Annotated in this window: 67 protein-coding genes and 1 tRNA gene (1 of these 68 running past the window's edge); 27 read left to right on the top strand and 41 right to left on the bottom strand. The window is 71.1% G+C overall.

Going from position 1 to position 55,658, the window contains the following annotated elements; translation table 11 throughout:
* The 17 genes from IT371_30585 to IT371_30505 all read right to left on the bottom strand — a co-directional run.
* Positions 1-426, bottom strand: partial view of a hypothetical protein gene (locus IT371_30585; protein ID MCC6752039.1) — the start only. Its footprint begins 1,140 nt before the window's first position; the window shows 426 of its 1,566 coding nt (coding positions 1-426); it begins with the start codon at positions 424-426; the stop codon falls past the left edge of the window.
* Positions 427-456: 30 nt separating this feature from the next.
* Positions 457-1,602, bottom strand: a complete 1,146-nt coding sequence (locus IT371_30580; GenBank protein MCC6752038.1) for a hypothetical protein — start codon at positions 1,600-1,602, stop codon at positions 457-459.
* 12 nt (positions 1,603-1,614) lie between these two features.
* Positions 1,615-2,127: a hypothetical protein gene (locus IT371_30575; protein ID MCC6752037.1), complete on the bottom strand. Its 513-nt coding sequence runs from the start codon at positions 2,125-2,127 to the stop codon at positions 1,615-1,617.
* A gap of 4 nt (positions 2,128-2,131) precedes the next feature.
* On the bottom strand, positions 2,132-3,016 hold the full coding sequence (locus IT371_30570) for a hypothetical protein (protein ID MCC6752036.1): 885 nt from the start codon (positions 3,014-3,016) through the stop codon (positions 2,132-2,134).
* Positions 3,017-3,044: 28 nt separating this feature from the next.
* Positions 3,045-4,112, bottom strand: a complete 1,068-nt coding sequence (locus IT371_30565; GenBank protein ID MCC6752035.1) for a hypothetical protein — start codon at positions 4,110-4,112, stop codon at positions 3,045-3,047.
* Positions 4,109-4,516, bottom strand: coding sequence for a hypothetical protein (locus IT371_30560; GenBank protein ID MCC6752034.1), 408 nt, complete (start codon positions 4,514-4,516; stop codon positions 4,109-4,111). Before IT371_30560 ends, IT371_30565 begins: the two co-directional genes overlap by 4 nt.
* Before the next feature lie 3 nt (positions 4,517-4,519).
* Complete coding sequence (locus IT371_30555) at positions 4,520-4,798, bottom strand: hypothetical protein (GenBank protein MCC6752033.1); 279 nt, start codon at positions 4,796-4,798, stop codon at positions 4,520-4,522.
* 3 nt (positions 4,799-4,801) lie between these two features.
* Entirely contained in the window at positions 4,802-5,428 is a 627-nt protein-coding gene (locus tag IT371_30550) for a hypothetical protein (GenBank protein ID MCC6752032.1), read from the bottom strand.
* 24 nt (positions 5,429-5,452) lie between these two features.
* Positions 5,453-6,826 (bottom strand): hypothetical protein, encoded by a 1,374-nt coding sequence (locus IT371_30545; GenBank protein ID MCC6752031.1) that lies wholly within the window; start codon positions 6,824-6,826, stop codon positions 5,453-5,455.
* Between the two features lie 68 nt (positions 6,827-6,894).
* Complete coding sequence (locus IT371_30540) at positions 6,895-8,130, bottom strand: hypothetical protein (protein ID MCC6752030.1); 1,236 nt, start codon at positions 8,128-8,130, stop codon at positions 6,895-6,897.
* A 342-nt stretch (positions 8,131-8,472) separates the two neighbouring features.
* Positions 8,473-8,970, bottom strand: coding sequence for a hypothetical protein (locus IT371_30535; protein ID MCC6752029.1), 498 nt, complete (start codon positions 8,968-8,970; stop codon positions 8,473-8,475).
* Positions 8,967-9,578 (bottom strand): transglutaminase domain-containing protein, encoded by a 612-nt coding sequence (locus IT371_30530; GenBank protein MCC6752028.1) that lies wholly within the window; start codon positions 9,576-9,578, stop codon positions 8,967-8,969. Before IT371_30530 ends, IT371_30535 begins: the two co-directional genes overlap by 4 nt.
* 539 nt (positions 9,579-10,117) lie before the next feature.
* Complete coding sequence (locus tag IT371_30525; GenBank protein MCC6752027.1) at positions 10,118-10,432, bottom strand: hypothetical protein; 315 nt, start codon at positions 10,430-10,432, stop codon at positions 10,118-10,120.
* Complete coding sequence (locus IT371_30520; protein MCC6752026.1) at positions 10,429-10,743, bottom strand: HU family DNA-binding protein; 315 nt, start codon at positions 10,741-10,743, stop codon at positions 10,429-10,431. The genes IT371_30525 and IT371_30520 overlap by 4 nt, the downstream gene beginning before the upstream one ends.
* Positions 10,743-10,949, bottom strand: a complete 207-nt coding sequence (locus IT371_30515; protein ID MCC6752025.1) for a hypothetical protein — start codon at positions 10,947-10,949, stop codon at positions 10,743-10,745. Before IT371_30515 ends, IT371_30520 begins: the two co-directional genes overlap by 1 nt.
* Positions 10,950-11,158: 209 nt before the next feature.
* The gene (locus IT371_30510; protein MCC6752024.1) at positions 11,159-13,057 is read right to left on the bottom strand and encodes a hypothetical protein; all 1,899 of its coding nucleotides are present in this window, start codon (positions 13,055-13,057) and stop codon (positions 11,159-11,161) included.
* A gap of 11 nt (positions 13,058-13,068) precedes the next feature.
* Positions 13,069-13,365, bottom strand: coding sequence for a hypothetical protein (locus IT371_30505; GenBank protein MCC6752023.1), 297 nt, complete (start codon positions 13,363-13,365; stop codon positions 13,069-13,071).
* Positions 13,366-13,611: 246 nt separating this feature from the next.
* On the opposite strand from IT371_30505, the gene IT371_30500 reads away from it, so the two are divergent.
* Positions 13,612-13,995, top strand: a complete 384-nt coding sequence (locus IT371_30500; GenBank protein ID MCC6752022.1) for a hypothetical protein — start codon at positions 13,612-13,614, stop codon at positions 13,993-13,995.
* Between the two features lie 183 nt (positions 13,996-14,178).
* Here the strand turns inward: IT371_30500 and IT371_30495 are convergent, their stop codons facing one another.
* The 23 genes from IT371_30495 to IT371_30385 form a co-directional block, all read right to left on the bottom strand.
* Positions 14,179-14,556: a hypothetical protein gene (locus IT371_30495; GenBank protein ID MCC6752021.1), complete on the bottom strand. Its 378-nt coding sequence runs from the start codon at positions 14,554-14,556 to the stop codon at positions 14,179-14,181.
* Positions 14,557-14,573: 17 nt separating this feature from the next.
* The gene (locus tag IT371_30490) at positions 14,574-15,026 is read right to left on the bottom strand and encodes a hypothetical protein (protein ID MCC6752020.1); all 453 of its coding nucleotides are present in this window, start codon (positions 15,024-15,026) and stop codon (positions 14,574-14,576) included.
* Positions 15,023-15,523, bottom strand: a complete 501-nt coding sequence (locus tag IT371_30485) for a hypothetical protein (GenBank protein ID MCC6752019.1) — start codon at positions 15,521-15,523, stop codon at positions 15,023-15,025. The genes IT371_30490 and IT371_30485 overlap by 4 nt, the downstream gene beginning before the upstream one ends.
* 2 nt (positions 15,524-15,525) lie before the next feature.
* On the bottom strand, positions 15,526-16,155 hold the full coding sequence (locus IT371_30480; protein MCC6752018.1) for a hypothetical protein: 630 nt from the start codon (positions 16,153-16,155) through the stop codon (positions 15,526-15,528).
* On the bottom strand, positions 16,155-16,535 hold the full coding sequence (locus tag IT371_30475; GenBank protein MCC6752017.1) for a hypothetical protein: 381 nt from the start codon (positions 16,533-16,535) through the stop codon (positions 16,155-16,157). Before IT371_30475 ends, IT371_30480 begins: the two co-directional genes overlap by 1 nt.
* A 2-nt stretch (positions 16,536-16,537) precedes the next feature.
* Positions 16,538-16,747, bottom strand: coding sequence for a hypothetical protein (locus tag IT371_30470; protein MCC6752016.1), 210 nt, complete (start codon positions 16,745-16,747; stop codon positions 16,538-16,540).
* Positions 16,747-17,091, bottom strand: a complete 345-nt coding sequence (locus IT371_30465; GenBank protein ID MCC6752015.1) for a hypothetical protein — start codon at positions 17,089-17,091, stop codon at positions 16,747-16,749. Before IT371_30465 ends, IT371_30470 begins: the two co-directional genes overlap by 1 nt.
* Before the next feature lie 55 nt (positions 17,092-17,146).
* Positions 17,147-19,396: a hypothetical protein gene (locus IT371_30460; GenBank protein ID MCC6752014.1), complete on the bottom strand. Its 2,250-nt coding sequence runs from the start codon at positions 19,394-19,396 to the stop codon at positions 17,147-17,149.
* A gap of 50 nt (positions 19,397-19,446) precedes the next feature.
* On the bottom strand, positions 19,447-21,243 hold the full coding sequence (locus IT371_30455; protein MCC6752013.1) for an AAA family ATPase: 1,797 nt from the start codon (positions 21,241-21,243) through the stop codon (positions 19,447-19,449).
* Positions 21,240-22,295: a hypothetical protein gene (locus tag IT371_30450; GenBank protein ID MCC6752012.1), complete on the bottom strand. Its 1,056-nt coding sequence runs from the start codon at positions 22,293-22,295 to the stop codon at positions 21,240-21,242. Before IT371_30450 ends, IT371_30455 begins: the two co-directional genes overlap by 4 nt.
* Positions 22,296-22,313: 18 nt before the next feature.
* Positions 22,314-22,416: transfer RNA gene (locus tag IT371_30445), tRNA-OTHER, on the bottom strand.
* A gap of 47 nt (positions 22,417-22,463) precedes the next feature.
* Positions 22,464-23,033, bottom strand: coding sequence for a hypothetical protein (locus IT371_30440; GenBank protein ID MCC6752011.1), 570 nt, complete (start codon positions 23,031-23,033; stop codon positions 22,464-22,466).
* 92 nt (positions 23,034-23,125) lie between these two features.
* The gene (locus IT371_30435) at positions 23,126-23,515 is read right to left on the bottom strand and encodes a hypothetical protein (protein MCC6752010.1); all 390 of its coding nucleotides are present in this window, start codon (positions 23,513-23,515) and stop codon (positions 23,126-23,128) included.
* A gap of 38 nt (positions 23,516-23,553) precedes the next feature.
* The gene (locus IT371_30430; GenBank protein ID MCC6752009.1) at positions 23,554-24,174 is read right to left on the bottom strand and encodes a hypothetical protein; all 621 of its coding nucleotides are present in this window, start codon (positions 24,172-24,174) and stop codon (positions 23,554-23,556) included.
* On the bottom strand, positions 24,164-24,394 hold the full coding sequence (locus IT371_30425; GenBank protein MCC6752008.1) for a hypothetical protein: 231 nt from the start codon (positions 24,392-24,394) through the stop codon (positions 24,164-24,166). The genes IT371_30430 and IT371_30425 overlap by 11 nt, the downstream gene beginning before the upstream one ends.
* Positions 24,395-24,396: 2 nt before the next feature.
* Positions 24,397-24,648 (bottom strand): hypothetical protein, encoded by a 252-nt coding sequence (locus IT371_30420; GenBank protein ID MCC6752007.1) that lies wholly within the window; start codon positions 24,646-24,648, stop codon positions 24,397-24,399.
* The gene (locus tag IT371_30415; GenBank protein MCC6752006.1) at positions 24,645-24,824 is read right to left on the bottom strand and encodes a hypothetical protein; all 180 of its coding nucleotides are present in this window, start codon (positions 24,822-24,824) and stop codon (positions 24,645-24,647) included. Before IT371_30415 ends, IT371_30420 begins: the two co-directional genes overlap by 4 nt.
* On the bottom strand, positions 24,821-25,087 hold the full coding sequence (locus IT371_30410; GenBank protein ID MCC6752005.1) for a hypothetical protein: 267 nt from the start codon (positions 25,085-25,087) through the stop codon (positions 24,821-24,823). Before IT371_30410 ends, IT371_30415 begins: the two co-directional genes overlap by 4 nt.
* Before the next feature lie 168 nt (positions 25,088-25,255).
* Positions 25,256-27,535: a DEAD/DEAH box helicase family protein gene (locus IT371_30405; protein MCC6752004.1), complete on the bottom strand. Its 2,280-nt coding sequence runs from the start codon at positions 27,533-27,535 to the stop codon at positions 25,256-25,258.
* The gene (locus IT371_30400; GenBank protein MCC6752003.1) at positions 27,532-27,723 is read right to left on the bottom strand and encodes a hypothetical protein; all 192 of its coding nucleotides are present in this window, start codon (positions 27,721-27,723) and stop codon (positions 27,532-27,534) included. The genes IT371_30405 and IT371_30400 overlap by 4 nt, the downstream gene beginning before the upstream one ends.
* Before the next feature lie 56 nt (positions 27,724-27,779).
* The gene (locus tag IT371_30395) at positions 27,780-29,681 is read right to left on the bottom strand and encodes a PD-(D/E)XK nuclease family protein (protein MCC6752002.1); all 1,902 of its coding nucleotides are present in this window, start codon (positions 29,679-29,681) and stop codon (positions 27,780-27,782) included.
* A gap of 139 nt (positions 29,682-29,820) precedes the next feature.
* A complete protein-coding gene (locus IT371_30390) occupies positions 29,821-32,658 on the bottom strand; it encodes a hypothetical protein (GenBank protein MCC6752001.1) in 2,838 nt (945 codons plus the stop codon).
* A gap of 65 nt (positions 32,659-32,723) precedes the next feature.
* Positions 32,724-33,389: a hypothetical protein gene (locus IT371_30385; protein MCC6752000.1), complete on the bottom strand. Its 666-nt coding sequence runs from the start codon at positions 33,387-33,389 to the stop codon at positions 32,724-32,726.
* 1,972 nt (positions 33,390-35,361) lie between these two features.
* On the opposite strand from IT371_30385, the gene IT371_30380 reads away from it, so the two are divergent.
* From IT371_30380 to IT371_30325, 12 genes are all read left to right on the top strand, one after another.
* Positions 35,362-36,435 (top strand): hypothetical protein, encoded by a 1,074-nt coding sequence (locus tag IT371_30380; GenBank protein MCC6751999.1) that lies wholly within the window; start codon positions 35,362-35,364, stop codon positions 36,433-36,435.
* Between the two features lie 136 nt (positions 36,436-36,571).
* Entirely contained in the window at positions 36,572-36,847 is a 276-nt protein-coding gene (locus tag IT371_30375; GenBank protein MCC6751998.1) for a hypothetical protein, read from the top strand.
* Between the two features lie 185 nt (positions 36,848-37,032).
* Positions 37,033-39,342 (top strand): ATP-dependent helicase, encoded by a 2,310-nt coding sequence (locus IT371_30370; protein MCC6751997.1) that lies wholly within the window; start codon positions 37,033-37,035, stop codon positions 39,340-39,342.
* Between the two features lie 177 nt (positions 39,343-39,519).
* Positions 39,520-40,380, top strand: a complete 861-nt coding sequence (locus IT371_30365) for a hypothetical protein (protein ID MCC6751996.1) — start codon at positions 39,520-39,522, stop codon at positions 40,378-40,380.
* Between the two features lie 148 nt (positions 40,381-40,528).
* Positions 40,529-40,783, top strand: a complete 255-nt coding sequence (locus IT371_30360; GenBank protein ID MCC6751995.1) for a hypothetical protein — start codon at positions 40,529-40,531, stop codon at positions 40,781-40,783.
* Positions 40,780-41,019: a hypothetical protein gene (locus IT371_30355; protein ID MCC6751994.1), complete on the top strand. Its 240-nt coding sequence runs from the start codon at positions 40,780-40,782 to the stop codon at positions 41,017-41,019. Before IT371_30360 ends, IT371_30355 begins: the two co-directional genes overlap by 4 nt.
* A 67-nt stretch (positions 41,020-41,086) precedes the next feature.
* Positions 41,087-41,521, top strand: a complete 435-nt coding sequence (locus IT371_30350) for a DUF3846 domain-containing protein (GenBank protein ID MCC6751993.1) — start codon at positions 41,087-41,089, stop codon at positions 41,519-41,521.
* The gene (locus tag IT371_30345) at positions 41,518-42,516 is read left to right on the top strand and encodes a hypothetical protein (GenBank protein ID MCC6751992.1); all 999 of its coding nucleotides are present in this window, start codon (positions 41,518-41,520) and stop codon (positions 42,514-42,516) included. Before IT371_30350 ends, IT371_30345 begins: the two co-directional genes overlap by 4 nt.
* Positions 42,517-42,520: 4 nt before the next feature.
* Positions 42,521-43,042 (top strand): hypothetical protein, encoded by a 522-nt coding sequence (locus IT371_30340; GenBank protein ID MCC6751991.1) that lies wholly within the window; start codon positions 42,521-42,523, stop codon positions 43,040-43,042.
* The gene (locus IT371_30335) at positions 43,039-43,965 is read left to right on the top strand and encodes a hypothetical protein (GenBank protein ID MCC6751990.1); all 927 of its coding nucleotides are present in this window, start codon (positions 43,039-43,041) and stop codon (positions 43,963-43,965) included. The genes IT371_30340 and IT371_30335 overlap by 4 nt, the downstream gene beginning before the upstream one ends.
* A gap of 178 nt (positions 43,966-44,143) precedes the next feature.
* Entirely contained in the window at positions 44,144-44,614 is a 471-nt protein-coding gene (locus IT371_30330) for a hypothetical protein (protein MCC6751989.1), read from the top strand.
* Between the two features lie 515 nt (positions 44,615-45,129).
* Entirely contained in the window at positions 45,130-45,711 is a 582-nt protein-coding gene (locus IT371_30325) for a hypothetical protein (protein ID MCC6751988.1), read from the top strand.
* A gap of 595 nt (positions 45,712-46,306) precedes the next feature.
* Here the strand turns inward: IT371_30325 and IT371_30320 are convergent.
* Entirely contained in the window at positions 46,307-46,486 is a 180-nt protein-coding gene (locus IT371_30320) for a hypothetical protein (protein MCC6751987.1), read from the bottom strand.
* 348 nt (positions 46,487-46,834) lie between these two features.
* Here IT371_30320 and IT371_30315 point away from each other — a divergent pair, with 348 nt between their 5' ends.
* The 14 genes from IT371_30315 to IT371_30250 all read left to right on the top strand — a co-directional run bounded on the left by IT371_30315 (position 46,835) and on the right by IT371_30250 (position 54,753).
* The gene (locus tag IT371_30315; GenBank protein ID MCC6751986.1) at positions 46,835-47,353 is read left to right on the top strand and encodes a hypothetical protein; all 519 of its coding nucleotides are present in this window, start codon (positions 46,835-46,837) and stop codon (positions 47,351-47,353) included.
* Entirely contained in the window at positions 47,350-47,694 is a 345-nt protein-coding gene (locus IT371_30310) for a hypothetical protein (protein MCC6751985.1), read from the top strand. The genes IT371_30315 and IT371_30310 overlap by 4 nt, the downstream gene beginning before the upstream one ends.
* Positions 47,694-47,846 (top strand): hypothetical protein, encoded by a 153-nt coding sequence (locus IT371_30305; protein MCC6751984.1) that lies wholly within the window; start codon positions 47,694-47,696, stop codon positions 47,844-47,846. Before IT371_30310 ends, IT371_30305 begins: the two co-directional genes overlap by 1 nt.
* On the top strand, positions 47,843-48,103 hold the full coding sequence (locus tag IT371_30300; protein ID MCC6751983.1) for a hypothetical protein: 261 nt from the start codon (positions 47,843-47,845) through the stop codon (positions 48,101-48,103). The genes IT371_30305 and IT371_30300 overlap by 4 nt, the downstream gene beginning before the upstream one ends.
* A gap of 522 nt (positions 48,104-48,625) precedes the next feature.
* Complete coding sequence (locus IT371_30295) at positions 48,626-48,970, top strand: hypothetical protein (protein MCC6751982.1); 345 nt, start codon at positions 48,626-48,628, stop codon at positions 48,968-48,970.
* 26 nt (positions 48,971-48,996) lie between these two features.
* Complete coding sequence (locus IT371_30290) at positions 48,997-49,392, top strand: hypothetical protein (GenBank protein MCC6751981.1); 396 nt, start codon at positions 48,997-48,999, stop codon at positions 49,390-49,392.
* A 9-nt stretch (positions 49,393-49,401) separates the two neighbouring features.
* Positions 49,402-49,626, top strand: coding sequence for a hypothetical protein (locus tag IT371_30285; protein MCC6751980.1), 225 nt, complete (start codon positions 49,402-49,404; stop codon positions 49,624-49,626).
* 605 nt (positions 49,627-50,231) lie between these two features.
* Positions 50,232-50,546 carry a hypothetical protein gene (locus IT371_30280; protein MCC6751979.1) on the top strand — a complete coding sequence of 105 codons (315 nt, stop codon included), beginning with the start codon at positions 50,232-50,234 and terminating at the stop codon, positions 50,544-50,546.
* 235 nt (positions 50,547-50,781) lie between these two features.
* Positions 50,782-51,165 carry a hypothetical protein gene (locus tag IT371_30275; GenBank protein MCC6751978.1) on the top strand — a complete coding sequence of 128 codons (384 nt, stop codon included), beginning with the start codon at positions 50,782-50,784 and terminating at the stop codon, positions 51,163-51,165.
* A 124-nt stretch (positions 51,166-51,289) separates the two neighbouring features.
* Positions 51,290-51,697, top strand: coding sequence for a hypothetical protein (locus IT371_30270; GenBank protein MCC6751977.1), 408 nt, complete (start codon positions 51,290-51,292; stop codon positions 51,695-51,697).
* Between the two features lie 156 nt (positions 51,698-51,853).
* Complete coding sequence (locus IT371_30265) at positions 51,854-53,017, top strand: tyrosine-type recombinase/integrase (GenBank protein MCC6751976.1); 1,164 nt, start codon at positions 51,854-51,856, stop codon at positions 53,015-53,017.
* Between the two features lie 65 nt (positions 53,018-53,082).
* Positions 53,083-53,400, top strand: coding sequence for a hypothetical protein (locus IT371_30260; protein ID MCC6751975.1), 318 nt, complete (start codon positions 53,083-53,085; stop codon positions 53,398-53,400).
* Positions 53,357-54,166 (top strand): hypothetical protein, encoded by an 810-nt coding sequence (locus IT371_30255; protein ID MCC6751974.1) that lies wholly within the window; start codon positions 53,357-53,359, stop codon positions 54,164-54,166. The genes IT371_30260 and IT371_30255 overlap by 44 nt, the downstream gene beginning before the upstream one ends.
* A 2-nt stretch (positions 54,167-54,168) precedes the next feature.
* A complete protein-coding gene (locus IT371_30250) occupies positions 54,169-54,753 on the top strand; it encodes a hypothetical protein (GenBank protein MCC6751973.1) in 585 nt (194 codons plus the stop codon).
* The last annotated feature ends 905 nt before the right edge of the window (positions 54,754-55,658 follow it).

Raw genomic sequence — 55,658 nt, 5'->3', positions numbered from 1 at the left:
GTCGTCGCGCTTCATGAGCTTGGCGTTGGCGGTGAGGAACCCCGAGCCGGGCGAGAGCCACTGCGTGAGGCTCATGCCGAGGCCCGTGATCTCCTCGACCTTCTTGCCGCGGGACTTCGCCGCCACGCGCTTGGCGGCGCGGTTCGACTGGTCGAAGATCCCGGCCAGGGTCGCGTGCGCCCTCGCGAGGCCCTGCTTGTCGAAGGCGATCGAGGCGACCTCGTCCCACGAGATCGGGGAGAGCTTCGCCTTCTTGAGGGCCTGCTCGGGACCGAGCGGCGGGTTGCTCGCGCGCGGCGCGTCCAACTCCGTCGGGGCGAGCCACTGCGACGGCCCCATGGACTGGGCCGTGGCGAGCGCCTCGTGGGGGTCCGACGTCGCCTGGACGACGCTGCCCCCCGGCGTCACGACGAGGAACTGCTTCATGTTCGCTTCCTTTTGGCCGGGACCGGGCTTCTAGAACATGCCGTGCGTGTGGCACGACGGGTCGCAGTGAACCAGCGACGACGCCGCGAAGGTCATGGTCCCGCCACGCGCGAGCCTGACCTTCACCTTCCCGCCCGGGGCGGCGCCGGCGACCACGCCGCGGTGGCCCGACGGCACGAAGACCTCGTCGCCCTTGTGGAAGGGGCTGTTCTTCGCGCGCGGGTTGCGCCCACGGCGGCCCGCACGGCCAGGAACGATCTCACCCGGCCGCGGGAGGCCGGGGTTGATCTGGAGGTAGTCGCCGACGGGGTTCCCGGCGATCTGGAGGTAGTCCCCCATGGGCGGGTTGCGGTGGCCCCGCGTCCGCGTCTTCTTGAGCCACTCCATGGGGACGTGCTGCATCGAGCGGTCGGAGGTCCGCTCGACGATCACGACGGGCTGGTCGCCGAAGCCGTAGCCGCCGTAGGGGACGAACTGGTAGATGATCCCCGACCACCCCTTCCGGCCGCTGCGCGCACCGACCGTCACGCGGTCGCCGCGCCGGAACCCGCCGAAGTGCTCGATCGACGGGTTGCTCGCCGTCGGCGCGGGCGCGGGCGGGGCGATCAGGAGGTAGTCGTCCATGGCGCCGACGGGGTTCCCGCGCAGGCCCGGCTGCCACTCGCGGCTGCCGAACGGCCCGTAGGGCCCCGTGTAGGACACGCCCCCGGGGGTCATGACCAGCACGTCCTTGCGGTAGGGGTCGGGGCCGGGGTTGCCCCTCTTCTTCTTCTTCTTGCCGACCCACGGACCGTAGAGGGCCTGCTGCGCGGCCAACTTGGTCGGATACGGCCCCTGCCTGTTGCCCAACTCGTCGTGGATCCACCACTCCCCCGAGGAGTAGGGGCCGAGGATCCGCACCTGAGCGCCGCGAAGGCCGGGCGTGCGGGGGTCCGGCGGCATGAAGAGGTCGTGGGGCTCCACGGTGCCGCGCTTGGCCCCGGGGATCAAGGACGGCCCGCCACGCTCGCTGGTCGAGCGCCGCCGGCGCTTGCCCGGGTTGCTGCCCATCTTCTTCGCGCCCATGCCGAGGCGGTTCGCCTCGGACGCCAGCGCGGCGTCGGACATGGACGACGAGGCACGCCCGCCCTTGCGACGAATCAGGGTGATCAACTCGTTGCGGTCGACGACCTTCATGGCTTCTCCTGATCAGCGCCGCGAGGCGCGGTAGGCCGAGTAGACCTGCACGGCCACGAACAGAACGACTCCGCCGATGATCACCTTGTCGAGGTTCTCCAGCAGGAGCTTGGCGCCCTGCCCGGTGCGCTCGATCGCACCGCCGGCCTTGCCGGCGAACTTGGTGACGTCCTTGCGAGCCTCTTCGGCAAAGGTCGCGGCCCCGGCCGCCACCGGCGACGGGGACGTCCGCGCCGTGGGGTTGATCCTCGGCTTGCCGTCGACCCTCGGGGGCTTGCGCGCCATGTTGTCGCGCTGGATCGTGTTGAGCTTCGTGAGCAGCACGGGCTGGCTGAAGTAAGTGCTGTCCGTGACCACGATCCCGGTCAGCAGCCCGGCCGAGGCGTCCTCCCAGCGATCCTTGCTCAAGCTCTCGCGCAACGTCGCGACCTGATTGGTCACCACGTCAGGCGGCAGCCCGCGCCAGGACTGCTCAAGCCAGAGCACGACCTTGGTGTAGTTGATCTTCTGCTGCTCGGTCGCCACAGGGCTACTCCCCGCTGCCGCCGAAGGCCCCCGCCACCCACGCGATCCCCACGAGGGCGGCCACGAGGCCGAGGCCGGGCAGCGACGAGGCCCCCTGGTCGGGGCCGGCGTCGTCGTCGCCGATCCCGGCGAGGACCGCGCCCGCCGAGGCGATCTTGGCCGCCGCCGTGCCCTGGGCGACCGAGTTGGCGCCCTGGCCCGAGCCCGGCTGGAAGGAGACCTCCTTGAAGGCCGCCGTGTCCTGCGCCATGAACTCGATCTCGTCCTTGATCACCCCCGAGGGGATCAGGCTGAAGACCGAGTTGAGGTTCGCCGGGATCTTGAAGGCCTTCCGGGGCTGGGGCGTGAGCCACGACGACGAGTCGCTCTGCGGCGAGACGACGGCGGGCGAGAGCGGCGTCTGGGCGAACTGGCTCTTCGCGATCTCCTGGCCCACGATCGCCGGCAGCACGGCCGCGCTCGGCTGCGTCTGCGGCACGAAGGGCGTGAGGGTGTCCGCGAGCAGGTTGACCGTCGTGATCGCGTTGCCGGCGACCGACGGGTTGTTCGCGGCGGTCTGCGCGACGAGCGACTCGACCGAAGGGCAGCAGCCCGGCATGGCCCCGTCGACCTGGGGCGTGCAGCGCGTCCCGTCGGGCAGGAAGCCCCACGGCGGCGGCCCCATGTAGACGCCTGGCGTCGCGGACGACGCGAGCGACGCGGCCATGTTCGGCGGCATGGGCTGCCCGCTGCCCGAGGGCAGCACCTGCGGCCCGACGGCCTGGACGGGCGTGCCGCCCGGGATCATGACGAAGTCGGCCAGGAAGCCCATGCCGGCGGCCTTGCGGCGGGCCTGACGCAGCGGGAGCGACGCGCCCCAGCCGAAGTCGCCGAGGGACAGGTTGGCCATGACGTTCGACCTCCGAAGACGGGGCCGGTCACTCCGCCGCGAGCGCGGCGCCGACGGCGGCCACCACCAGCAGCATACCGAGCGAACTGGGGGCGGAGTTTCCGTCGCCCAGGAACGATCCCGAGGGCACGCGCCCCGGCGGCAGGCCGGCGCGGACGCGGTTGCTCTGGCGGACCTGGCCGAGCCACGCCCCGAGGTCGGCGCTCATGCCGCCCAGGCCGCTCATGCGACCGCGACCGACGACCGCGTAGCGGGCCAGCGCGACACCGATCTCGTCGAGGCGCGCGAGGCGTTCGGTGAGGATCGCGTCGGCGTTGTAGTCGCCCAGGTAGACGTCCTCGTCGCCGATCGCGGTCGCCTCGGCCGCGAGGTCGGGCACGCCCAGGGTCGTCGCGCGCTGCGCGAGGAGCCGCGCCTTGGTCCGCACCGTGTTCTTCTTGCTTCCGAGGGCCGACGCCGTCGCGTTGGCCAGCGCCGCCTGCTCGGCGGTGGCCTGTGCGTGCGCCCGGAGGGCCTGATCGATCTCGGTCAGGCGCGAGGAGCGATCCGCGAGGACGGCGTCGGCGTCCTCGGCCCCGAGGAACACGTCCTCCTCCGCGATCTCGCGCGCCTCGTCGGCGAGGTCGGGCAGGCCCTGGGCCTCCGCGCGCTTCGCGAGCGCCGCGCCGCGCTGGCCGATCTGCTGCTTCGCCGTGCGCCGCCGGATCGCGGCGGCCTCGGCCGCGACGAGGGCCTGGCGCTCCTGCTCGCGCAGCCGCGCCTTCTCGGCCTCCTCGGCCTGGAGGGCCGCGAACGCCTGGCGCCTCTGCTTCTTCTTCGCCTTGCGGGCCTTCTCCTTGCCGGCGTAGCCCATGGCCCCGCCGGCAATGGCGCCCGCCGCCGCGCCGATCGCCGCCCCCCAGGGGCCCGCCGCCGCGCCCACGGTCGCGCCCGCGACCGCACCGGCCGCGACGCCGCCGCCGATCGTGGACTCCTTCTCCCCGGCAAGACCTCCGCCGCACGGCGAGGGGCGCGCCCCCTCGCACGGACCGTGCGCGGCGCACGAGGCGCAGCACGCCCCGAGGCCGGCCTTCTGGAAGTCGCGGACGGTGATCACTTCCGCTTCCCGCCCATGAGGAGCTTGCCCAGGAACACGAGGCCACCCACGCCGGCGACGATCGCGACCGCGCCGATCGCCACGTTCTTGAGCGTGTCCGTCTGCTTCGTCGTGGCCTCGAAACGAGCCACCTGCGCCGCCTCGGCGGCGGCGGCGGCCCGGCGGGCCTCCTCGTTCAGGCGCGCGGCCTCGGCGGCCTCGGCCTGACGCTCGCGCTTGCGCTCCTTCTTCTCGTCCTTGCGGGCCCGCTCGCCGGCCCAGATCGTGTATCCGATCTGGGCGACGGAGGCGAGGGCCCCCGTGAAGCCGGCCGCGTCGAAGCTCGTGCCCGACGAAGGGGCGACCTCACCGTCGGCGAGGCCGCGCCGGCGCGGACTGCGGAGTCGATCGACCTTGACGTACATGACCTACTCCTCGTCGTCCCGCCGCCGACCCCGCCCCCTCTTCGCCCCCCTGCGCTTGCTCCACCGGTAGAGCGCGTAGGCCGCGACGCCGCTCACGGCCAGGGCCGCGACCGCTGGCACGACCCACTCCCGGCGCGAGGGCAGCGGCGGCTGGCGCCCCTCGGGGAGGGCCTTCGCCTCCGCCTCCTTCCGGCGCTGGATGTGGGTGTCCACGATCCCGTAGACGGCCGGACCGATCGAGGAGACGGCGCCGATGATCGTGGGGAGGATCCCGAGGGCCATGCCCTACGCCGCCTTGCCGCCGCCCAGGAGCTTGCTCACGCCCCAGATCGCGACGCCGACGACGGCGACGCCGGCCGCGAGCTTGACGACCCCGCCCATGTCCGTGGGCGCCATGGACGCCGGGGTCATGGACGACGCCGACGCACGGCGCTCGGCCCGGATGCGGTCGCGCTCGGCGCGCCGCTGGGCCTCGCTCTCGACGACGCCCTTGGCGACGCCGGCCCCGATCCCGAGCACCTCGGTGAGGGACTCCCAGAAGGAGCCGCCCTCGGAAGCCTCCTCGCGCCCCTTGGCGGCCCCCTCAGAGGCCGCCTTCTTGATCGCGGCCCCCCAAGCGGCGGACCCGGCGGTCGTGCCGGTGAAGGTCGACGTCGCACCCGTCGTCGGCGTCGGCGTCGTGGCGCCGCGGACCGTCTGAGACAGCGCCTGCGCCTGGCGACGAAGCCCGACCGCCTCCGAACGAAGCGCGGCGGCCTGCACAAGCATGGGCTGACCCGAGGGGCCGAGCGCCCGGCCCTGGCGCTCCAACTCCGCGGCCTGCGCGTCCTTGGCCGCCGCAAGCTGGCTCAGGGAACTCGTGCGCGTGTCCACGGCCCCCAGCCCGGGGCGGCCGATCTTGATGTACGCCATGGTGCCTCCCCTCGACCTCGGACCCTACTTCGCGACCTTCTTCCAGAGCTTCTTCAGGTAGGGGAAGGCCAGGTAGCCGGCCACGCCCCACGTCAGCACCTTGGTCGCGTCGAGGGCGGGCGCCTCGGGCTCCGGCGTGGGCGCGGGGGCCTGGCCGGGGATCAGCGGCGACGCCGCCGACACGATGTCACGGGCCATGCGCCCCGCGCGCGTGCGCGGCGCGGGCGCCTCGGCCCCGAGGCCCCCGACGCGGCCAGCCAGCCCGAACAACTCGTAGCCAGGCGAGAAGCCCGGCGACATGGTGAACCCGACGTCGAGGGGCATGCCCTGCGCGGCGATCTGCTGCGCCTGGGCCTCGCCCTGGTACCAGCCCGGCGCGAGGTAGGCCGGCTGGGCCCCCGGCGAGAAGGCCGCCGGCTGCGCCTGCGGCGCGTACTGCTGGCCCGTCTGCGTGTCGACGTAGGCGTAGCCCGGGGGCGCCTGCGGCATGGTCGACGGCTGGGGCATGGCGGCCTGCGCCTGGAGGCGCGCCAACTCCGCCTGCTGGGCGTACTGCGCCTGGAGGGACTGCTGCTCCAGCGCCATGCGGCTCGCCTCGGCCTGCTGCTCCATGGCCATGCGGTTCGCCTCGCGCTGGGCGTCGGCCTGCGCGCGGCGGTTCTCGGCGTCGATCTGCGCCTGGATCTTGCGCTCCTCGGCGTCGATCAGGGCCTGCTGACGGCGCTCCTCCATCTGCTGCTGCATCTGGAGCCGGCGCTCCTCGGCGAGCGCGGCGGCCTCCTGGCGGCGGATCCGGTCGGCCTCCTGCTGGGCCGCGCGCTGCGCGTCCTGGCGGGCCTTGGCGACGACCGAGGAGGCCTGACGCGCGGCGTTCTGGGCCGCGGTGCCGATCCCCTTGGCCTGCGCGAACACCGCGTTGAGCTTCCCGTCGATCTCGGTCGCCCGCGTGGTGAAGTCCATCCACTCCTGGCTCTGCGGCTGCGCGCCGTCGGGCGTCCACGTCGCGATCTCCGAGGCGACGCCCAGGGAGTCGACCTGCGACTGGAGGTCGCTGATCTTGGCCTCGGCCTCGTCGACCTGCGCCGAGAGGGCGTCCATGCGCGAGGCGTCGCCGCCGGCGGACTCGATCTCCCAGCGGGCCGAGTCGATCGCCGAGCGCGCCGACGAGACGGCGCTCGCGGCCTGGCCCAGGATCGAGTTGACCTGCGGCCAGTTCTTCTTGATCGACTGGAGCGACGCGATCAACGCGCCGAAGGCGCGCCGGCTCTTCTTGCCGCCGAGGGCGCCGAGGCCCCCGAGGCCGCTCAGGTCACGCCGGTCGGTGCGGTGGAAGTTCTCCGCCTGCGCGACGCGGTCGAACGAGTAGATGCCGATCTGCCGCGGGTCGAAGTAGGCCATGGTGCTCCTCGGTGGGTGGGCGTGTGACGCCTCCCCCAGCCTACCGAACGAACTCGGGTCGGAGTTGTTCAGGCCCGGAGGAGGTAGACCAGCAGGCCGGCGGCCACGAGCGGCGCCGCGAACGATCCACGGCCGGCGGTCGACGGGGTCGACGCCGGCGCCGAAGCGGCGCCGACGCGAGGGCGCGGCGCGGTCGGGCGAGCGGGCGAGGCCGGCGATCGAGGGCGGACCGACGACAGCGGTCGAGGGGCGTTCGCCGGGGAGGGCGGCAAGGGCGGCATCGACGCGGCAACGGGGGTGGCGGTCGGCCGGCAGCGCCGGAAGGTGATCGGCTTGCCGGCCCGGTCGAGCGACGTCGGGTCGGTGATGATCGGGCCGCTGCGGTAGCCGGGCGGACACGAGGAAGTCGGGGGGACGTCGACCGCGTCGGAGGGCGCCTGGCTGCCCAGCCCCCTCAAGGTCACCGCCATGCCGCGCGGGATAGGCTGGAACGCCCTGGCCTGGAGGCCCTGCGTCGCCTGCCGGGCCTGCGTCGCGGGTGACGGAACCCAGCCTGGACCGGAGGGGGCCCGCTGCTGCCGCACGGCCTCCTGCGCCAGCCGATACTGGCGCTGGTCCTCCGCGGCCTGCGCCGCCGTCCGCTGCGCCAGGGCGCGCTCGCGCGCCCTGGCGGCCTGCTCCTCGGCCTTGCGCGCCTGGGCCTCCTGCTCCAGCCGCTCCGCGGCGGCGCGCTGACGCGCCTCAAACTCGGCCCGCCGCTTCCGGTCGATCTCCTTTCGACGCGCCTCGCTCGCGGCCCACGCCTCGCGCTCCCGCCGCGCCTTCTCCTGCGCCGCCTGCTCGCGCGCCTCGCGCGCGCGGCGCGCCGAGGCGCTCTCGGCCCGAGGATCCCACCCGGCCCCGCGCGTCGTCGTCACCCCGCGGCGCTGCATCTCGCGCTGCTGGAACTCGGCGTAGCCGCCCGAGGTGGCCTCCTCCCACTGGACGGTCCTGCGGACCGGCACGCCGGGCCTGGTCGGGTTGCGCCGGAGGGCGTCCGCCAGCCGCTGCGCCTCCGCGAGCGCGCGAGGATCGCCACGCATGGCGTTCTGCTGGGCCTGGACGTAGGCTTCCTGCGTCCGCTGGCGCTCCGCGAGGCGCCGCGCTTCGGCGTCGTAGGCGCGCGCGGTCTCCAGGGCCCGGTCCTTCGCCTGCGGATCGAACCGGTCGTTGCGCCAGGCCTCGTCCCGCGCGCGCCGCGCGGCCTCGGCCGCCGCGCGCGCCGACGACACACCCGGCAGGGTGTCGGTGTAGTCCTTCTTCACGGCCCGTCCCGCGCTCCCAGGACTCCCACTGCTGGGCGCGGGAGTCGAGCCCCGGGGACGGGCCGCCCGCGGCGGCGCGCCACAGGTCGACGGGGTCGCGGCGATCGTCTCCGTAGGACGACCCGAACTTGATCGGCACGCCGGGCGGCGGGGAATACCCGCCGGCCTGCTTGTAGTCCGAGTACGAGACGCGGGGGATCGGCGTCGTCAGCGCCCCGCCGCTGCCGGGCAGCGGGAACGTCGTCGGCGGCTTGCCCGGGGTCTGGAGCCCCGGGTAGGTGCCGTAGTAGGGCGTCGGCGCGCCGAGGCCGGCCAGGTTCTCGATCGTGAGATCGCTCACGCTCAGTCCTCCGGCATCTGCCGCGACGAGTTCACGGCCGCCATGATCGTGTGTGCGGCGTCACGCATCTCCTCGCCCGACATGCGCCTCTCAGAGTAGAGACGCCTGGCGACCGCCTCCAGCCGCGAAAGGTGTGCGGCTTCGATCGAAAAGTAGCTCGGGGGGTTCTCGATCCGCGCGTCCGCAGAGCGCCCAACCCGGCCGTCGAGTGTGAAGATGTGCTCGATCTTGCTGTGGCGCAGAAACACGCAGGGCACCTCGCGGTAGACGCCACGGTAGTAGCCGACATGCCAGTCCTTGGCGATCGGGAAGTGCCGGTCGTAGCCCAATGCAGCCTGAAGGGCGCCCCACTGAAGCCGACCGATCTTCTTCGCGAAGACCCTCTGGCTGATTCCGCGCTCCGTCGACTGAAGGGCCTGCATGTCCTCGTAGGTCGAGTCGATGCAGGTCGTGACGAACTTGTAGTGCCCGTCGTCACGGGCGGGGTTCTCGGCCGTCACCCGACGACCCAGTCCTTCTTCTTCCACACGCGGCCCAGGGGCGGCTCCCAGCCCAGCGTCGCGCGGCGCTGCGTCGTGTCGGCGGGGTACCAGGCGATCCCGTCGGGCTGGCTCGGATCCTGCACGCCGATCAGGGCGTAGACGTGGCTCCACTGGTCGGGGCGGTCATAGTCCGCCGCGACGGTGCGGAAGGCCGCGCGGTGCCCGAGGGCCAGCGCCATGGCAGCGACCGTCGAGGCGTGCTCGTCGCAGTCCCCGCTGCCGTCGCGGAAGAGCACCGCGCGCGGATCCTGCACGACCTCCAGGCCCAACGGATCCTGCACGTAGCGGACGTGATTATGCACGATCTCGAAGATCCGCTTCGCCTCGCCGACGTAGTCCTTGCTCTTGAGGTCGGCGACCTGGCCGCGGACCCAGGACACGAACTTCGGGTCGTGGGCGGCGGCGACCGAGAGGCGGCCCATCTCGGTGATCGTGGCGGCGGTGCCCTTGTCACCGTCGGGGATCGTGCGGTGCTCGATCGAGAGCCCCTGGCCGATCTGGCCAAGGCCGCCCACCCCGAGGCGCGGGCGGGCCGGGACGACGCGGGTCAGGCGGAGGTAGCCCATGCCTACGTCTTACCAAACGAACAGGCCCGGGGCCGGCTCACCGCCTTCACAGCCGTCTCACAGCCGACACAGCCGTCTCACAGCCGACACAGCACGGTCGGACACGGTCGGACACGGTCGGACACGGTCGGACATGGTCGTTGCCGAAAACGAACAGGCCCGGGATTGCTCCCGGGCCTGCCGTGCCTCGACCACTAGGGGCCTGTTCGGCCCCTGGAGAAAAGTAGCACGCCGCTCGGACGTGTCAAGCGGCTCCTGATCTGGGAGACCCGCGACTTCGTCACGCCGAGGTGCCGCGCGACGGCGACCATGGGGATTCCGTAGGCCAGGGCCACGACGACGACGCGCTCGCGCGGCCCTTGACGCCGCCCTCGCCGCGCAGCCACCGCTCGGAGGTCAGGTCGCCTGGGTCGAGGAAGGCCGAACGGTCCACACGTCACCCCGCTGCCGAAGCGCGATCCACCAGCCCGACCACCACAGGACGTGCGTGTGGCGAGCGATCCACGCGCGCCGACGCTCGGCCTGACGACCGCGGGGGGTCACCGACGCCTCCGCGGGCGAGGCGGGGGCGGGTCGTCCTCCGGCGGGTCGAACGACACCCCGAGGCCGCTCAGTGCCCCGAGGATCCCCTGCACGCCGTTGACGATCCCACCCGCCGCCGTGGCGGACCGGTCGACCGCCTGGCCCGACGAGAGCAGGCTCGTGAGATCGTTCACGGCCTCGGTCAGCGCCGGCACCGCCTGGTTCAGCCGCTGAAGCTCGGTCATGACGCCGAAGAGGAGGCGCCGGACCTCCTCGGGTGTGAGGGGCGAGGGTCCGCTGTGGTGCTGGTCGCTGCGGTGGTGATCGCTCACGACGCCCCCTTCAGGGCCGTCCGCACCTTCGCCCCGGGCTTGAACTTCGCCGCGCGGCGCGCGGGGACGACCACGGGCTCACCCGTGTTCAGGTTGCGGGCCGTGCGCTCCTTGCGCGAGACGACCTCAAAGACGCCCAGGGGGCGAAGCTCGACGCGCCGCCCGGCGGCCATGGCGCCGGCCACGGCGTTGATCAGGGCCTCGCAGACGTCGTCGACCTCCTTGGGCTGACGCCCGAGGCGCTCGGCGACGATCTTGACGAGGTCCGCGCGGACGATCGGCTTCGCGTTCGACGCACTACTCGACGCCATCAGTCACAGGCCTCCGGGCCGTCCTCGACCGAGGGGTTGCCCCAGTCGCGCATCTCGTCGAGGCGGCCCGCGGCGACCTCGACCTCCTTGGCGATCAGGTCCACGACGCGCTCCAGGGCGACGACGAGGTCGACGGGGTCGGGGTTCTGCTCGCGCAGCCACGCGAGCAGGCCCTCGACGCGCTCCTCGACCCCGTCGTCAGTCATGCTCACCCTCCGGGGCGCCCGTCGTCGTCGTCGTCGCGCTCGTAGGCGTCGCCGCGCCGATCGATCGCCCGCTCGGTCCTCGGCACAGGGAGCGCCTGACGCTTGTGGGCCTCCGTATGCGCTTCACAGTGGGGGGAACGCGGCCCGAGTGCGGGCGCCTCGCACTCGGGCTCCACGCACGAGTATCTGGGCCGCCGGCGGGCCACGACCTACTCGGCCAGCGCCGCCAGGACGCCCTTGAGCCAGTCGAGACCGCCGGGCTTGTCGTAGACGCCGAGGAATGCGTCGATCTGCGCGACGCTCTCGGCCGGCAGGCCCATGTCGCGCACGACCAGCAACTGGTTCTTGATCTGCACCGGATCGCTCGCGGCGATCTCGTCGATCCGGTCGGCGGCGCCGATCCCGGCCGCGTAGCCCACGAGGGCCGCCGCGACCTTGTCGGGCTCCTGCTGGTTGTTGAAGCCGTTGGCCACGAGGCCCACGAGCTTGCTCACCTGCACCACGAGGGCGCCGGTGTCCTGCGGCTGCGGCTTGGCCTCGGGCTTGTGCGGGATCTGCGGGGGCTGGGGGGCGCCCTGCGGCTTCGCCGCGGGGGCCGCGTCCGACTTCTTCATGTAGTACTCGGCGAGCGTCTTCAGGGTGGGCACCGCCGCGCGGAGCGCGCCCCCCACGCCGCCGCCCTCGTCGTCCTCGTCCTCGTCGTCGCCCTCGTCGCCGCCCGAGATCGTCTTCGCCCGCTCGACCACGGCGAACGCGGTCTCCAGCGACGCCAGCGGATCGCCGGCCGGGCGCAGCTTGTCGAGGATCCCGATCAGCTTCTCGGGATCCTGCTTCTGGCCGAGGACCATGGTCATGAACTTCTCGTTCTGGGCCTGCTGGGCCTGGAACAGGATCTCCTGGCGCTTGCGCTCGTCCTCGCGGTCGCGGCGGTCGCGCTCGTCGCGCTCCCGGCGCTCCTTCACCTCCCGCTCGTCGCGCTCGCGGCGCTCGCGCGCCTCGCGCTCCCACCGCTCCGCCTGCTGCTTGCTCTGCTCCATCATGAGCGACATGAAGAGCTTCATGGGGTCGTCGCCGCGCGGCGCCTGCGCCTGCTGCGCGATCATGGCCTTCAGCGCGGTCATCTCGGACGCCAGGCGGTCCTGCTCGCGCTGACGCTCCAGGCGCTCACGCTCGCGCTCCCGCTCGTGGCGCTCCTTCTCGATCAGCATCTCGGCCTTGCGGCGCTCCTCGCGCTCGGCCTCGATCTGCTCGCGCAGGGCCTCGACCTCGTCCTTGGCCCGCTCGCCCGCGTAGGGCTGCTCCCACACGGCCCCGCTGCCGCCGCCGGGGGCGACGTAGCCGCCCGGATACTGGGGCTGCTGGGGCTGCTGCTGGAACGGGCCCTGGGGCTGCTGCTGCTGGAGCGGGCCCTGGTGCTGCTGCGGGGCCTGCTGGAACGGCTCGACGTAGCGCGACTGGCGCGGCTCGTCATGGATCACGAACCCGCCCATGTCGTCGCTCTCCTCGTCCTCGTCGTCGGGCGACGTCCCCTCGATCGGCTGCGGATCCTGCGGGAGGGCCAGGTTGCCGTCGCGGATCTTCTTGTCGTTCTGGTCGATGTGCGCGATCAGGAAGTTCCCGCCGCCCGCGCGCGAGCGGATCTGCTCGCCAAGCTCGTCGGGCGAGCAGACGTCGATGATCCCGACCTCGCCCACGCCCACGTAGCGGCCCTTCCACTTCCCGCGCGTGGCGATCCCCTCGGCGTTCACGCCGTTGCCGGGGCGGCGCACGATCCGGATCCGCCCCTCGTTGGCGTTGGACAGCCAGCCCAGCGGGTCACGGGGCGGAGGCTCCGAGGCCGCCTGGGGCGCTCGCGCGCGGGGGGTCTTGACCGTGACCGTCACGCCGTCAGCGAGCGACGGCGCCTCGCGCTCGGCCGGGCGCTCTGCGCGCGGCTCGCGCTGGGCGCGGGCCTTGGGCGCCGGCGCGGGCGGCGGGTCGAACTCGGAGAAGGGGTCGCCCTCCGCGAAGTCCGCGGCGAACTGGTCGAAGCTCGTCCCGCCCGTCCCGTCGACCGCGGTCGGCGGCGTGCCGGGGTTGATCAGGTTCTCGTCGCCGTTCTCGGCCATGCAGCCCTCCCCTAGATCCCGCAGACGATCACGCCTGACTTCTTGGCCAGGTCGCGCGCCTGATCGAACGTGTAGCCCTGGCTGTCGGTCCAGAGCCTGCTCATGAAGCCGTTGGTCCCGCACGCGCAGCGGAAGAAGACCGCCTTCTGCCCACGCAGCAGCGGGAGCAAGCGCGGCTCGTGCGCGTGATTGCTCGCGGGGCAGTAGACGTAGCGACCGGTCGGCACCGCCGGGGGGCGGGGCACCTTGCTCCGGGGCTCGATCACCGCGTGCTCCTTGGGAGCCCCGGGGCGCTTCTCCTTGGCCATGGGGGAGGGTCATACCACGGATCGCCCACGACGCCAGAGGGGTCCGCAAGAGCGCGCGGACCCCTCTTATAGGGATCCGCCGCTGGTTCCTTGGTCAGTCGACCAATGAATGGAGGGCGACGCCTCGCGTTTCTTGGTTCGCCGCCCAACGAACGGGCGGCCGGTCAGGTCGCCTGCTGGGCGTTACGCCCCGACGATCTTCTACGAGTTGCCCAGAGCCCCCCGATCGCTTGCTACCCTCGTGGCATGAGCTACTACGGCCTGGGCGCCCTCGGCGCCGCTCCGAAGACGTCCCCCGTGAACGCCGGCGTGGCCGCCATGCAGAGGGTGGCCGGCAACGTGGCCTCGCGCGCGATCTCGCGCGTGACGATCCGCAGCCAGATCACGCCGGACTACTCGGTCGACCCGTCGGCCGCTGGGCCCTCCGCGGCCCCGAAGCAGGGCTTCGGGAACGTGCTCATGGGCCTGATCCGACCGGCGATCTACGTCGAGACCCCCGCGGGGACGATCCGCGTCGAGCCCTGGGGGCAGCCCCGGAGCAACTACCTGCCGGTGATCCTGGCCCTGGGCGGCGTCGCGGCCCTGGCCGTCTTCGGCGGGGTCTACCTGCTCGGTCGCCGCTCGCGGTGACCCGCCGTCGCGCGAGGAACCCCTCCGCCGACGAGCGCCGCCGCGCCGCGGAGCGCGCCGGCGACCCCGTGGCCGTGCTGCGCGAGCGGCCTGATCGCCTACGTCCTGCGCGAGGAGACGCCCCTCTAACGAACGAGGGCGGCCCGAAGGCCGCCCTCTTGGTTCGCGCTCTTGCCCGCCTGGCTACGACCTGGGCAGCGAGTAGTTCTTGTGGAGGTGCTTGAACTCCCGGGCCCAGGCCCAGTCGTCGAGCACGTAGGAGTTGAAGTCCCTGACCGAGAGCGTCACGACCTCGTCCTCCTCCCACTCCAGCATCGAGATCGCGCGCGAGTAGGAGTCCGCGTAGTTGCGCGGCCGGTCGAGGTCGATCGTGTGGCTGACCTCCTCGCGCCGCGCGACCTGCTCCAGCTTCTGCTTGAGCGCCGTCGTGAAGGCGTCGTAGTAGCCCTCGATCGCCTCGTTGAACAGCCGGACGTGCTCCTCGCGGTTCTCGCGGAGCTTCGCCAGCAGCCGCGCCTTGTTGATCTTCACCATCTTCAGGTTCGACGTCATCGACTCCATGGTCTCCTCCTTCGCGGCTAGAACCGCGGGTTGGTCTCGTAGGGCATGGTCAGCGGCACCTGCGCGGCCGGCCCGCCGGGCGCCAGGGGCAGCGGCGCGAACGCCTCGCGGCGACGCGCCTTGACGCCCTTGATCACGATCTCGTCGAACTCGACCTCCATGTCGCCGAAGCCGACGAACGACACCTTGACCTCGCGCACGACCTCGGGCGGCGGGACGGTGCCGAACTTGAGCCCGCCGCAGCCGAAGGGCGTCGAGCCGTTCTCGTCCAGGGGGAACATGCCGAAGAGCTTGCCGGCCGCCGTGCCGCCGGCGCCGCCCGACCCCATGCCGCCCGAGGCGCTGCCGAACATCTGCTTGACGCTCTCCCCGTCGGCCTGGACCGTGTCGCCAGCCGTCGCCGCCCCGGCGCTCGCCGCCGCCGCGCGCAGCATGCGCTCGGCCTCCACCGCGTCCGCGAAGTCGCTCACGGGGCCAGCCCCTTCAGGCCCTTCTTGGGCCCGCCGGGGTTCCCGTGGCCGCCGGCGGCCTGGGCGCGCTTCTCGGCCTTGGCGGCGCGCTTCGCGGCCTCGCGCTCCTCGGCCATGCGCTGGACGCGCTGCCAGGGCTTCTCGGGCTCGACCTCGTCCTCGTCCTCCGGGCCCTCGCCCATGTAGGCCGCCACGTCGTCGGGCGACAGGGCGACCGCGATCGAGACCACCTGATCGGTGCGGACCGTCGCCGCGCCCAGGCCGTTGTCGCCCGTGAAGGTGAAGAACGGCTCGTTCGCGTCGCGGTGGAAGTCCGCGATCATGTCCGGGGCGTCGCGCACGTCGAGCACGAGGATCTGCTGGCCCTCCTTGAGGGTCACGGAGTAGAGCAGCGCCCCGCCCTCCGCGTCGTTGTCCGCGTCGCCCGCGTCCTCGTCCACGCCCGCCTCGACCTCGTCGACCGCGGTCTCCGTCCCGACGTCCTCGTCCTCGCCCATGATCACGCCTCACCCCCCTGCACGTTCACCGGCCCCGTGCCGGTCACCGACCCCTGCCGCCACTGCGCCTGGAGCCACTCCGGCGCCTGGCTCTTCTCGCTCGGGGCGAGGGCGTCCTCCCACCCCCGAGGCATGTACTCGAACTTCGTCCCGCGCACGCGACGACGGGCCTCCTCCAGGCCGCGCGTCGTCAGCTTGAAGCGCGCCGTCAGGCCGTCCTCACCGAGGGCCTGCGGCTCGCCCTGATCGTCCTGCGGACGGAGGTCGAGGAAGCCCTTCTCGCCGAGACGGTGCGCCGCGAGCTTGATCCGGTGCGTGAGCGCCTCGTGCGTCGCCCGCTCCTCGTCCGTCCACTGGTGGCGGGGCTTGATCGAAAGCTCGCGCCACTCGCGCTGCGCGGTCTCGTACTTGATCATGCTCGCCGCCAGGTCGCCGGGGACGGGCGTGACCTCCAGGGCCAGGCGGTCGCCACCGACGGCGCGGTAGGTCGGCAGGAGATCGTTCGCGGACTCCGGCAGGCCGGTGGCCTGGTTCGTGTTCGCCGTGAACGCGGACGCCTGGCGGTCGCGCCAGAAGCGGACGTTCCAGAACCAGGCCAGGAGCGAAAGCTCAAGCTCCTCGACGGAGTACATCAGACACCCTTCTTGTTCTTGTTGCCCTTGCGGACGCGGAGCTTCGTGGGCGGGGCCGGAGGAGGCGCGGCCCCGGCGTCGGCCTGGACCTTGTCGAAGAGAGGTGCGAACCGCTCCTCCCAGTCGTTGAGGCGCCGCTCCATGCGCTCCTGAACCTCGACCCCGCGCTTGAGGACGTCGACCAGGGCGTCCAAGCACCTCGCGGTGTCTCGCTGCGCGATCACGCCGCTACCGGTCTTGTCGACCAGGGCGTCGAGGACGCTGACCGCGGTGACCGCCTCCGCGCTCAAGGAGCCCAGCTTATCGACCGCGACGTCGATCCGCTGCGCCACGCACGTCAAGGCCTCCGCCATGCGCTCGCCCGAATCTCCGACCGCCATGGCTACTTCCCCGCGTCCTTCTCGGCCAGCTTCGCCAGGTAGGTCTGGAGCTTCGCCAGGATCATCTGGCCCATCATGGGGCCGTAGTCCTTCGCCACGTCGGCGGCGACGGCCTTGACGGCGCAGGCCACGCAGCGCGTGAGGGGCGTCCCGCAGCCGACGCAGGGGGTGGCCTTGTCGGGCATGTAGTTGGTCACCTCCGGGTTCGCCACTAGGAGGCCCTCCGAGCCTGCGGGCCGGGCTTCTTGCGCTCGACGTGCATGACGTAGACCTTCCCGTCCTCGGTGGTCCCGATCGAGAGGCGCCCGGCGACGCACGGCGCCGCCTTGAGGCGCAGCGGCCCCACCAGGCACAGATACCACCGCCTGGCCGTGAAGCCCTTGGGGGGCGAGATCAGGAGGCTCTTGCCCAGCTTGAGCTTCTTCGCCTTCTCGACGAAGGGCATGAAGATCGAGGGGCGGTTCTTGCCTCGCGTACGCTTGCGCGTGGTCTCGGCGCTCTCCTCCTTGACGATCACCTGCTGGAGCAGGTTCTCCGTGATCTTCGACTTCGGCACACTTCCTCCGCTACGGGCCGGGATACTATCCGACACCCGACTCAGGTCAAGGGGCCTATCGGGTTTCCTGGGCCGGCGCCCAAGGAACGATATTCCCCTGCGCGTCGAGCACCTGCTCGGCCTCCTTGTACCAGCGCCGCATGACGCACGGCTTGGTCTTGACCTTGACGTCCGGCAGCACCTGCTGCATGGCGTCCCGCATGATCCGGCCGGCCTCGTTGAGGAGCGCCGTCGTCTCGCGCTCGGAGCCCGGCTCGTAGGCCACCTCGCCCACGATCTCGTCGTGGATCATGATCTGCGGGAACATGAACCCGTAGAGCGGCGAGCCGATCGTCGGGTCGTAGCAGGCGCGCTGGAGGCGGCACACGGCCAGCTTCATGCCCTCGGCCTCGGGGGTCTGAAGCCCGAAGCCGTTCGCCGCCGCGCAGTAGGTCGCGCGCGAGCGGACCATGCCCAGCGGGCTCGTGTAGCGGTAGCGCGGCTCGTCCTCGCCCTGGCTCGTCGGGTCGAGGCACTGGTCGTTGATGTACTGAAGGTAGCGCGGCGCCTCGGGGTAGGTGTATCGCCAGACCTCACGAAGCTCGACGGCCTGCTGCCGGGTGACGATCACGCCGTAGGGCGTGCGCGCGAAGTCGACGAACGTGTCCGGGCCGAGGCCCCCGGGATAGCCCAGCCCCGTGGGCTTGGCGAACGTGCGGTAGTGGCTGAAGAACGTCCCGCCCTTCCAGCCCTTCTCGGGCGGCTGCGGGAAGTCGCCCTTGAACGCCTCCGCGAGGTCGCCGGGCGGCAGGTAGGCCCTCGCGTGGCCCGAGAGCCCCGCGTCGGTGAACTGCCACTTCGCCTTCTTGAGCTTGTCGAAGAACTTGAAGTTGTCGATCGGCTTGCTCGCGCCGACGCGGTCCGCGGCGGCGCGGTAGGGGCCGTCGAGGGCGTAGGCAAGCTGCGCGCCGAGGTAGGCGTGCGGGTCAATGTCCGCGTTGAAGCCGTCGCGGAGCACCGACGTGCCGAAGAGCCAGTAGCAGACCTGAGCGAACGCCACGAGGTCGATCGCGTGGTAGTCGATCGAGAAGAGGAGGAACCCCGGGCGAGGGACGAAGACAGGCCGGATCCGCGGGTCGACGTTCTGCCCGTTCATGGACGGGTAGAGCGGCTTGCGGTTGACGCCCTTGCCGGTCTTGATCTCGTAGGACGAGGTCCGCCCGGTCTCCTTGAGCACGTCGAACGGGCAGTGGACCACCGAGCCGGAGATCCGCGGAAGCTCGGTCGTGACGAGCTTCTGGAGCGACTGGCGGTGCTCAAACTGCGCGAGCACGGGGTCGCGGTGCGAGATCCGGCCGAGGACGTCCTTGTCGGTCGAGATCGCTCCCGTGGGGGTCAGCTTGACGTCCTCGCCGAACGTCTTGCAGACCAACTCGACGCGCTCCTTGAGCGCCTTGGTGTCGACGCTCTCCGGCACCTCCGCCTTGATCTTGGGCGAGCCGTCGGGGTTCTTAGCGCCGTTGGCGTAGGGACGCGCCGGCTCGGCGGGGCGCAGGATCTTGTGCTTGATCAGCAGCGCGACCTTGTCGGGGGCAAGCTCGCGCGTGAGCATCTCCTCGACCTGGCGCTTGCGCTCGGAGTCGACGAGGAGGCCACGCGCGGTCATGAGGAGCAGGCCGAAGTCGGTGAAGGCCTGAAGCTCCTGCGTGGCCATGCTCGCCGCGTCGTAGCCCTTCTCGGCCGAGCGACGCAGCCGCTCCTCCTGGGCGCGGAAGACCCGAAGGTGGTCGACGGCGTCCTGAAGGGCGTACTGCGCGGCGGCCGGCGGGTAGTCCTTCGCCGACTTGCCGTCGAGGAGGTGGTAGTTGAGCCGCCAGGACTCGTCGCCCTTCTCGGCCGAGCGGTCCTCGCCGAAGTACTCGAAGACGAGCGAGGCGAGTTGATAGCTGATCGGCTTCGTGTTCCCACCGGGGAGGACGAGGTCGTCGAGCTTCCCATGCGTCGAGAGGTTGAGCAGCTTCTCGCGGACCTTCGTGCAGTAGACGCGCCCGGCGTCGTAGGCCGCGAACCACAGCGGCAGAAGCTCGGGCCACGTCGCGCTCGTGGCGGCGGCGTCGAACGAGGCGTTGTGGATCACGATCCCGAGGCCGCCGCCCGCGGCGGCCTTGAGCACCTCGGCCAGGGCGTCCTTCAGGCCGTCGACCGCGGCCACGAGCACGGGCTCCTGGCCGTCGGTCGCGAACGATCCGCAGACGACCTTGGGGGCAATCGCGCCGGGGCCGATCAGGTAGGTCTCGGTGTCGAAGGCCATGACAGGGACGGTCACGGCGCCGCCAGGGATGGTCGCGGCTGGGGCAGGAGCGTCGGCGACGGCGGTCACGCGGACCCCCGCTTCCTGAGCCGCGACAGGATCGTCGCCCGCTCCTGCTCCTGGCGCCGCTCCTGCTCCTGCTTGGCCGAGGCCCACAGCCCCACTCGCGGGTGCCCCCAGAGCGCGTCGACAGCCTCCTGCGCGATGTGCGGGACGTCCTCGATCTCGCACGGCCAGCCGCCGAGCGCGTCGACCTCCGTGATCAGGGACGTGACGTCGTCCGCGACCGCCTCGCCCTTGAGGAACGCCTTGACGGCCGGGTGAACCGTGATCTTGTCCCGGCTGACGGACAGGAGCGTCAGCCCCTCCAGGGTGCGCGCGCGGGAGAGCGCCACATAGGCCTGCCCGGGGGCGAAGACCTCGCCCAGGTCGACGCAGACCTTGGGGATCGTCATGCCCTGGCTCTTGTGGATCGTGATCGCCCAGGCGAGGCGCAGCGGATACTGGAGCCGACGAGCGACGCAGTAGTCGTCGTCGTCGCGCACGGCCCACCCCGAGAGCCCAACGTAGACGATCGTCCCGTCGTCCTTGCGGACGGGGATCGCCGGCGCAGAGGCCACCTCGCAGCCGTCGTCGTAACCGTTGCCCATCTCGGACGTGAAGTCGGACCGCCGTCCCATGGCGGGGACACGCGACGCGATCATGCCGTCGGCGCCGACGCCGGCCATGAGGGCCTCCTCGGGCGTCACGTCGATCACGGTCCCGAGGTCGCCGTTGACGAACCGCTCCCCGTTGAGGGTCGAATCGTTCACGAGGAACATGACTCGCGCCCCGACGCGGATCGAGAGCGTCTCTGGCGCCAGGCAGTTGTCGGAGAGGGTCTTCATGGAGGCGGTGCCGAAGGGGGTCTCGGCGCACTCGTCCTGGGCGTCGACGTCGATCGTCTCGCCAGGGAGCGAGAGGAGCTTCGCGGTGTTGATCCGCTCGGCCGTGGCGTTGGTCGCGACGAGGATCGTCGCGTCGTCGGGCGGGTTCGACACCCGACGAGACTTCAGAAGGTCGAAAGCCTCGTCGGAGACCTCGCCACGGCGCATGTCCTGAAGGATCGAGACGAAGGCCTGGTCGCTCTGCCGCATGACCTGCGTGAGTTCGACGGTGACGAGGTCGAGGTCGGCCCAGGTCTTCGCGAAGAACGGGTGGCGCTGCGGGACGTCCGGGGTGCTCACAGGCGGAAGCTGCGCCATGTCGCCGACGAAGACGATCCGCACGCCGCCGAAGGGCTCCCCGGGCCGACTACGAGCGATCCTGAAGAGGAGGTCAGCCGCCGCCAGCGTCCGATCTCCGATCATGCTCACCTCGTCGACGAGGAGCACGTCGATCAGGGAGAGTTGAGCGGCCTTGTGCTTGAACCACCAGCCGTTGCGGTTGAGCGCCCTTCGCACGCAGTCGTGGTAGCGCAGCCCGGAGATCCGGTGGAGCGTCCGCCCACCGAGGGGCAAGGCGGCGATCCCAGTGCTCGCGCAGCGGGCCACCCTCGTGCCGCGAACCTCGGCCACGTCGAGCCACCGCTTGAGCACGAAGGTCTTGCCGGTCCCCGCAGCGCCCGTGAGGAAGACGTTGCGGCCCCCGTTGCACAGGACGTCGAACGCGAGCCGCTGGCCGTCGTTCATGCCGACCAGGGCTTCGGCGTAGACCGCCCTCGCGCGGGCCCACCGCTCCTCGGTCTTCTTGAGGAAGTGCGCCGCGTCGGCCTCGGAGACCCGCTGCGCGGTGCGCCGCCCGGCTTCGGCCAGGGCGTCGAGGCCGACCCACTTCTGCCTGCTCTCCGCGTCGTCCTTGCGCGGGATTCCGAAGACGGTCACCCGCAGATCCCCTTGAGCGTCAGCCCATGCAGGACGCACTTCAGGCCGAACCCGCCGACGGGCGCGCCCTCGGCGCCAGGGAAGAAGAGGCTGACGCGGAAGGCCTCAAGGGCCTGGATCTCGACGGGCCTGCCGCTGACGGTCACGTCGTAGGGCTGGCGCGAGTCGTCGAGCTTGCGGATCACGCTCGACAGCGGGACGGTGATCAGGGTCGAGGTCGCGAAGCGGAACTCGACATACCCAGCGTCGATCAGGCGCGCGACCTCGTCCGCGTGCGCCGTGGCGTCGGGGACGATCGACCAACCGTACCAGTAGAAGTGCCAGGCCTGAGGCAGGCACCCGCCCATGCCCTGGATGTTGCAGTCCTTGCCGAACAGCTTGGTCTGCGGCGCGCAGTCCTGCGGCGGAAACGCGAACACCCGAGGGTTGACGAAGAAGTCGATCTGCCGCACGCCGCGCTGAACGATCTCGCGGTCGACGAGCGGCTCCTTGCGCGGGCGACCGGCGACGATGCCGGCCCTCGTGATCGGAACGACTCGCACGGGGCCTGGGCCGAAGGAGGGCGCCTCGGTGTCGTAGAGCGCCTCGCGGCGCGCCTTGACGGCGCGCTCCTCACGCGCGACCTCCTCCTTGAGGCGGGCGGCGTCGACGGCGAGGGCAGCGAGAGTGGCCCGGAGCGCGTCGGCCTTCTCTTGATCGGCCTTCTCCCGCTGGGCGGCCTTCAGTCGACTGGTCTCCTCCTCAAACGCGCGAAGGGCCGCGTCGTCGCGCTCCTTCAGCGCCTTGAGGTTGGCCTCGTGGCGCTCCTCGTCGGCCTTCTTCTCCGCGTCGAGGTCGGCCTTCTCCTGCGCGAGCACCTCCTCCTCGGCCTGGTCGAGGGCATTCTTGAGCGCCTCGCGCTTGCTCTGCGCCGGCGGCTTCGCAGCCGGGCGCAGGGCCCGGCGAACGATCGCGCGACACCCGACGAAGGTCGCGGCCCAGGACACCAGCGCGACCGTGCAGTAGACCGCCGCGTCGGCGGCCCCGGCGACCGGCAGGAAAAGCCCCTCCATGACACCCTCCTTGTGCGATGCCGAGGGCGGGAGTCGAACCCGCAACCTCCCGACCTTGCGGCCTGGGCTCCACCTTTCCCGTCAGCGCGGGCGCCCGCGCTGGGGGTTGAGCTACCTCGGCGAGGCCCGCGCGGGCCAGGATCGCTCCTGGCCCGCGCGGCGGGCTGGCTACCCCTCGGCGGCGACGAGCTTGTCGAGCAGGCCGTTGGGGTAGAACTTGGCGACCTCCTCGGGCGTGAGGATCGCCTTGGCCTCCTTGAAGGAGTAGCCCTTCACGTAGGCCTTCTGGGGGCGCTCCTCCATGGCGCCCGACTTGACCTTGACGATCCGCGGGGCGTTGTTGACCTCGATCAGGAGGTTCTTCAGGGGCTGCGCCTCCGCGAGGCAGGCCTGAAGCTCCTCGAAACCGATCGCCTCGGCCGGGGCGTTGAGGACCGCGCACAGGAAGCCCTTGAGCTTCTGGTCGAAGACCTTGGCCGCCGCGCCGGTGGAGAGGAGCAGGTCGACGACCTCCTCCCCGACGTAGCTGGTCGGGAGGTTCGGCGGGGCCTCCAGGCACCGCACGACCGTGCGCTCGATCGCCACGTACTCGCCGCCCTGGCGGAACGAGTTGCCGAGGCGCACGGCGTCGAGCCGCATGAGGTAGCGGCCGAACTTGTCGAAGTTGCGGTTCTGGCCCAGCGCCTTCGTGCTCTTGAACTTCGTCGCCAGCGCGCCGTTCTGATCCATGATACCCATGTTGCTTTCGTCCTCTTCTTTGATCAACGTCAACGTTCACGTTCAACGAACACCGTCGAACGCTCAGGAATCTACCACGGAACACTCCGTGGTCAACTGATCGAACACCTCGCGCGGACGAAGGCGGCCGACTCGCGGTCGCCCGCCCGCTCCAGCGTGGTCAACACGCGCCGCCACTGGTCGGCCTCGGGGACGACCTTCCCCCCGGCGCGCAGGAGGGACTGCCACACCTGCAACGGCGCCTGGTGGCGGCTCTCGCGGACCGAGAGCACGAACCCGGCCTTCTTGATCAAGCCCTGGCGCGCCGCGTAGAGCATGCGCGGCCCGAGCGCGCGGTTGTCGCGGGTCGCGGCCGGCGAGTCGGCCAGGGCCTTCCACACGTCGTCGGACGTGAAGAAGTCGCGCTCGCGCGCGAGGCGCTGGATCATGGCGTCGGCGACGAGGAGCCACCGGGCGTCGGCGCCGACGTCGGCGCGACGCATGCCCTCGACCTTGGCCTCGTGAGCGGCGTCCGCGGCGGTCACAGGGGCTCCCTCGTGTCATTCTTCAGGCGCCAGCCGCGCTCGGCCAGCTTCGCGCGCACCTCGTTGAGCGAGGTCTGCCCGAACCGAGGAAGCATGCAAAGGTCGTCCTCCGAGAACGTCAGGAGGGTGTCGATCGTCAAGATACCGCTGTCGACCAGCGACCCGGTCGCTCGCCGGCTCAGACCGAGCGTCAAGATCGAGCCCTTCAACCCCTTCGGCATGTCCTGCGAGGCGTCCTCCTTCTCCTTCGCGGCGGCGAAGCGCGTCGTCTGATCGACGAAGACGAAGACGTCAGCGCAGCAGTGGTCGCAGAGGACCATGTTGCGCTTCTTCTCGATCTTGAGCCACCCCTCGCTGTCGCCGCGGACCGTCAGGCTGAACGCCCCCCAGCCCTTCGGGGGGCAGCCCGCCAACGCCCCCTCCTCCTCCGACACCGCCCCGCACCGATCGCAGTCGGTGCGCGTGATCACCTTCGTCGCCATTCGCTCCTCCTCCTGCCGCTCCTGCCGCCCGGCCTGGATCTCCGCCGAGCGCGCCATCATGACGCTGTGGATATAGGCCCTCGACGGGATCAGGCCCCCGAGCATGACACGCCGGTCGAACTCGTTAGGAATCATGTCCCCACACCATGCCGCACTTCTCGCAGAACGTCGTCGCCTTCTCCCACACGGCCCCCTCGATCCTGACGCTCCGGCGCCGCAGGGCGCTCTTGTTGACCCGCCGGTAGAGGCAGGCTGGGATCGAGACCTCGACCGAGACGAGGACGCGCTGGTGCTCTTGTCCCTTCGGACACGCGCAGTCGAAGAGGCGTCGGGTGGGGTTCTCGCGCTTGGCCACGGCTACTCCCCCCTCACCTCAAACCCGCACAGCGCGTTGATCCTGGCGACGACCTTGCAGGAGAGGTCCGTCAAGTGCCGATTGATCCCCAGGGAGGACTTCCCGCACGGGTCATAGTCGTAGTCGACCTGATCGAACGCGAGGAGCTTCGCGAGCCGCGCAATGTCGGTCTCGGACTCGATCTCGGCCATGATCTTCTGCCGCGTGAGGACGTCCTCGCCGCTGCGTCCGCCGCCGCCTCCGAAGACGCTCACCGCTCCTGCTCCTTCTGGAGGAGCCCCTCGACGCGCGAGGCGCACGACGGGCAGGCCAGGACCGATCGCCGCAGGTATCCGTTGGACAGCAGCCGCAACTCGATCTCGACCCAATCGGTCAGATCGGAGATTGCCAGCGTCGTCCTGTCGCAGAACGCACACTCGACCTCGGTCACGGTCCTCCCCTCCTGATCCACGACGGCCACCGATCGTTCGGGAAGACGCCCGAGAGCGGGGAGCAGTGCTGCACGCGGAAGCACGCTCCCTGACAGTCGTGGTGGCACGCCCCGCCGTCGGGGCACCGGTTCTTGGCCGATCCGCCCACAAAGACCTCTCCCTGGCCCTCGTTCTCAGCCGCGAACACGATCGTTCCCAGCTTCCACGGAGGGATCTCCTTGGCCTTGGCTGTCAGGCGCTCGACCGACTCGCGCAGGGACATGCGGCTTATGCTCCTCGCAATACCACGCCGACATATCAACGGCTCCGCAACAGCAGCGACCGTCGTAGAAGAAGGTCGCCTCGCGGTCGCACTGCACGATCGCAGAGAACGGCTTCGGGTCGTGGGACACCGTCGAATACGAGCACTTCAGGTTGCGGACCATGCGAACTACCCGAACTTCTCGCGCAGCGACTTCTCGCCCTGCGCGTCGAGCTTCTTGGGCTGGAACCCAAGCTCGTTCAGGACCGACTGATCATAGATCCGCGGCAGCGGGTCATACTGCGCGATCAGCACCTTCTGCGACGAGCCCGTGCTCTGCTGGACGTATGTCGCGTCGCGCAGGCACGCCGACAGGTTCTTGAGGTCGAAGTCGGTGCCGGCGTAGTCCTCGCTGCCACCCGCGGCCTTGACCGCCGGCGCCATGAGCACGTCGACGCGAAGCTCGTCCGCAAGCTGCCCCGTGCGGTGCGTGCGCGAGAGGAACTGCTCCGCCTGCCCCGCGCTCCGGGGCCACTGCACGACGCACTGATGCTCAAAGGCCTGGAGGTTCTTGCCCGTCCCGTGGGCGACGATCGAGGCCACGACGAGCTTCTTGCTGTTCGACGGGTCCATGATCGCGCGGTTGTGGGGCTCGCCCGCCGGCGCGCAGAGCACCCCGTAGGGACCGTGGGCGCCACCAGGGACGTCGGCCCACAGCGCCTCGTCGCTCTTGAGCACCTCGTAGAGCCACTGCCCGACCTCGTTGTGATAGATCCACAGCAGGCCGCCGACCTTGCCGTGCTGCTCGCGCAGCGCACGGGCCCAGTCGCGCGCGGCGCGGACCTTGTAGTCGCACACGCGGACCGCCTGGCTGTCGCGCTCGACGAGGTCGTCCGTCGAGCCGTCCACGCCGACGCCGGCCGCCTTCCAGGCGCTCCAGGCGTCGTAGAGCACCTGCCCGACATTCTTGGCCCCGTTGCGGGCCATGTCCTGGCCGACGAGGAACGGGGTGTCGAGGCCGGCCTGGTGGGAGCCGTCGGCGAACCACTTCCGCAGCGCCTTGGCGTAGTTGCCGTGGGCGAGGTGCCGAGCGATCGAGCGGTCGACGACGTCCTTCGCCTCGACGAGCGAGAGGTTCTTGCGCTTGGCGACCTCGTCGGCGACCGGCCAGGTGAGGCGGTAGTAGAACCCCGCGGTGAGTTCATAGAGCCACTTGAACTTGTGGATCGCGTGGTCGATCGGGTCGCCGTTGGGCGTCACCCAGTCGTCGTCGACGCGGCGCACGAGCGCGTCGAGGGCAACCTGCTGGCCGGGCACCGCGTGCGTGACCTCGCGCGTGGCAATGATCAGGGTGCTCGGCACGCCGGCGTCCGTCGCGGCGACGACCCCGGGGCAGGTGTTCATGCGGAGCTTGTGCGCGCGCCTGAAGCCCGAGACGTCCATGGGCAGGAGGCCCTTGAGGGCCTCTTCGCGGAAGTGGAACTTCGCCCAGTCGACGAGCGGCGCCATGGGACGCTTCATGTCCTCGCTCGGGTCCGCGTCGGTGTCGACGACCTCCGACCACTGATACGCGAGGTCCGGCGCGTGGGGCAGCGGGCTGCGGACCCCGAGCGTGGGCTTCAGGAAGTGGTGGTAGTCCTTCACGCTCTTGTTCGTGATCGATCCCGAGAGGATCACAAGCTGCGGGAGCTTGCGGTTCACGTAGCTCATGAGGCGCTTGGTGCGCGCGGCCGAGCGGTTCTTGAAGCGGTGGGCCTCGTCCACGATCAGGAGGCCCGGCTCGATCAGGTCGAGGAGCTTGCTGCCGTCGCGGGCGCTCATGAGGCTGTGCGGCATGACGAAGCAGCCGCGCTTGTAGTTCGTCGCCAGCGCCTCGCGCCGCGCCTGCGTCATGCCGCCGCCGAGGCCGACGAAGGGGACGGTCACGGGCACGCGGGCGCGTGCCCACTGAATGTCTGGCGGCCGGTTGCCGATCTGCTGCATGACCTGCGGGTAGACCTCTGGCGGCACGAGGTAGAGCGACCGGTTGGGCAGGTCCGGCGTGCCGGCCTGGAGGAGCTTCTGGGCCGTGCGGCGCCAGTAGCGTTCGGCGACGAGGATCGAGGCGAGCGTCTTGCCCGCCGAACACGGAAGCGGGGCGAAGACCCCGCCGTAGCGGTCGTAGAACACGACCACGCGCGCCTGGCCCTCGCGCAGGCGGAAGCCGCTCTCGTAGGCGGCGGCGAGCACGTTGCGCCGCGAGAACTCCTCGACCTCGGCGTCGGTGAGCGGTCCGGCGATCGGGATCGAGCAGATCCGGCGCACGTCGGAGTACTGCGCCGGATCGTCCGTCTTCCAGGCCACCTCGACGCGCTTGGCCAGCGCGGGGTGTAGCCCGCCCCCAGAGGGGGCGGCCTCCGGCATGACGTTGGTGATCACCACCGCGCCTGAGGCGGCGGCCAGGTTCGCCGCGTCGTCCTTGACGGTCACTTGTCGCCCTTCTTCACGAAGATCGTCCCTTCGCCTCCACAGACGGAGCAGGCCTGGTAGCGGTGCCAGACGTCCCCCTGCGGAGACTCGGGGCACCTCACTTCCTCGATCCCGAGGAACTTCAGGAGGCTGTCGAAGCGATTCTTGAGGTCGTCGAACTCCCGCTGCGAAGGGACGTCAATGTCCATGGCTCCTCCGAACGACGGGCCCTCCGAAGAGGGCCCGTCGTGAACGATCCCGGCCTCTAGACCTCGTAGACCTCGGCCGCCGAGGGCTTGAGCGCCAGCACGAACGTCTTGAGGTCGTGCGTGAGGGTGTCGAACGCCGGCGACGTGACGACGTGACCGTCGATCATCTCGGCCACCTCGCCGATCTGCGCCACGAGCGCGTCGGCGCGGTCGAACGGCTTGAGCGCGTAGTAGCTCTCGGCCCCGCGCGCCTCGGCCAGGGCCTCGGCCGCCTCGGCGAAGATGCTCTCGATCGGCATGACCTTGACCGGCCCGCGGTGCCGGCTGGGGTGGCACCCGAGGCACAGGACGAAGCCGGTCGTGGCCTGGGGCGCCGTCGCGGGGGTGAACTTCTGCGCGAAGGCCTCCATCGCCAGCGGCGTCTGCGTCGGCGTGGCGTCCGTCGCGGGCGTCTCGGCCTTCTTGCGCCGCCCGCGCTTCGCGGGCGCGGGCGCCTCGGCGGCGGGCTGGGCCTCCGGGGTCGGGGTCGGCGCGGGCGGCGGGGTCGGCGCGGGCGGCGGGGCCGCCTCGTGGACGATCCCGGCCTTCGCGGTCGCGGTCATGCGGCCGTCGGCGAAGGTCCACGCGAACTGGTCGCTCGTGGGGCGCCCCTCCTGGGCCGCGAGGCTGTCGCAGACCTGGCACGGGTAGCCCCGGCTGTTGACCCCCGTCCCCGAGCACGCCTTGCACGAGGGCGCCGCCCACGGCATGGGCTGCTGCCCGTTCTGGGCGGCGGGGGGCGCGGGCGGGGGCGCCGCCTGCGGCGACTGGGCCGGGGGCGCGGCCGGCGCGGTCGGGTTCACGGACACGGCGACCCGCTTCAGCAGGCTGGACACGCTCGCCGCCGCCGCGGGCGGCGGGGCCGCCTGCGGCGCGGGCTGGGGCGTGGGCGCGACGGGCGGCGGGGCCGCCTGCGGCACGGGCTGCGGCGCGGGCGTCGCGGCGGGCGCGACCCCGGGGCGCTTGATCATGTTCAGCAACGCGGACGACATGGGATCCTCCTTCTTCTGGTTGTTCTGGTCGTTGTTCTTGCCGCCCTTGATCCGGTCGGCGTAGTCCTCCGGCGACTCCTTGCCGCCGCAGATCCTGACGAACTGGCAGACGCCGTAGGCGTTGCAGGCCGCGAGGCCATGCGGGGGGCCGGGGACGGTCGTCCAGTCCTTGAGCTTCGCGGTCGAGGCCATGACCCGCGCGCGGTTGGCGAGGTCGTTCCAGGCCTGCTCGATCTCCGCGCGCGAGACGCTCGTCTTCGTCTTGCGGACGCGGGGCTGCTTGCCCTCGCGCCGCTCGCCGGTCGCCGTGGCGGTGCAGAACACGTTGTGCTGGATCTCGACTTCGGCGGGCGGCTCCTCGCCCCGCATGATCGCCTCCATGACGAGCGATCCGGCGTAGACGAGCATCTGCGTGTTCTTGCGGAGCGCCTCCTCGCTCTTGGCGTAGTCCATGGAGGACGTCGTCTTGTGGTCGACGACCTTGGCGCGCGTCGTGAGGTCGCGGAAGCCGTGAATGTCGATCGACAGGGGCTCTCGATCGGGACCGCCGCCGGCGCCGCCAGGCGCCTCGTCGCGCACGAGCGGCAGGAGGAACTCGCTCTCGACCTTGCGCCCCGGCTCGCGCACGAGGAGCCCGTGCTGCTCCCCCATGGTCACGAACCGCTTGATCAGGTCGGCGTCGGCGGGCGAGATCGTCGCGTCCCAGCCCTTCGGGTAGAGGTCGACCGGGGCCCCGTCGGGGCCCCGGCCCAGATCGTCCGCGAGCAGCCACCGCTCAAGAACTTCGTGGAGCGTCGTGCCGAAGGTCTGCGACGTGGTCTGGATCGACGGTAGACGGCGGACGTAGGAGAACCACCACTTCCGGTTGCAGGACTCCCGCGAACCGGCAAACGACTCCAACTGCGTCGCGCTGACGCGCATGTGCATTGTAGGCTCCGTCGTTGTCGTTTGATTCGTCGTCGATTCTTAGCGCGTCGTCGTCGTTCGCGTTGTCGTCGTCGTCGTTCGTATTCAGTGTTCGTCGTTCGTCGTCAGGTCAGACACACTACCGCATGTTCGTCGCCGGTCAAGGGGCGCCAGCCGACGACCCGCCCACCGACGAAGAGCCGCACTCGCGGAGCAGCCGCTGAAGGACGTCGCTCTTGTAGCCATGATCGGCGGCTTCGGCCGCGAGGGTGTCGAGCAGCACCTCGGACCACCGCGCGCGCTTACGCTCCCCGCGCCCGGTCATGAACGCACGCACCTCGGCCTTCCCGGGGAAGACGGACTGCGGGGCCTGGAGGCCGCGCAGGACCGATCCGACGACCTTGTGGTTCAACTCCTTCTTGGTGCGCGCCGCGAGGTCGTTGCGGAAGAAGTCGATCACGGCCGACGAGGTCACGAAGATCCGGTCCTTGACACCGAGCGCGGCGGCCTCGCCGACGCCGGGGAGGATCAGCCCGTCGCTCGTGGCCGACGACGGGGACTCGATCATGCGGATCAGGGTCTCGATCACGGTCGGGCTCGCGCCGCTGCGCGTGCTGACGTGCTGGAGCAGGTGCGGCGGCACGTAGCCGCGCATCTTGAACCGGTCGTGCGAGGGGTGCCGCTGGAAGTTCTCGTGAACCCAGAGAAGATGGCTGGCCAGGATGTTGTTGCTGGGCTCGCCCGAGGGGCCGCGAACCCAGCGGTGCCCGGGGCGGGACGTGTAGTCCAGGCCGCCGAGGCTCCGGAGGTAGTTCGCCGGCTCGTGGCCCACGTTGAGGTGGACCAGGCGCATGAGGAGGGCCTCGCGGTCCTCGGGGCTCATGTCCTGCTCGGTGCCGAACAGGCGCATGATCACGTCTTCGTTGTTGGCCGTGACGAGCGTCCGCACGGGGTTGCGGACGTCGACGGGCGTCTTGAACTTGCGGTTGACCTCCAGGGGGTCGCCAGCCGTCAACTGACGAATGAGCGCGCTGGGCTCGGTCCGCATGAACCTCGCCTGCATGAGGTTCTCGTTGATCACGAGGAAGGGCGTCCGCATGAACTTCGGGCTGAAGGTGCCGAAGTCGTTGTCGGAGGCGATCGTCTTGGTGTTGATGCACTCGGTGAGGCCGGCCACGAGCAGCGCCTTGCCGATCGAGGGCGGGCCAGCGATCGAGAGCACGGGCATGACGCCGGTCAGGTCGAGCGCCTTCGCGATCCAGTCGAGGAGCCGCTCGTCCCCGAACGACAGGAGCCAGCGGTGGCACTCCTCGTTGTAGACCCGAGGAATGTCCTCGCGGCGGTGATACAGCGGAACCTCAAGAAGAATCTCGCCGGAACCAGGATCCTCGATCAAGACGCCGCCCTTCATGCCGGGGCGCCTGGGGCAGCCAATGACGTGCTGGACGGGCGTGCAGTACTTCAGGATCGCCTCCTGAGGGCTAAGGAGCCTCACCCCCTTGTCGGTCACGATCACGAGGTCGACCACGTCGCCGAGCCCGGCTTGGTGCATGGCCGGGATCAAGAGATCCTTGGGCACTCCGTCGGCGGTGTAGTAGCCGTTGCGCTGGAGGACGTGGTAGGTGCCGCCGGGGCTCACGACCAGCCGCCGCGAGATCGCCAGCCCCTTGGCGGTCGCGCCCTCGGCCTGGAGGAACGGCTCGTAGGTCGTCCACTCCGCCACGCCGGCGACGATCGAGTCCAAGGCGTCCTGGGCCTGCTGCTCACGCGCGGCCTCCGCGGCCTCGGCCTCGGCGGCGGTCGCGGCGACCTTGGCCTCCTCCTTCGCCCAGTACTTGCAGATCGCCGTCCAGAGGATCACCTCCCAGGGCTTGCCCTTGTCGTCGGGCGCGAACTGCTGCACGGCCGGCAGGAAGAGCGCGTAGATCGCCTCGGGGCCCGTCGCGGCCTTGTGGAGGTTCTCGACGCCCTTGTCGTCCACGGCCGTGGCCTTGAGCGGGTGGAGCAGCGCGCAGGCCTGGCCCACGACGCGCTGGATCGAGGTGTCGCGCTCGCCCTCCTGGGCCAAGGGGCGGCCCTCAAAGGCCACCAGGCCGGACTCGGTGCCGTGAAGCTGGCGCTTGGCGAGCTTCGCCCACTCCCATAGGTCGCCGTTCTTCTGGACGCGGGCCGCGACGCTCTCGTCGGGCATGGGGCCGTCGTAGAGGCGCGCCGCGACGGTGACGCCGTCGCCGGACGAGCGAGGCTTGACCGCGATCGTGATCGCCGTGAGGTCGATCTCGTTGCGAGGCTGGAGGTCGATCTCGCACGGCCAGGTCGGCTTGCCCTCGCGCATGACCTTGGGGAGGCGGAAGAGCCGCGTCCAGTCCACGCACGCCCAGTCGACCTTGAAGGTGCCGGCGTCGAGCGTGACGCCGGCGTCCTCCAGGCGCTTCGCCAGCCCGCACAGGAACGGCTCGACCCGCTCGACGTCGATCGGCTTCGCCAGCTTGTAGACGAGGCGAGCGCCCTTCTTCGTGACGTAGAAGGCGTAGGCCTCGGAGAGCAGCGGATCGTTCGCGAAGGCCTTCGCCAGGCCCGCCACGTAGGCGTCGACGTGCGGGTCGTCGGGGCCCGCGCCCCAGGCCTTGTGGTCCTTCGTGTCGAGGTCGAAGGCCGCGAAGTTCATGACGATCTTGACGCCACGATCCTTGAGCGGCTGGACCGACGCCTTGTTGCAGCGCGGCCACGAGGGCTCCACCCACTTGACCTCGCCCGTCGCGTCAGGGGCGTCGATCACCCCGTAGCAGACGAAGTGCGCGTCGTGGGACCACTCCTTGGTGAAGGCCTCCTCGGGGGGTGTGGCTCCGGCCACACCCCCCGGGCCGACGAGGCCCTCGTTGACCAACTGCACGAACTCGTCCACGTTCTCGGCGCCGCAGACCTTCTGGTCGCGCAGGACGAGCATGGGGGTGGGAATGCCCACGGGGGCGGTAAGGCCCGCAGGGTCGGTGCCCATGGTGTGACCTCGGCGTTGGTCACGAGGCGGTCGAGGCTGTCGGCCGTCGTCGTGGACCGGGGATCTTACCCGACGGGGGTGTCGAGGCAACTCGACGAAGACGCCGCCTCCGTCGGGGCGAGCCCGCGCTTCAGCCGAAGCGCGTCCACGGCGGCGCGGCTGCGCTCAAGGATCGCCTCGGCGGCCTCGACCTCCGCCTGCTCCTGCGCGTCGGCGAGGTCGCGATCGAAGGACTCCACGTCGAGGAAGATGACCGAGAGCCCCCGACGGGCCGCCTCCTCCCACCACTGACGCAGCGCCACGGGCGTGCGGAGCGGGCGGCTCGTGAGGAGGTAAAGCCCCTCGGATCGATCCTGCGCGACGGCGCGACCGTCGCCGGGGCACTCGACGCGGCAGCGATCCCCGCGCCCGCAGCCGGCACAAGTCGACTTGTTGACCCGCCGCCCCTTCCGCAGGCGCTCGCGCGCTTCAGCGGCGGTCACGCGCTCGGGGTGCGGGACGCGCTGATAGTCATGGTCCCCGAAGCACCCGAACTTGCACGGACCAGAGGTGCGGCACGCGAAGCACTGCTTGTCCGTGAGGCGGGCCCCGAGGACCAGGCGCAGGGCATGCTCGCTCGGCGACACCCGCGGACGCCTGGGGCGGCCCTGAGGCTTGTCGACGATCGTCTCGTAGTTGCGCTCGCGGTTCTTGCAGTTGACGCAGCGGACGCAGTCGCAGTCGCAGCCCATGGCACCTCCTGGGTGTGGCCGGGGACCGTAGCACGACCCCGGACCTAGTCAAGCGACAGTATCGTGTAATGCGGTCCGTGCCGTCGCTTCTTTCGCGCAAGCACGGTTGACACAGATCATCACGGTTAAACATTCCATGAGTGATTCTCTCAACAATCGAAGCCTGAACCGTTTATCTTCCCGTACACCAGAATCACAGGTTATGAGAGGTAATCGTGGTACAGGAAGGAGGGTGTTTTTCGTACTTACAGATATTTCTGTAAGTAGTACTTTTGTGGGTACTCTATATATCTGACTACCCCTCGTAACCTGTGATTCTGGTGTACGGATCGCTAACTAGCCGTCACTTTGGCACATGCGAGAATCGCACTTGATTCGCTCAACTGTGATGATATGTGTCAACCGTGCTTGCGTGAAAGAAGCGCATCGACAGCCATTGTCTGATGAATCTGCCCGAAAACGAAGCAACCCAGGGCACGGCCCTGGGTTGCTTCGGTCACGGATCGCCGACGGCTGTCGGCGCGCTTGGACTTAGGCCTCGGCCACCGCGAGCATCTCGACCCAGGGCCCACTCGACGCAGTCGGCGGGCTGGGCCCACGAGCCCGAGGCCTCCAGCAGCGAGGTAGGGGGCGGCGCGATGCAGCCCCTCTCGACCCTCGCACCCCCAGGACGCGCGCCCTCGCGCCTGCTGACGCCTCGACCTCGCCCCGCGACGCCGCGCGGGCTCCCCAGACGCCCTTCGCTGTAAGCCTCGAGGCCGCAATGCTTTAAGTCGACCCTTCGCGGGAGCGCGTACCCTCTACTATGGGGGCCTCGCGCGCCCGAGATCCCATGAATCACAAGGTCAGCCGCAGCAGCGACTTCCGACAAGGCCCTCCCCCAGGAGCGATCCGCGCCTCCCAGGTTCGAGGTTCCTGCGAATCACAACGACTGCCGCCTCATAGCCTTAGACTACCCTCGTGATACGGCGCTTGCAGATGTCGGGGGGCGGCGCTAGTCTCGCGGTGCCTCGCCCGCGCGGCGAGGCCCGCGACGATCCTTCCCCCGCTGCGACCGCCGCCCCCGCCGCCCGCCCCCTCGCCCCGCGCCCAGCGCGCGCAGGAGGGAGCCCGGCGGGAGGCCGTCGCCCCGCGGTCCTCGACGCCAGCCCCCCGAGGGGGCCCCCCTCCCCGCCCGCGCAGCCGCGCGCGGCCGGCGAGGCGCGGGCCCCGGGTAGGGGTGCAGGCCTGACAAGTGACCCCCGACGCGCGCCTTGAGGGCGCGCGCCCGTCCCCCGCGAGAGCGGCTCTCGCCGGCGCCCCGTAAGGCGCTGGCAGGATCCCGGCCAGCGCGCGGGGAGCGAGCGCGCGCGGGAGAGGCGCGCGGGAGGGGGACGCCCGCCCCGGTCGCCTGCGACCGCGGCCTGGGCGCGGTCGCCGGGAGAGGGATCCCGCGCTCGCGCTCCGGTCGTGGCCCGCGGCGCCCGCGAGGCGGGGCCCGGCAAGCGCGCCCGACGAGGGCGCGTGGGGCCGGGTGGGTGGATCCGACTCCGACGGCCGAGGTCGAGGGGGCGCTGCGGCGCTCCGCGTCTAGGTCTCGCAGCGCAGAGGATCCCGGCGGGAGACGTCGCGAGGACGTCCCGGGGGTAGTTCTGCGAGTTCAGCCGAGGACACAGCGCACGGCGGGGAGGGGAGCCCAGAGGAGAGCCCGAGGGCCTACTCGCCGAGTCGTCGCCGAAAGCGGCAACTCGGAGAAGAGGGGGACTACCGGCGACACCCTCCGACCGCTGCCGAGCGAGCCTGCTGCCCCAGAGGCATGAGGCCGACGCCAGCGCAAGGGGACGGGCCATGGACGCAGCGCCATGGCCCCAGGGAAGCCGAGGAAGGGGCTCCGATCCTGTCCGGGGCGTGGCCGCCCCGCTGATGATGGCCCTGGAGGGCCGAAACAGGTTCTACGAGGTCCCGCCCGCGAGGGGCGGCAAGGAGCAAGATCATGAACTGCGACAACATCGTCGTCCTGGCCCGCCGGCCCGCAACCATCTGCCTGGTCTGCCGCGACCCGCTCGCGGCGGACGAGGCCGGGCGCGTCGAGTGCGACGCCTGCGGCGCCGCGTGGCACGAGGACTGCGCCGACGCCTGCCAGGCGATCGGCTGCGACGGCGACGGGGTCGTCGCCGAGGCCGCGACCGCGATCGACAGCATCTACAGCATCTCCTCCGCCCCCCATGGGGTCGGGATCGTCCTCGTCCGCCTCGCCGCCGACGCTCCCCGCCGCCGCAGGAGCGCGTGGCTCGCGGACGAGGACCGCCACCAGGCGATCGTCGCGGCGGCGACCCAGATCCTCGCCCGGCGCGTGCGCTCCGGGGCGCCCTGGAGCGAGGAGGGGGCCTACGAGGCGCTGTACGCGGCGCTGGACGACGCGGACTCCGACGACGCGGTCCGCGCCGGCCGCGAGTGGCCGAGCGCCTGGGCGCGGCGCCTCGACCTCCTCGACGGCGACGCCGTCGAGGCGGTCGCCGGCGCCCTGGAGGTCTACTGCCCCGGGGCCTACGAGGCCCAGGTCGCCGTCCTCGGCGACCCGCAGTTCTGCGGGTCGGTCGACGTCGTCAACGTCGGCCGCGACCACGTCCTCGTCGGGGACGGCGTCGAGCCGGCGCGCCTCCTCGTCGCCGAGGCCGACTGGGCCTACGAGGTCGACAAGGTGACGACGCGCTACCGGCGCGACTGCGTCGTCGGCGGCTACGGCATGGGCGGCGAGGACGACCGCGGCAACTACATCGACTCCAACGACTACGCGGTCGACTGGGGCGCGCTGCCTCTCACCGCGGACCTGGGCCTCTGCGGCCCCCTCGCCCACCGCGTCGAGGAGGCCATGAAGGCCGTCGACGCCCTCACCCCCCGGGGCCTCGCGGACCTCGCGGAGGCGCTCGACGTCGACATCCCCGACGCGCTGGCGCGCGCCGGGGCCGGGCGCAGCGCCCGGACCCTCCTCGACGGCGCCCCGGCGCGCTCGCGCCGGCAGGCGCGCGCGGCGCGCCGCTGCGCGGAGATCCTCGCCCGCGCCTAGCCGAGGGCGCCCGCCGCGAGGCGGGCGTAAGGCCCCCGCGAACGATCGCGGGCCCGGTCCCAAGTCCGGGGTGTTTTGCGAGTTCGTGGCTCAGGTCGCCGGAGGTCTGGTGCCCGGTGTGCCAAGAGGAGGTGTCGTGAAGTCGAAGAAGAAGCCCACCTGGGCCGTCGCGCTGGCCCGCACGGCCAGCGCCCAGCAGGACTACGCGCTGGCCATGGCTGCGATCTCGCAGCACGAGAACTACGACGGCGAGTTCGCCGCCGTCGCGGCGGCCCTGGACGAGGAGCACGCCCCCGCGCAGGCCGACGACTACGCGGAGGAGACCTACGCGAGGGTCGCCGCCGCTGGGGCGAGCCCGGCGCTGCGCGCCCGGGTCGCCGTCCTGCTCCTCAAGGGGCGCGACGTCCCCTAGCCGAGGGCGCCCGCCGCGCACGCGCGGCGGGCGTAAGGCCTCCGCGGGATCGTTCCCGTGGACCCGGTCCCAAGTCCGGGGTGTGTGACCCGGCTCTTGCGTGTGGTGAGCAGTCTGGTAGTCTACGGTCTGCCTTCGGTATGTTTTGCGAGTTCCCGCCCGCGAGGGGCGGCAAGGAGTACGAGATGACCGACACGAGCAACGCCCGCGGCGCCGAGCGCCTCAACCGCTTCCCGACGTTCTGCGTCCGCTGCCAGCGGCGCGTCCCCGAGAACCACGGACGGCTCTTGCGGACCGCCGAGGGCTACGCCGCCGACTGCGGCGGCATGACCCTCGCCCCGGCGTCGAAGTGGGAGAACTTCGTCCCGTCCCGCTTCCAGGCGGCGATCCCCGAGGCCCTCAAGAACCTCCCGCACGTCGTCCTGGCCGCCGTCGCCGGCAGTGGCAAGACCAAGACCTTGGAGTGGCTCGCGAACGTCTTCCCGCACCTCCTCGGGAGGACGCTGGCGCTCTCCTTCAACCGCCAGATCGCGGAGGAGCTTCGCTGCCGCATGGGCGGCGCGGTCGAGTGCCGGACCCTGAACTCGTTCGGCGGGGGCGCGCTCACGGCGTGGCTCCGCACGACGGGGATCAAGGAGCCCGGCAAGCCGGACGAGCACAAGCTCCGCAAGCTCGCGGCGCGCCTCTACCCGGTCGAGAACCACCCCCACGCCGAGGCCCACCGGGCGCTCCAGGCCCCGCTGGTCGAGATCGCCGAGTTGGAGCAGGCGACCCTTGCCTGCAACCCGGCGAAGATCGCGGAGAACTACGGGGTCGACCTCGGGGAGGCCGACGTCGGCCTCCTATACCAGGCCGTCCCGGTCCTCGTGGCCGCCGCCCGCGAGGAGGCCGAGCGGGGCTGGTACGACTTCAACGACCAGATCATGCTGCCGGCGGTCGACCCGCGGATCGCGGTCCCGACGTTCGACACGGTCCTCATCGACGAGGCCCAGGACGTCAACGAGGCGCAGATGCGCCTCGTGCTGAAGGCCGCCGGCAAGGAGGGCCGCGTGATCGCGGTCGGTGACCGCTACCAGGCGATCTACGGCTTCCGCGGGGCCGGGATCGCCGCCTTCGACGACCTGCTGACGGGGCTGCGCGCGACGGCGCGCGGCGCGGTCGAGCTTCCGCTGTCGATCTGCTACCGCTGCCCCCAGGTCGTCGGCGCGCTCGTCAACGAGCGGAACCTGCTGGTCGACGCCGCGGGGGTGCGGACCGCGTTTGAGGTCCGCGAGGACGCCCCCGAGGGGCGGATCCTCGACCTCCACGAGGCCTCGCTCGTGGACGCGATCCTCGACCTGGGCGACGTCGCCACCCAGAAGGGGGCCGTCATGGTCCTCTGCCCGCGCAACGCGCCGCTCGTCCGGCCGTGCCTGGCGCTCCTCACCGAGGGCGTCAAGGCCTCGATCCGCGGGCGCGACATCGGGGCCTCGATCGTCAACATGATCTACAAGGTCAACCCCGGCGCGAAGCGGACCAAGGAGACGAAGATCGTCGGCCAGCAGCAGGTGTCGGTCCTCGTCAAGTGCCTCACGGCCCACGTCGAGAAGGCCGTCGAGAAGCTCCGCAAGGCCGAGAAGCTCAACGAGGCCCAGAAGATCACGGACCAGGCCGACGTGATCCTCGCCTTCGCGGCGAGCGCCGAGTCGGTGTCGGAGATCGTTCACGGGCTGGAGAGGATCTTCTCCGACTCGACCGAGGGGGTCGTCCTCTCGACGGTCCACCGCGCGAAGGGGCTGGAGGCCCGCCACGTCTACCTCATGGAGGACTGGCTCATGCCGTGGCCGCAGGCGAAGCAGACCTGGGAGAGGAGGCAGGGGCTGAACCTCAAGTACGTGGCCTACACCCGGGCGCAGGAGACCCTGACCTTCGTCTACGACGACCGCCACCTGCCCGAGGACCGGGACGAGGACGAGGCCTGCGGGCCGCCGGCCCGCGACGAGACGCCCGAGGACCGGGCCCAGGAGGCCCTGGAGGCGTTCGCGGAGGAGTCCGAGGTCACGCCCGAGGAGTCCGAGGCCGCCCTGGACGACCTCGCCGTGGCGCCCGCCACGCCCGAGGAGGAGACCGCCGCCGCCGTCGCCACCGAGGCCGCCCGCCTGCGCGGGCTGCCGACGTGGCCCGCGACCGGGGACGGCGCCTACGACCCGCCCCTCCTCGCGGACTGGCGGGAGATCGCCGCCGCCTACCAGGCGGCGGGCGTCGTCGCGACGCTCGACCGCCCCGAGGGCTGGCGCCAGCACGCGCTGACGCTCGTCCTGGGGGGCGTCACCGTCCGCGTCAGCACGACGTGTGACGGCGAGGGCCCCGCGCGGACGAAGGGCGCGAACGCGATCGACGTCGTCAGGGTCAACGCGCACGGCCGTCCGATCGGTGGCAAGCGCAAGGTGCTCCGCCGCGCCGGGTGGCGCGGGCGGGTCGCCGAGCGGGTGAACGCGCTCCTGCTGGGGGTGTAGGAGGCGTGACCACCGAGAAGGAGTCCCGCCGGCGCCGCCGGCGGGACGCGCGGAAGCACCGGGTCGCCTGCCCCTGCGGGCGGCCCGGGTGCGAGGTCGGGCGCGGCCCCGGCGGGGGCGTCCCCCGGAAGGTCCGGGCGTGGCGCCTGCGGAACGCAGACAACAAGGAGGACTAGCGTGACTTGGTTGAAGATCCTTCACACCTCGGACCTCGCGGAGGCCCGCGCCCTCGCCCGGGAGGGCTACACCCCGGTCGAGTGCTCGATCGGTGGGGAGTCCGTCGTGGACGACCTCGCCATGGACCACCACGGCGCCTACAGCTACCTCGACGGGGTGGCGGTGAGGGCCTACACCAGCGGGTATCACCGCGGATCGCGCGTGGAGCGCGACGCTCGCTTCGTCGTCACGGGCGCGGCGGACGCCGACGCGACGTTCGCCATCGCGGCCCTCGCCGGGCTGCTCCCCGACGGCCTCTCGGACCTCGCAGCGCTCGTCAACGCCGTCGACGTGGACCCGTTCTCGATCAAGCTGGAGGAGCAGGGCGACAACGGCGCGCGCCTCCTCCTCTTCAACCAGATGGCCTCGGGCGTCGAGGACGCGACGGCGTTCTACTCCGGCGTGGACCGCTGGCGCATGCTGACGGGCCCGCGCGCCCCCGAGGCCCTGCTGAAGGCGACGCTCGCGCAGGAGCGGAGCCGCGTGGAGGGGGCCTCGCGCGCCTCGATCGAGGCGCACGGCGGGATCCCCGTGGCGTTCGTCCGGTCGGCGCTCTGGGGCTTCGACGTGTGGTATCGGCAGCACCCGTGCGTCGTGGCGTTCCACGACGGCAAGGTCACGGTCGGCTGCCGCGACCTCGCGACGGCGGTCCGCCTGTTCGGCCCCGGCGGCCTCAAGGGCGTCTTCTCGTCCCTGGCCCCCGCCGGCTGGGGCGGGCGCGAGACCGTGGGCGGCTCGCCGCGCGGGCTGGCCCTCACCGAGTCGCAGGCCCGCGAGGCCTTCGCCACGGTGTGCCTGTCGGTGCGGAAGGGGGCCCTGTGAGCCGCCCGGAGTGCGAGTGCGGGTGCTCGGCGCGCCTCTCCCGGGACCGGGAGGGGCGCCTCGTGTGCGCGTGGTGCCGCGCGCACGAGGCGGGCGCGCCCTACGGGCGCTGCGACGAGTGCGACGGGGCGCGGCTGGAGGACCGGACGTGCGCCTGCAAGCCGACGCTGGAGGCGGTCCGGCGGGCGCGGCGCGAGAGGGGGCGGGCGTGGTGAAGTCGAAGAAGCGCGAGCGCGAGCGGTGCTCGCGGTGCGGTCGGTTCATGACGATCTGGGTCTGGGCGGACCCGGAGCCGTTCGGCGTCAGGACGCACGCCGCCTGCTCGCGGCAGGCGTGCCTGGACGCGGCCGAGGCCGCCTACGAGTCGTTCCACGAGCGGCAGGAAGAGCGGAGGGGGCGGTGAGCCTCCTCGACCGGCCCGCCAACCTCGACGACGAGGCCGAGGCCCAGGCCCTCCTCCGCACGAAGCGGCCGGCGATGACGGCCCCGCGCGAGGTCGAGACCGACCTGCGCCGCTACGCGCTCCTGCGCCTCTCCGCGGCCAAGGCCCGCCGCGAGGGGCGAGTCCAGCACGCGCTCGACTGCGAGCGCGCCATGGAGAGCCTCTACAAGGGCCTGCCCGAAGGGTGGAGGTGGTAGTCGGACGAGTAGTAGTTGACAAGATCCAGAGAACATGGTCCAAGGAAGACTCAAGAAGGAGGACAGCATGCGAGTCGTGATCAAGCGCCCCGGGAGCGATCCCGAGGAGCAGGAGATGCAGAGCACGCTTCAGGCCGCGCAGCGGCTGGTCGACGGCCTGATCGAAATCCCGGCCCTGCCGGGGCTCCCCAGGGGCGTCGACCTCGTCTGCAACGAGGAGGGCCTCCTCAAGGGCATGCGGCCGAACCTCGCGGTCCAGGGCGGCACCCTGATCGTGGGCCCGGTCGTGTTCCTGAGCCACACCCGCGACGGGGAGTGGCAGGGGCTGACGGACAAGCAGGTCAAGGAGGTCTTCGCCTACTGCGGGAAGACCTCGGTCGAGGCGCGCTACGCGCGCGCCACCGTGTCGGTGGTGAAGGCCGTCGCGAAGGACGTGGTGGCCGAGTCGGAGTCGAAGTCCAACAAGAAGTCCAACAAGAAGAACAACAAGGAGGTCTCGTGAGCAGCAAGAAGGTCGAGGGAACGAAGCGGTCCGACGTGACCCTCTTCGACCCGAAGTCCCTGGTCCTCGTGGGCCAGGACAAGCTCGACGTCTACGGTCAGGACCACCCGCTCTACCAGAAGCGGGTGAACCGCGCGATCAACTGGGACCGTGTCGTCAACATGCTCGTGCAGGGCTTCACGAGCGTGATCCGCGTCGTCAAGGACGCCAAGACCGGCGACCACCTCGTGCAGGTCGGCCGCGGGCGCACCCAGGACGCCCGCAAGGCCAACGAGGTGATCCTCAAGGCGATCGAGGCCAAGGCGACGTGCAGCACGTCGGCGCAGATCGCCGAGGTGCTCACGAGGGAGTTCGGCCACCCGATCGGTGAGGCGGTCGTGCGGGCCATGCTGCCCCAGCCGCTGTGGGTCGCGGCCACGATCGTTCGCGGGGACGACGCGAAGCTCTTCGCCCAGGCCCGCGCCGAGAACAACCTCTTCGACGGGGCCGACGACGCCTACCAGCAGGCGCTCGACATGGACCACTACCTCAAGATCACCGGCGGCGCCGACGCCGGGGTGACGATCGAGGACGTGGCCGCGCACTTCGGCGTGAGCGTGTCGACGGCGAAGAACCGCATGAAGGTGCTCGACGCCACGCCCGAGGTCCGCGAGGCCCTCGGCAAGGGCGAGATCACTTGGTCCGACGCCGTGCGGATGGCGGGCCTGGAGGAGGAGCAGCAGAAGCAGGTGCTCCTGCTGACGCCGAAGAAGAACCCGGCCGAGCCGAAGAAGCGCCGCAAGGGCGTCCGCGGGAAGAACCGCCGGCCCAGCAAGCGCACGATCCAGAAGGTCGTCGAGCACCTGGGCGAGGGCCACGAGGCCGTGCGGTGGCTGTGGTGGGTGCTCGGGGTCGACGGGGCCGAGGAGTCGCTCGTCAAGCGCAACAAGAGCCTCGCGTCGATCTTCGACGAGGCCGCGAAGCCGAAGCGCAAGAAGCAGAAGAAGGAGGGGTAGCCCTGTGGGCGCCTCGCGTGAGGAGGAGGCCGTCCGTGCGCTCGTGAAGCAGCACGGCGGCTGGCTCCGCAAGGCCACCCACGGCGACCTGTGGCGGATCCCCGCCACAGGCCAGCCCTACGAGGTGGTGTCGCTGATCCGCCCGGGGGCCTCCGTGGACCCCCGGGCGTGGAAGAACTCGCTCGCCGACGTTCGGCGAGTGCTCCGGTCCGTCGGGATCGATCCTGGCGGCCCGTCGAAGGACGACGAGAAGGAGGAGTCGGTGGGGAGCACCATGGAGATCAAGCCGCAGGACCAGCACCAGCAACTCGCGGCGCTGGGCTGCCACGTCGAGCGCAAGAAGAAGGTCGTCGTGACCGAGGAGGTCGAGGCGACGGTGCCCGTGGAGGCCCTGGCGAAGCTCCTCGGGCTGACGGACGACACGACGGACGCGCGCGTCGGCCTCGTGGTCGACGACAGCACCGTCGCCGGCAACGGGGACTGCGTGGTCGTGCGGGTCACGATCGTTCGCGAGGAGGGGCAGTGAGCCGGAACATGCAGTTCCCGCCGACGTCGCCGCCCTGGGCGGCGTCGCCGACCGATTGGGCGACGGTGACGATCCGCTCGGCCGAGGTGAAGGCGGCGCGCGACGGGCGATCCCTCTTTGCCCACCTCGTCCTCGACGACGGGAGCGGCAACGAGGCGCTCGACGTCCGGTTCGTCTTGACCGACGCGAGCACGTATCGTCCGAGCCTGAGCCTGGCCTCCCTGGCGAAGGCCTACTGCGGCGAGGCGCTCCAGAGCGCCGCGGACGTCGACGACTTCGTGGGCTGCTTCTCCGACCTCCCGGGCACGGTCGTCAAGGTGCGGCGCCGCTGCGTCACGGGTCGCGGCGGGCACGTCTTCGACTTCTGGGAGTTCGCCCCCGAGGACCCCGAGGACGAGCCCGCCGACGGCGGGACGTGGACGACGCGCGACGGACGCAAGCTGGCGATCCGTGACATGACCGACAGCCACCTCGGGAACACGCTGCGCTACCTCACGCGCAACGGCAGCCAGGGGATCCCGGCCTTCGCGCTCATGGAGCGCGAGGCGGCGCGGCGCGGGCTGCACTGGATCGTTCCCGAGGGCATGACGTGCCGCTTCGACGTGGACGGGGTCCGGTGCGGCGCGCCGGCGGTCATGCTGACGCCGCCGAAGGCGGGCCGGCAGGAGGGGCGGTGCGAGCGGCACCGCCAGGACGCGCTCACGTTCGCCGGGCGTGCCTGCGACGGCTGCCTCAAGGTCGTGGACCTCGTGGTCGAGGTGCCGACCCTGCCGCACGGCGACGGCGAGCGGCGGTCGCTGCTCTTCTGCGGCGCCTGCGTGAAGGAGCCCGAGGGGGCGTTCCACGCTTCGCTCCTCGGGGTGTTCCTCTCGACGCTGCTCATGTTCTTGACGTTGGGCCTCTACAGGCCGAGGAGTGTGTAAGGTGGCTGTGGATGAGAGCAACTACGAGTTCCATCGGAAGGACGGGGATTCGATCGAGTTTAGGATCGATCCGGCCCCTTTGCGGGAGTGCATCGAGAGGTCGCTCGCCGTCGCCGAATGGGTGGCCCGCCTCAAGGAGCCGCCGCACACCGCTCCTTGTGACTGCGCCGAGTTGATCATGGCCCAGGCTGGAAGGGACGCCGACGCGCTCGGCCTGGTTGCCGAGCGGGTGCGCGGGCAGTCCTTCATGGGTAGCCGTGTGGCGCGCGAGACCGACAACGGCCTCGACAAGGCGCTGATCTCGGGTGGGAGCGACGCGCAGCGTCTTTTCGGGGACTCGGTGGAGGGCGTGACGAGTTTCGTCCGCGATCTGGAGGCGGCGGCCAAGAAGGCGAGGCAGGCGGGTTCGTGCCCCATGTCCGCCGTTCGCGCGGGCCTCTGTCTGACCGTCGGCCTGCGCGGCCTTCGGCAGGTCTTGGCTGACACCGCCGAGGTAGCGAGTCCCTTCTTCGCCGGCCCTTACGCCCATCGGGTTGAACTGGCGAGCCAGATGCAGGCGCTGCGGGACGTGTTCTCGGCGTTGGCCGGCGGCCAGGATCGGCTGGTCGTCATGGCGCGCGCGGTGCTCGACGGGCGCGGGCCGGAGTAGCTCACGGTTCCTCGCGTACATCCGAAGGCTAGTCGTCGGGTCATCGCTGTGTTTGCCATGGGAAGAGGTGCTGTGACGTCGGAGCGAGGACTGCCGGAAGGTCCGGCAGGGAAGTCAGACCGCAACGGCACCAACGACGACACCGCCACCGCCGGGGGGCTTCGCCCCCCCGGCGGCCGGCGGGTGCGACAAGACGACCCTCGGTTGTTCCGGCCCCCGAGCGATCCTGACCTGCTCGGAGACCCACACCTCGACGCGCTGATCGCGCGTGCGCGGGCGCAGGAGGCCCTTCCGGACATGATCGCTGCGCGGGCAGGCATGGAGGCCCGAGCCGCAGAGATCCGGGCCAAGCGAGCCCCGGAGGGAGGCCCTCGGGGAGGCCCTCGACTCGGCGCTGGCTACGAGCAAGGCCCGCCGGCGATCCTGCTCCGCAGCGTGCGGGCGGAGCGAGGTGTGGGCTGGAAGGTCTGCGTGGGCGGGTGGCAGCGCACGATCCATGACGGAGGGACGACGACATGACGCTCGACAAGAACGCGCGCCGCAGGGCCCTCGCCCGCGCGGAGCGGGAGGCCAACGCCAAGGCCGCCGCGTTGGAGGCCGAGCGCAAGGCTGCCGAGGCCGAGCGCAAGGCCGTGCGCCGGGCGCAGGAGGCCCGCAAGCGGGCGGTCCGCAAGACCCCGTCGACGCTGTTCCACGGGTCGGCCGAGGCCAATGCGCGCCTCACCGCGGTCCTCGACGCACTGGACTTCCTCGCCTGCGAGGACGCCGACGGCTGGGTCAAGCTCCCGGTGTGGGTCGCGCACCTCCGGCGCGCCGGCTACGAGGGCAAGGGCGAGTCAGCGGAGCGTCTTTGGACCCGCCGCCTGACACGCATGAGGAAGCACGGGATCGACTACCACGTCTTCGCGAGCGACGCCTTCGGCGGGCTGGGGCGAGCCGGGGTCACGCTGGGCGCGCTTGAAGACGCCTACGAAACCGGGTCGCTCGACGGGGACCGCACGGCGTTCCGCCTGACGCCCGAGGGCCTCGACCGCCTGCGCGCGCTGGTCGCGGCGTTGGACGACTGGCTGTGCTCGCGGAAGGACGGCGACGTATGACCGCAGCGATCTTCAAGCCATGGTCCCCGCGCGGGCGCGCTCGGTGGCAGCGGCTTCTGCGGATGTCCCACGCCTTCCTGCTTTGGTCGGGAGACCCCGGGGGCGTGCGGACCGCCACGCTCCGCGCTCGGGTTCGCAACACGATCTTCTCGTGCTGGCACCGCCGAGGGTGCTCGACGTTCATGGGCAGCCGAGAGCGTCGCCGGAGGCACACGCGGTGATCTACACGTACTGGGACGCCTACCACGAGACCATGTTCGTGGGCCGCAAGCGGTCGCGCGGGGCCGTATGCCGCGGGTGGGGCTTCGGGCAGGGACGGCTTAGGCGTATCTCGGTGCTCTCCATGGTGAGGGATCGGACGTGGTCCACAGTGGGCCGGTGGCGGGTGAGGCGCAGCCGGACCCTCTCCGTGTGGGAGCGTCGATGATCTTCCGATACTGGCACGCCTGCCTGAGCGAATCCGAGTTCGTCGGCCGCCTTCAGTCGCGCGGGGCCGTCGGTTGGTGGAGGAGGGGCGACAGGTGGGGGCCCTTCTCCATGACGCGAGGCCGGACGAACTCCGCGAGGCGCGGGCTCGGCGGCACGTCTTTGACCGCTACTCGGATTCGATGGAGGCCTCTGTGATCCCCTTCGGAGCGTTAGGAGTGCCCTCGGTCTTTGCCGAATCGCGCGTCTGCGGACGTCGGCGGTCGCGCGGGGCGATGGGCGGCGTCGTCGCGTGGGTCGTCACCGGCGTGCTGGGGACGTCGCTGCGGCTCTCCGGGGTGCGAGGCATGGTGTGCTCCTTGAACGGAGGGGGCCGTCGGAGCGCGCAGCGTTGGCCCTGGAGGAGTCGGGCATGAGCACCGCGATCTTCACGCTCCGGCGGCTGTGGCGGTGGCGGCACGCGAACCTCGCATGGGGGCGCGGGGGCTCGGTGCCCAAGACGTCCGTCGGCATTGCCGGGGGGCCGTCCCTCATGGCCGCCTCCCTCGGCCGCCGAGTTCTCTCGCGTTGCTGGCGCCCGCACGCCAGCGGCGTCGTGAGTCGGATGAGCCGGGCGTGGTGGCAGGCACCTCCCTGGCACACAGGGGGGTAGTATCAAAACGCTCATTATGATACGAGGGGTCTCAAGGAGGACGGCATGGCGAAGCTGGACAAGAAGGACGAGCGGTCGCTGATCGAGAAGCTCCCGCAGTGGGTGCAGCGCAAGATCGCGTCGCTGGAGGAGCGCCTCGCGGAGGCCGAAGAGGCCCTGGGCGCCGCCCGGAAGATCCTGAGCAAGGACCGCGAGGGGCGCGAGACGGAGGTGTTCTTGAACGTGGACGGGCCGGGCAACGGGATCCCGCTCCCGCCGCGGTCCGTGGTGCGCTTCGCCTTCAAGAGCCTGTGGGCGACGAAGGACGACGGCGAGCACCTGACTGAGTCGCCCTGCTACCTCGACCTCATGATGTACGACGACACGATCGGCGGTCCGACGTTGCGGGTCCAGTCGAGCTTCGACGAGATCATGATCACGCCCATGGCTGCGAATCTGATCCACGTCCGCCCGAGCGGCCAGTTCCTCGGCCGGGACTACGTCATGTTCCACGGGCACACGAAGCGCGGCATGGACCGCGCCGTGCGGGCGATCAAGAAGCTGACGAAGACGGGGGAGCGGTGAGCAATCCCGTGGCCGACCTCGGGCACACGATCGAGGCCGCGCTCCTGTTCCTGAAGGAGTACCGCTACAACCACGAGGCGGTGCGCTCGGCGATCGAGGATCGCGGGCCGCCGGCCGACCACGCGAGGGCGTGCATGTGCTCGTCCATGATCCTCAAGCACAGCCCGTCGATCTTGGAGCCCCACCCGAAGGGCTCCGAGGGCTGCTGGTGGTCGGTCCGGAAGATCAAGGAGCGGCTGATCGAGAAGCTGTCGCAGGCCCGCGACCGGGCCCCGCCGCCCGTCGATCTGGTGTATCGGCAGGTGCTGGAGGTCGTCGACCGCGCCTTTGAGGGGGCCTGATGATCAGGGAGACGTGCGCCATGTGCAAGCGGCCGATCGGCGACCCGCCGGTCCTTGACTTCGTCCTCGGCCTCGCGGTCCTCACCGCCGGCCTGGCCTTCCCCGTCGTCGTGGCGCGGCTCGTGGCGGCCCTCTTCCGGGTGCTGCCGTGAGCCGGCGGGTCGTGACCGAGGAGGATCTCTTCGTGCTGGTCGCCGCCGACGCGCCCGAGCGCGACTGGGACGGCGACCACCGGCTCGTCACCGTCTACGCGACGAGGGACGAGGCGATCCAGGCGGCGGAGGCCATGCACGGCCGGTGCGAGCGCCTCCGCGAGGCGCAGGGCACCTACCGGTCGAAGCTCATGAACGACGACGACGAGGTGCGGTTCTTCCTCTACAGCCCGACGCTCAGGACGCGCTCGGAGTGATCGCTCCCAGGTTCGCGTCACTCGCCGTGCCGAACTACGCGACCTCGTCGGCGAGGGGCAGGTTCTTCTCGGTGGTCGAGCGGGATCTCTCGTCTAGCTTCCGAGCCATGACGTGGCTCCGCTGGTGGTCTGGTAGGACGTGCTCGACGCGGAGGGGAGGGCCGGTGCCAGACGTCGTCGTCCGCAATGCCTACTCGGCGTCGTGGCAGGAGTGTCTGTGAGGACGCCGATCAACAGCGACGTGACCGGGACGGCGGAGCGGAGGCGCCAACCGAGGGGCGCGTATCGCGCGCGGTCGACGCTCGGCTCGCAGGCGCGCGAGGGGATGGACGATCTTCGCGGCTTTCAGTGGACGTACCGTCGTCGGTCGAGGGTCCGCGGGAGGGGCCTCTCGTGGTGGCTCGGTAGGCTAGTCAACGCTTGGTGGCCCGGCGCGCCCGGCGACGTGCGCTTCTCGCGTGCGTGGAGGGCCGCGAGGGCGGGGGATACTTGGGGGATCGACGGGGAGGACGACGAGGCCGCATGAAGATCGTGATCAGGAACGCTCGCGACGACCGCCCGACCCTGTCGGAGGTCGCCGCCTACCTCGGCCTCGCGTCCGGCGAGGCCGAGATCGACTTGACGATCACCGAGGGCTGCGAGGCCCAGGTGTTCACCCTCGCGCGCCCCGTCGGGCCGCGAGGGCCCCTGCCCGAGAACGAGGGGGCGGGGCTGCTGCTCAACTGCTTGGTGAGGGGGCCCGCGGGGGCCCTTTTCGGGCCGGCGCGCGGGGACTTCGCCCCGCTCCCGCCGGCGGGTGGTCGGGCGAGGCTCACGGTGGTCGTGGGCCCGACCGGCGACGTGACGGAGAAGTGTCGGACCGCATAGGGCGGTCCGGCGAACAAGGAGGAGTTATGACGGACACTGGCTTCATGAGCGCCGATCAGCGTCGGCGCCTGGCGGAGCGGAACCTGGCGGCGGACCCGAACGACCCGGAGGCGCAGGCCCGCGCGGTCGTCGAGACGGCGCGCGTGAGCGGCGCGGTGCTGGGGCGCTTCGTCGGCCACTGGGTGCTGCTGCTCGGGGTGCGGACGCACTACCTGGGCCACGTCGTGGACGTGAGCGACGCCATGTGGGGCTCGGTGCTGTGGTGCGACGAGGCCTACGATCTGGAGAACGTGACCGCGCGCGGCCCCGAGGGCCACAGCCAGCGCCTCTCGCCCGAGGGCGAGAAGATCCCCGTCGCCCTGTTCGTCGGGCCGGCCGGCTCGGTCGGGATCCCGCCCTGGGGCGACAAGCGCGGCTTCTAGGCCGGCGCCGTGACGGTCTACCCGGACTGCGTCGGCGTGCTCGGGAACGATCTCTGCAAGTGGGAGCAGCGCGCCCGCCGCTGCTCCCACGGGATCGTCCAGAACTACGAGCTTCGCTGGAGGCGGTGGGGGGCGCGGCGCCAGCGCCGCGCCGCGACGGGGAGCGGGGGTGGCGGGCTCGGCGAGTCCTTGATTCGCCGAGCCAGGGACTGGGCGAGGTGGAGGTCTTTGTGATCTTCCCGTGGTTCAAGACGTGGACGACGCTGACCAACAGCCGCGCGCGGTGGAGGCGGTGCCTGGTCTGCTCCTACGCTTTCGCCAGGTTCTCACCTCTGTCCTGGCCAGAGCGGCCGAGGGGAGGGGACAGCGACCTGGGGGACAGACTTTCGTGGCCTTGGCGGTTCGGAAGGAGGTCGTGGCCGTGGTCGCGTCCGTGGCTCTGAAGAACGTGGGCGTCTTGCGCGCGAGCGTGTGGGGCCGCGATCCCGGCCACGGGGGCGAGGAGCCGCAGGCGTTCCGCCTCGGCTTGCGGCAACCCCCCGTCCGCCGCCCCTACGGTCGCTGGTCGCTGGTTCGCGACGTCATGGTGTCCGCGACGACGCGGAGGAGTCACCTGTGGGCGTAGCGACCCTGAGCATGTGCCCCTTCTCGCGCTCGCGAACGATCGCGTGGGGGCGCGGTCCGTACCGCGGCGAGGTCCAGCGGGCGTTCCACGGGCACTCGTGGCGTAGGTGGCAGCGCCTGATCCGCACCGTCTCGTTCAACACGCCGTGCGGTCGCTGGTCGCTGGTCCGCGGCAGCGCCGCGTCGCAGGTGTCGACGGCGGGGAGGAGTCACCTGTGGCCGTAGCGATCCTGCTCATGCGTCCCTTCTCGCGAACGATCGCGTGGGGGCGCGGTTCGCCCCACGGCGAGACCGCGCGGGCCTTCCACCGGCACTCCTGGCGTCGGTGGAAGATCATGAACTCGGTCTACTCCTTCGGCGTGTCGACCTTCGGTCGGTGGTCGCGAGTCCGCGGCAACGCCACGTCGCACGGGCGCGGTCGAGGCCCTGGACGCGACATCACGATCATGGGCCGCCCGATCGACCTCATGCCGCTGGAGTCGTTCCGCGTCGAGATCCGCCTGCCGGGGCCGCTGCCGGGGGCGCCATGATCGCCTGGCACTGCCGGTCGCGAGACCTCGTCTCCGATCACCGGGCCCCGTGGGGAAGATACTTCGTTCGATCGGCGAGGGTCGGGGATCGAGCTTGGGTGTTCTACTCCCACCGGCTCAAGCCCGGGGACGAGTCGGGCTACGTCACGGAGTCGAGCGCGTTCGGGCGTCTCTTCAGCTTTGAGCGACGGTGGTATCGGGCGATTCGCAGGATTAGGGGAGTGGGGAGACCGCTGTGAGCAGCGACGAGGACGAGGTCGAGCCGCCGCGCTCTTCGCGGCACGCCGGGGGCTACGTCAAGCCGCCGAAGGTCTGCGAGTGCTGCGGCGTCGAGACGGTGGGCGACAAGCCCTACTGCGTCGAGCACGTCCGGCACATGCCGCACGCGCGATCGATCGCGGAGACCCTCGCCATGCGAGAGCGGATCGTTCGTCACACCGCGAAGGCCCTCATGCGCCTGGCGCGCGAGGAGTGGCACCGGGTCAGCCTCGCGCCCTTCCTCGTGCAGGAGGTCAAGGGGTCGAAGATCCACAACACGAGCCCGCGGAAGATCGTCGAGGACACCGGCCTGCCGGAGGTTGTCGTCCTCGCGGCGCTGGCGATCTTGGAGGGGCCGTGACGCCGAGGGTCACCTACTACCTGCCGTCCTGGGCGGCGCGACCGTCCACGATCTCCTTGAGGTTCGCGTCGAAGCGCGCCGGCGCCCGGGTCTCGGAAGCCTGGCGCGGGCTCGGTAGCCTGGCGTGGATGCGCGATGCGCGGGTGCGGGCGTCAGCGACTTCCTGGGGGCGCTGGGGGCTGCTCCGGGGGCTGCTGTGATCGGAGCAGCAGTCCTGGCCGTCGCGCGCACGCGGGCCGAGCAGACCGATCCCCACTGGTGGTACACCCGCCTCGGCCTTGCGTGGGACGGCGCTCCGGTCGATCGGTTCGGCCGACGCACCCGGAAGGGCAGCGGCGGCCTCGCGCGGAACATGAAGCCGCGAAGCTGGTCGTGGCGCGCGCACCTCTGTGCCCGCCCCAACGACAGCGGAGGGTGCCCGACCTGCGCCGCTGCGGCCTGCCCCTACAGCGACCCGCTGCACGACCACCACGACGGCTGTCCGTCGTGCGAATGGGACCAGGGGAACACCCGGAGGCCGAGCCTGGTATGACCAAGTCCGTCGTCGTCCTGCCGCTTTGGTGGCGCCTCAAGAAGAAGTTCCGCCGTCGCTGGAGCGGCGCCGACGGGCGCGAGCGGTCGCATTCATGGACGCGGGAGCGCCCGTGGGGGCGGACCTCCGGTATCGGGCGAGGGAGCAAGTTCATTCATGACTGACGCGCCACAGCCCACCCAGCCCACCCAGCCCACCCAGCCCACCCAGCCCACCCAGCCCACGACGGCGCTCACCCACGCCCAGGCCTTCGCCCTGGCGCCGGAGATCGTTCTCGACGGCCCGCAGGCTGTCGTGCGCGCCTTCTTCGACGGGCGCGAGCCCACGACCCGCGCGGCCTACGAGCGCGACCTCGTGGTGTTCGCCGAGTTCCTCGCGACGGCCGGCGTCGGCCGTCACCCCGGCAAGGGCTTCGACGCGGAGATCGTCACCCACGCCGTGGCGTGGCTCTTCAGCCAGACGCAGGGCAAGGCCAATCAGGTCGTGCTCGCCTACCGCAACTGGCTCGGACGGAAGGGCCTCTCGGCCGCGACCGTCAACCGGCGCCTCGCCGCGGTCAAGAGCATGGGCAAGATCGCGCGCCTCCTCGGGCACGTCCACTGGACGGTCGAGGTGCCCGGCCTCAAGGAGAACAAGGTCCGCGACACCCGCGGCCCCGGGTCGGACGGCGTCCAGGCCCTCATGGAGGTGCTCGCGCGCCGCTACGCCTCGGCCGTGGCCCTCGGCCGCGCCCACCCCGAGCGCGCCGAGGAGGCGCGGGTCTACCTCGCCTGGGTGGTGCGCGACCGCGCGATCCTGCGGCTCCTCTTCGACCTGGCGCTGCGGCGCACTGAGGTCGCCGGGCTCGCCCTGGCCGACGTGTCGTTCACGGGCCGCAAGCTGCGCGTCCGGCGCAAGGGCGGCAAGATCCGCTTCCTCACGCTCCCCGCGGCGACCCTGAAGGCCCTCGCGGCCTGGGTCAAGGTCCGCGGGACGAAGCCCGGCGCGCTCTTCCTGCCGCTGCACGGGTCGTCGACCCTGGCGGAGGCGCTGGAGCGGCGCGCGACGGCGATCAGCGCCGTGTCGATCTACCGCATGATCCGCAAGCTGGGGAAGGACGCCGGCCTCAAGGTGTGGCCGCACGCCTTGCGCCACGCGGCGATCACGGAGGCCCTCGACGCCACCGGCGGCGACGTCCGCGCGGTCGCGCGGTTCTCGGGGCACAAGCAGGTCAGCACGGTCATGGTCTACGACGACCAGCGCAAGGATCCCCAGGGAGAGATCGCCGGGAAGGTCGCCGATTCTCTTGGCCGGGATTCGCTTTCGCGGAAGATCGAGTAGACTCGGGCCCCATGTCTGCCGAGTGCGAAGCGTGCGGTAGGTCGTCGGCGGTCCACGAGGTCGCCGTGGCCCTGGTCGAGGTCGCCGGGATCGGCGGCCACCCCCTGTGCGTCGACTGCCTGCGGGCGCTCATGCTCGACGAGCGCATGATCGAGTCGCGGGCGGTGACCGTCGTGGCCCGCATGTACGAGGACGTCCTCGTGCGGCAGCTTGCCCAGAGTCCGCTGGGCGTCAAGCCGACCGAAGACTCGCTCATGACGTGCGCGCGGAGGGGGCTCCGCGCGCAGATCGCGCACTACCACGACTGCATGAACTGGATCGCTCAAAGGAGGAAGAGCCATGGGATCGGTGACGAAGACGACCGGGACGACCGGGGGGACTGACGGCCCCGACGAGGCCGAGATCGACGAGGCCGAGGCCTCGGTCATGGAGGAGCTTGCCGACGAGGTCGGCGCCGTGGCGGACGACGAGGCCGAGGGTGTGGTCCTCGCGGAGGAGGCGGTCGTCGACCTCGCGGCGGCGACCGTCGATCGGATCCTGAACGCCCTGAACGACATGAACGACCGCGCCAAGCGCCTCGGCTTCGACGGCGCGGGGCACCTCGTCCGCATGGCCGAGAACGCCGTGGCCAACGGCGCGCTCGCGACGCACGAGGTCGTCGACGGGGCCCTGGCCCTGGCGAGGAAGCTCTCGGGCGGGGTGTCGTTCGACGTCGAGCCGAGCGACTGGACGCGCACGGACGCCGCGAAGTGGCGTCCGGTCTCGACCAAGGTCGAGCAGACGTGGAAGATCGAGGTGCCCACCGACGTCACCGCCGTCGCCCCCACCAAGGTCGAGGTCGTCGACAACGCCGAGGTCGTCCCCCACGGGGGCCGCCCCGAGGGTGAGCGGGCCGTGTTCAAGGGCACCGAGGTCGTGATCGGCAAGCGCGTCGAGGGTCGCGGCCCCGTGCGCTACGAGGTGGTCCTTCAGGACGGGACGCGGACGATCGTGCGCGCGTCGTCGCTGGAGGCGCCCGCGCCGGCGAAGCCGAAGGCCAAGACGATCAAGTCCGCGAAGAAGCCGAAGGCCTCCAAGGTCCAGGCGCGCGCGGCGCAGAAGATCGCGAAGACGTCGAAGTCGGCGAAGTCGGCGAAGAAGGGTCGGTAGCCATGAACGTCGTGCGCGAGTATCTCCCCGCCTGCGGCGAGTGCGGGACGGTCTACCGCATGGAGATCGTCGCCGAGAAGTGCTGCGCGCCCGAGACGCAGCAGTGCGACGAGCCGGGCTGCAAGGAGACGCGCGAGCGGCCCTTCGTCTGCTGCCGCGGGCACAGGACGCTGCGCGAGGCGCAGAGGTGGGAGGAGCGCCTCAAGGAGGCCGTCGAGCACACGGGCGACGGGCCCGTGTACAGCGAGGTCACCGAGCGGTTCTACTACGACCTCGACGACGCCCTGGACGACGTCGCGAACGACGACGACGACGACGACGACGACGACGACGACGACGACGACGACGACGACAACGACGACGAGATCCGCACCCTCGCGGACCTGCGCCTCGTGATCTGCAAGCCGGACAACGGGCGCCCGTTCGACCTCATGGACCTGATCAGCGATTCGCTGCCCGACGACGGCCCCGACTACGAGATCGACGAGGAGGGTCGCAAGCTGGAGGAGGCCGTCAACGCCTGGCTTGAGTCCCGCGGGCCGTTCTCGTGGCGCCCGACGCGGACGCCGGTGAAGTTGTCCGAGTAGCCCTGGAAAGACCAAGGGCCGCTTGCGCGGCCCTTGGTGGTCTCAACCCAGGAAAGGAGGATAACCCAGGCGGACCTCGGACAGGGGGCTGTCCTGCGGTGACTATACCATGCCTCGCGCGACCCCGACCTTCCTCGTCTCAAAGCGCCGCCCGTGGGGGCACCGTCGGTTCGACAATGGCCTGTGCCGGCGGTGGGTCAGCCACTTCGGAGGGCACGACTTCGGGCAGGTGCGCCGGATGTTCTTGAACATTGCCTGGGTGGGCCCCCGGCGGGGGCCTGGGCATACGGCCTCCGTCGTGAGGTGGAAGGACTCTTGGTGATCTTCTCGCACTACCTCGTCACCAGGCGCGCTTCGTGGGGCCGTCGCATGCAGCAGCGCCGGCGGGTCAGCCACTTCGGCCCAAGGCCGCGGACGCAGCCGGCGAGATATAGGCCCGCCTGGCCCGTTCCGTGGTGCGGCGCGCGCCGGGGGTTCATGGTCTCGCTCACGGGGTGGACGGAGCAGTCGTTTGTGGGGGCGGGGGGGATCGTGTGATCTGCCCGCACTACCTGACCCGAACGAGGGTGCCCTGGCTTCCGCCGCGATCGTTCGCCGGGATCGGCCGTCGGATCACGATCCGCCACAGCCTCGCGTGGTCGAACTACGCCGACTACAGCCGGTCGCGCGGCGCGGTTTCCAGCCGCACGCAAGGGGCGTCGAGGGGGTGCGGGAGCGCGTCGCTCGCGTGGTTTCCGTGGCCGCACGTCGACCCGCTTGCGCCGAGGGGAGGTGTCGGATGGTCTTCGGGTCGTCAGCACCTCTGACCGGCGTCTGGATCCCGCCGACCGGCCCGAGGCCGACCGGAATCGGTCCCCTCGCGTCTCGACCGTGGCTCGTCTCGCGCGGGCTGCACGACGACGACG

The sequence above is a fragment of the Deltaproteobacteria bacterium genome (genome assembly GCA_020848905.1).
In the GTDB taxonomy this organism is placed as follows: Bacteria; Myxococcota_A; Polyangia.
Note: the sequence above shows the minus strand (reverse complement) of the source record. Positions and strands in the feature narration are given on the sequence as shown.

Bases quoted from the DNA above. Each gene is read 5' to 3' on its own strand.
- IT371_30580 (MCC6752038.1), bottom strand. From the start codon at position 1,602: ATGAAGGTCGTCGACCGCAACGAGTTGATCACCCTGATTCGTCGCAAG.
- IT371_30570 (MCC6752036.1), bottom strand. From the start codon at position 3,016: ATGGCCAACCTGTCCCTCGGCGACTTCGGCTGGGGCGCGTCGCTCCCG.
- IT371_30560 (MCC6752034.1), bottom strand. From the start codon at position 4,516: ATGTACGTCAAGGTCGATCGACTCCGCAGTCCGCGCCGGCGCGGCCTC.
- IT371_30555 (MCC6752033.1), bottom strand. From the start codon at position 4,798: ATGGCCCTCGGGATCCTCCCCACGATCATCGGCGCCGTCTCCTCGATC.
- IT371_30550 (MCC6752032.1), bottom strand. From the start codon at position 5,428: ATGGCGTACATCAAGATCGGCCGCCCCGGGCTGGGGGCCGTGGACACG.
- IT371_30545 (MCC6752031.1), bottom strand. From the start codon at position 6,826: ATGGCCTACTTCGACCCGCGGCAGATCGGCATCTACTCGTTCGACCGC.
- IT371_30530 (MCC6752028.1), bottom strand. From the start codon at position 9,578: ATGGGCTACCTCCGCCTGACCCGCGTCGTCCCGGCCCGCCCGCGCCTC.
- IT371_30520 (MCC6752026.1), bottom strand. From the start codon at position 10,743: ATGGCGTCGAGTAGTGCGTCGAACGCGAAGCCGATCGTCCGCGCGGAC.
- IT371_30515 (MCC6752025.1), bottom strand. From the start codon at position 10,949: ATGACTGACGACGGGGTCGAGGAGCGCGTCGAGGGCCTGCTCGCGTGG.
- IT371_30510 (MCC6752024.1), bottom strand. From the start codon at position 13,057: ATGGCCGAGAACGGCGACGAGAACCTGATCAACCCCGGCACGCCGCCG.
- IT371_30505 (MCC6752023.1), bottom strand. From the start codon at position 13,365: ATGGCCAAGGAGAAGCGCCCCGGGGCTCCCAAGGAGCACGCGGTGATC.
- IT371_30500 (MCC6752022.1), top strand. From the start codon at position 13,612: ATGAGCTACTACGGCCTGGGCGCCCTCGGCGCCGCTCCGAAGACGTCC.
- IT371_30495 (MCC6752021.1), bottom strand. From the start codon at position 14,556: ATGGAGTCGATGACGTCGAACCTGAAGATGGTGAAGATCAACAAGGCG.
- IT371_30485 (MCC6752019.1), bottom strand. From the start codon at position 15,523: ATGGGCGAGGACGAGGACGTCGGGACGGAGACCGCGGTCGACGAGGTC.
- IT371_30480 (MCC6752018.1), bottom strand. From the start codon at position 16,155: ATGTACTCCGTCGAGGAGCTTGAGCTTTCGCTCCTGGCCTGGTTCTGG.
- IT371_30475 (MCC6752017.1), bottom strand. From the start codon at position 16,535: ATGGCGGTCGGAGATTCGGGCGAGCGCATGGCGGAGGCCTTGACGTGC.
- IT371_30450 (MCC6752012.1), bottom strand. From the start codon at position 22,295: ATGGAGGGGCTTTTCCTGCCGGTCGCCGGGGCCGCCGACGCGGCGGTC.
- IT371_30440 (MCC6752011.1), bottom strand. From the start codon at position 23,033: ATGGGTATCATGGATCAGAACGGCGCGCTGGCGACGAAGTTCAAGAGC.
- IT371_30435 (MCC6752010.1), bottom strand. From the start codon at position 23,515: ATGCGTCGCGCCGACGTCGGCGCCGACGCCCGGTGGCTCCTCGTCGCC.
- IT371_30430 (MCC6752009.1), bottom strand. From the start codon at position 24,174: ATGATTCCTAACGAGTTCGACCGGCGTGTCATGCTCGGGGGCCTGATC.
- IT371_30410 (MCC6752005.1), bottom strand. From the start codon at position 25,087: ATGTCCCTGCGCGAGTCGGTCGAGCGCCTGACAGCCAAGGCCAAGGAG.
- IT371_30400 (MCC6752003.1), bottom strand. From the start codon at position 27,723: ATGGACATTGACGTCCCTTCGCAGCGGGAGTTCGACGACCTCAAGAAT.
- IT371_30395 (MCC6752002.1), bottom strand. From the start codon at position 29,681: ATGCACATGCGCGTCAGCGCGACGCAGTTGGAGTCGTTTGCCGGTTCG.
- IT371_30390 (MCC6752001.1), bottom strand. From the start codon at position 32,658: ATGGGCACCGACCCTGCGGGCCTTACCGCCCCCGTGGGCATTCCCACC.
- IT371_30385 (MCC6752000.1), bottom strand. From the start codon at position 33,389: ATGGGCTGCGACTGCGACTGCGTCCGCTGCGTCAACTGCAAGAACCGC.
- IT371_30380 (MCC6751999.1), top strand. From the start codon at position 35,362: ATGAACTGCGACAACATCGTCGTCCTGGCCCGCCGGCCCGCAACCATC.
- IT371_30370 (MCC6751997.1), top strand. From the start codon at position 37,033: ATGACCGACACGAGCAACGCCCGCGGCGCCGAGCGCCTCAACCGCTTC.
- IT371_30350 (MCC6751993.1), top strand. From the start codon at position 41,087: ATGCGAGTCGTGATCAAGCGCCCCGGGAGCGATCCCGAGGAGCAGGAG.
- IT371_30330 (MCC6751989.1), top strand. From the start codon at position 44,144: ATGGCCCAGGCTGGAAGGGACGCCGACGCGCTCGGCCTGGTTGCCGAG.
- IT371_30325 (MCC6751988.1), top strand. From the start codon at position 45,130: ATGACGCTCGACAAGAACGCGCGCCGCAGGGCCCTCGCCCGCGCGGAG.
- IT371_30320 (MCC6751987.1), bottom strand. From the start codon at position 46,486: ATGCCTCGCACCCCGGAGAGCCGCAGCGACGTCCCCAGCACGCCGGTG.
- IT371_30315 (MCC6751986.1), top strand. From the start codon at position 46,835: ATGGCGAAGCTGGACAAGAAGGACGAGCGGTCGCTGATCGAGAAGCTC.
- IT371_30305 (MCC6751984.1), top strand. From the start codon at position 47,694: ATGATCAGGGAGACGTGCGCCATGTGCAAGCGGCCGATCGGCGACCCG.
- IT371_30295 (MCC6751982.1), top strand. From the start codon at position 48,626: ATGAAGATCGTGATCAGGAACGCTCGCGACGACCGCCCGACCCTGTCG.
- IT371_30290 (MCC6751981.1), top strand. From the start codon at position 48,997: ATGACGGACACTGGCTTCATGAGCGCCGATCAGCGTCGGCGCCTGGCG.
- IT371_30265 (MCC6751976.1), top strand. From the start codon at position 51,854: ATGACTGACGCGCCACAGCCCACCCAGCCCACCCAGCCCACCCAGCCC.
- IT371_30255 (MCC6751974.1), top strand. From the start codon at position 53,357: ATGGGATCGGTGACGAAGACGACCGGGACGACCGGGGGGACTGACGGC.
- IT371_30250 (MCC6751973.1), top strand. From the start codon at position 54,169: ATGAACGTCGTGCGCGAGTATCTCCCCGCCTGCGGCGAGTGCGGGACG.